The following is a 57,671-nucleotide window of genomic DNA, read 5'->3' as shown; positions in this document are numbered from 1 at the left end:
GCGCGTGGCCCGCCTTCCGGCCGAATCGCGCCGGCTCCTGCTGCTCCTCGCACTCGATGACACCGTAGATCCGGGCGTCCTCCGTGCTGTATCGGGCGACCCGAAGGCTCTTAAGGCGTGGTCAGCCGTGGAATCGGACCGTCTGGTCACCCTCGACGACACGAACCGACGTTTCGTCTTCGGGCATCCGCTGATGAGGGCAGCGGTCGTCGAGACCAGCACCTTGGCCGAGCGCTGCCAGGCCCATCGCACGCTCGCCGAGATCCGATCGGAGGCACCCGAGCGGCGGGCCTGGCACCTGGGTCGGGCGACCCTCGTTCCCGACGAGCGTGTCGCCGCCCTGCTGGAGGAAGCCGGTCATCGCGCCTCCCGGCGAGGTGATGCCACGGCAGCGGTCGCCGCCCTCAGCAGGGCCGCCGAACTGAGCCCCCGCCCCGCGGACCGCGCACGCCGACTGACCTGGGCCGCCTATGTGGGCGCCGACGCGACCGGCGAGCTGCGCGCGGCGTCGGAGCTCCTCGACCGCGCCCGGTACGCGGACCCGGCCGTCATCGGGTCGCCGCTGACCGCCGCCACGGCGGTTCTCCTCCTGCTCAACGGCGGTGACGGCGACGTCGACATGGCCCACCGCCTCCTGGTGGAGGCCATCGAGACCGGCAGCCACGGATACGACGCCGAGGACGACGCCCTCATCGAGGCACTGCGCCTCCTGCGGCTGGTGTGCTGGTCCGGCGGTCGCGACGCGCTGTGGAAACCCTTCCACGCGGCCCTCGACCGGTTGAAGCCGACTGCTCCGCCGCTGCTCCGCCAGGAGCTCGTCACCCAACCACGGGACGTCTCCTGGCAAGCGGTCCGTCGGGGACGCCGGGGCGGCGACGTACGCCGGCACATCGACGCGCTCATGCACCTTTGCCTGCAGGTTTTCCCGGCCGGCCGGTGGCAGCAGGCCGAAAGGCTGGCCGCCGAGGGCCTGCAGATCTGCGAGGAGCGCCAATACCCGTTCTTCTCCTGGTATTTCGAATACCACCAGGCCCTGCTCGCCGCTGTCCATGGGCACTTCGAAGAGAGCCGGGTTGTGGCCGACCGGATCACGCAGTGGGCCGTGCCCCGTGGGGTTCTGGCGGCGGTGGCCTGCGCCGACCATGCGCGGGTCCTCACCGAACTCGGTGCCGGCGACTACGAATGCGCGTACCGCCACGCCGTGGCCATCAGCCCCGCGGGCCGACTCGTGTCCCACGCTCCGTACGCGCAGTGGGTCTGCATGGACCTGGTGGAAGCGGCGGTGCACACCCGGCGCACCGCTGAGGCGGAGGCACACGTGCGCGCGATGCGGGCGGCTGACGTCGCGTCTCTCTCCCCAAGGCCAGCACTGCTGGTGGCGGGTTCGGCCGCGCTGGTCGCACCCGATGACGGCGCGGTCGGGCTCTTCGAGCAGGCGCTGGCCACCTCGGGAGCGCAGGAGTGGCCCTTCGACCTGGCGCGGATCCGCCTGGCCTACGGGGAGCGTCTGCGGCGCATGCGCTTCGTCACGGGGGCCCGGGTCCAACTGGAGGCGTCGGCCGAGGCGTTCGAGCAGCTGGGTGCCGGGCCGTGGGCCGACCGGGCCGCGGGCGAACTCCGCGCCACCGGCCGGTCCCGCACGGGAGCGCAGCACGGCTGCGTGACCCTCACCGCACAGGAGCAGGAGATCGCCGCACTCGCCGCTTCCGGGTTGACCAACAAGCAGATCGGCGAACGTCTCCACCTTTCGCCTCGAACCGTGGGTACGCACCTCTACCAGCTGTTCCCGAAACTCGGAATCACCTCACGCGCGGCACTCAGGGACGCGCTCGCGTCCCTTCCCGTGCGGCGAGAGCCTCGCCGAGGGTGACACGCGAGGTGATGCCGAGCTTCCGGAAGATCCGGTGCAGGTGGGCCGCCACGGTTCGATGGGAGAGGAACAGACGTTCGCCGATCTGCTTGTTGGTCAGCCCGGTCGCGGCGAGTGCGGCGATCTGGTGTTCCTGCTCCGTGAGCGGTCCGGCCCTCAGGTCCTGGTGGGCCGTCCAGGCGGCGGTACGGCCGGTGGCACGCAGCTCCTCGGCCGCCTGCGCGGCCCAGGGCGTGGCCCCGAGACGGCGGAAGGTCTTGAGGGCGGCGGTGAGGTGCGTCCGGGCGTCCGTGACGGCCCGTGCGCGACGCAGGTGCTGCCCGTAGGCCAGGCGGACCCGGGCGAGGTCGAAGGGCCAGCGCTCGGTACCGGGAACGGCGAGCGCCTCCTCGAAGGCATCGGCGGCCTGGTCCTCGGGTGCGGCGAGCGCGGCGGAACCGGCGGTGACCAGCGCCAGGCGGCCGGAGATCGCGGGCAGGCCCATCTGCCGCATCGCGGCGACATGGGAGAGGGCCTCGGCTCGGCGTCCGCTGCGCACGGCGGCTTCCACGAGGTCCATGGGAACCCACAGAGCCAGCGGGGCATGGGAGGCCAGCACGCCTGAAGGGCTGATCGCCGATGCGTCGGCGTAGGCGTCGTCGTGGTCGCCGCGTCCCAGGGCGGCCAGTGCCGTCATGTGCCGCGCGAAGTGCTCGACGGTCCGAGCGCCGCGGGGTACCGCCCACTGCGTGATCCCCTGTGCCAGTTCCCGCACCGTGGCGTCATCGCCCCGCGCCGCGGCCAGCAGGCCCTGGGCCCGGTGGAACTGCTGGGCCAGCATTTGATAGCCGTGGGCCTCGCACAGCGCCAGCCCCTCCGCGGCGAGACGGCCGCACTCGTCCCACCGACCGGTCATGAAGTCGTCCAGGCACAGCACCACCAGCGCGATGAGAGCGGAGGCGACCGCGCCGCCTTTGCGCCCGTTCTCGACGACGGGCCAGAGCGCCGCACGGCACCCCGTCGCCCGGTCCACGAAGAGTGCCGCCATCGCGACCCGTTCGATCCGGCTCGGGTCTGTCTCCCGGTGCAGGTCGTGAATGACCGCATCGAGCAGGGCGAGGGCTGCCGGGGTGGACCGTGCCGGGTCGGAGTAGACGTCGCCGAGCAGCTCCTGGAGCGGAGGCATCGGCACGGTCAGCTGCGACACGGCGGCCTGATACGAGTCCCAGAGCTCCGCTCTGCCCGCGCACAGACACACCCTGCGCAGGGTGCACAGCGCCTCGAAGAGCGCCTCGTCGTCGCCGTCGGCCCTGCCGTCGCGGGTCGTGATCGCACCGACCAGCAACCGGTGCGCGGTGTTGACATCGCCGTCGCGGTTGAGCAGCACCTGGGAGGCCGCGGCCGCCGCCCGCAGCGATCCCCGGAGTTCCGGGTCGGCACGCCGGGCCTCCACGAGCAGTTCGGCTGCGGTGCGCAGCTCTCCGGCGACGTCCGCGCCCACGAAGGCGGCTTCGGCGAGCCGTCGGCCGCGATCCGCGGGGCCGGGAGTGAGGTCGGCGGACCGTACCAACGCGTTGAAGGCGCCGACGGCATCACCGCGCCGGCGGGCCCGGTGTGCCGTGTCCTCCAGGAGAGCGGCGACCTGCTCGTCAGGATCGGGTGTGGCCTCAGCCAGGTGCCAGGCCCGGCGATCGGGATTGCCGCTCAACGCTTCGGCCAGAGCGTGGTGGGCGTCCAGGCGCTGACCGCTGGTCGAGCCCGCGACCACGGTTGCGCGGATCAGCGGATGGTGGAAGGACAGCCGCCCCAGACCATGGTGTTCGATCCGCAGCAGCTGCGCCCGTTCCGCGGGGGCGAGGACGGCCGGGACGTCCTCGCCGGGGGCGGCGGCCCGCAGGACCGACAGGTCACCGCCGCCCTCCAGCGCGGCCAGGAGCAGCAGTCGGCGGGTGGGGGCAGGCATCTCCGCGACCCGGGAGCCATACAGGTCCCGCAGCCGACGGCTGAGCGGGAGGACCTCGGACGGCAGCACCCCCGCACCGCCTCGTGAGTCGCCGAGCGCGGCCGGTAGTTCCAGCAGCGCCAGCGGATTGCCCCGCGCCTGTGCGAGGACCCGCCGCAGCTCCTGCCCGGCGAGCAGCGGGAAGCGGGAGCCGACCAGGCCGGCCGCCGTCCTGTCGTCCAGTGGAGACACGGTGAGCTCGGGAAGCCCCGCGCGTTCGAAGAAGCTCTCGAACCCCGGCCGCGAAGCGGCGAGAAGGCCCACTCGGCTCCCGGTCAGCCGCCGGGCGACGAACGCCAGCGCCGCGGCGCTGGCCCGGTCGACCCACTGCAGGTCGTCGATGACCAGCAGAACGGGACGGCTGCTCGCCGCCCGGCGGAGCAGCGCCAGTACGGCCCCGTAGAGGACCAGCCGATCCACCGGGGCACCGTCACCCGCGCCCAGCGCCACGGTCAGGGCCTCGCGGTGCGCCGGGTCGAGCCCGTCGTACTCGTGCAGCAACGGTTCGAGTACGTGATGCAGTCCGGCGAAGCTCAGATCCGCGAGGAACTCGACCCCGTCGGAGCGCAGTACCAGCGCACCGGCCGCCGTGGCCGCCGTTGCCGCGGTGTCCAGAAGCACGGACTTGCCGACACCTGGCTCCCCGGACAGCACGAGCACTCCACCGTGGCCGAGCACCTGGTCGACGTACGACCGGAGCAGCTCCAACTCCCGCTCGCGTCCTACCAGTTCCTCGGTCGTGCGGCGCGGCGCCGACCCATGACCGGCCACAGTGGCCCCCTTCGAGAACTGACGTGGCGGACTCGCGTCCCCTGGCCGTGGTTCAGTCGGCGGAAGGCCGCGGGGCGCGCAGATGGGCCCGCTTCGCCAGCTCCTCCTCCTCGACCAGCGTGAGCATCGGCTGGCCGGGCGCGCACAGCATGAACACGACGTACTTGGCCGGCGCGTCCGACGAGGCATTGCCGTTCTGGTAGTGGATCACGTCACCGCCCGGCTCCCAGAACGTCTCACCGGCCTTGATCACATGCTCCGGCTCGCCCTCCAGCTCCCACCGCACCGCGCCCTCGGTGACGTAGCCGAAGCACGGACCCGAGTGCCGGTGCGGAGGGGTCCCGGGGTGCCCGGGCGGCCACTCGACGAAGACGGTCATCCCCGAAGCACCCTCGGGAATGAAGGGCGGCTTGATGTCCGCCAGCATCTTGGGCCCGGTCCCGTCCTGGCTCCCGTGTGCGTCGGCCGCGCTCATTGATTCGTTGTCCAACACCGTGTCATACCTCCGGTCGATCCGATGTGGTTCCACTAGAAGACAGCGCAGGGCGCGGATCTGTGACACAGCGAGCGACAACGACCGGACACAGTCGAATGACTCATGCAACTCGCCACCGGATTGCGGAAGCTGAGCCAGTGGTCGCGAGCCACGCTCCTCACACGGAGTCACAACGTTAGGAACCACACCATGTCTCACGGTCCCTTCAGGTTGCAGCGGTTCGACGGCGTGGGCGGTGCCGCATGAACGAGCGGAACAGCGGTCTGACCATCGGTGTCGATCTCGGCGGCACGAAGATCGCCGCCGGGACGGTCGACCCCGGCGGAGAGGTGGTCTCCCGAGTGCGCGTCCCCACCCCGCACGACCCGGACCGGATCGCCGGGGCGATCGCCGAGGCGGTCCATCGGCTCCGCAAGGGCCGGGACGACGTCCGAGCGGTCGGCGTCGGAGCCGCCGGATATGTGGACGCGGACCGCTCGACGGTGCGCTTCGCGCCCAACCTGGGCTGGCACGACAAGGAGATCCGGGACATCGTCCAGGAGGCCACCGGGCTTCCGACCGTCGTCGAGAACGACGCGAACGCCGCCGCATGGGGCGAGTTCATCCACGGGGCCGGTGCCGGACACGACGACATGCTGATGGTCATGGCGGGCACCGGACTGGGCGGTGGCATCATCAGCAGAGGACGGCTCTTCCGCGGCCGCTTCGGCATGGCGGGCGAGATTGGCCACTACCGGGCGGTTCCCGACGGACTCCGCTGCCCCTGCGGCCAGTACGGCTGCATGGAGCAGTACGCCAGCGGAGCGGCCCACACCCGCCGGGCCCGCGAGATGGCGGCCGCCGATCCGGCACGGGCCGCGGCGGTGCTCGCACTGGGCGACGGCACCCCCGACGGCCTTCACGGGCACCATGTGACCAAGGCCGCCCTCGCCGGCGACCCCTTCTCCCTCGAGGTGTTCGCGCAGTCGGGCCGGTGGCTGGGCCAGGCCCTCGCCGACCTCGCCTCCATCCTCGACCCGTCCGTCCTCGTCATCGGCGGTGGCCTCGGCGACACCGGCGAGCTGATCAGGCGTCCGGCCGAGATCTCCTACCGCCGGGCCCTCGGCGGTGGCGAGCACCGTGTCTACGCCGAGGTCCGCACCGCCACCGCGGGATCGGACGCCGGCCTCATCGGCGCGGCGAACCTCGCCCGCCTGCACGAACTGCTCTCAGCCCCGGTGGCCGGCGTCTGAGCGGCGGCACGCCCGCCGCCCCTGCCTGGTCGTCAGCGCAGTCGTCCATCCGATCCGCGCCCTCTACGACCGGTACGCCCGCCCGGTCGACAGCCCCTGCCTGCGCAGGTGCGTACCTGATCTCGTGAAGGAGTCCTTGTCCATGACCGCGAACGCCTCTTCCGCGGGGCGGGCCCACTCAAGGGCCGTGCTCCGCCCGACCAATCTCCGGCGCGTCACCCACATCTCGGCGGCCGCGTCGATCGGCGGCTTCCTGTTCGGCTACGACAGTGCCGTCATCAACGGCGCCGTCACCGGGATCCAGCACCGATTCGACGTCACCTCCAGCGAGACGGGCACCATCGTCGCCTCCGCGCTGCTCGGCTCCGCCTTCGGAGCGGCCGTCGCCGGACGTCTCGCCGACCGCATCGGCCGCCGGCGCGTGATGCACCTCGCCGCGGTTCTCTTCGCTATCAGCGCGCTCGGCTCGTCGATGCCCTTCTCCGTCTGGGACCTCGGCGCCTGGCGCGTCGTCGGCGGTATGGCGATCGGCCTCGCCTCGCTGATCGGGCCCACTTACATCGCCGAGGTCGCGCCGCCCGAGCACCGAGGCCGGCTGGCCTCGTTCCAGCAGGCGGCCATCGTACTCGGCATCACCGCTTCCCAGCTCGTCAACTGGGGCATCGCCCAGGGCGCCGACGGCAGGAGCGAGAACCCGTTGGGCACTCTGCACGCCTGGCAGTGGATGCTCATGGCCGCCGTCGTACCGGCGCTCGCCTACCTGTTGCTCACCCTGCGCATCCCGGAGTCGCCGCACTTCCTCCTCGCGAGGGGCCGCGAGGTCCAGGCCCTCGCCGTGCTGCGCGATCTGCAGGGCACGCACACGGGCTCGGAGGAGCGGATCGCCGAGATCCAGCGTGCTCTCAAGACCGATCACAAGCCGCGGGTGCGCGATCTGCTCGACGGCCGCTTCGGGCTGCTGCCGATCGTGTGGGTCGGCATCGGGCTGGCCGTGTTCCAGCAGCTTGTCGGCATCAACGTCATCTTCTACTACTCGTCGCTCCTGTGGCAGTCGGTGGGAATCGACCAGGCCAACTCCCTTCTGATCAGCCTCTCCACGTCGATCGTCAACATCGTCGGCACCGTCGTGGCGATGCTCCTGATCGACCGGGTCGGCCGGAAACCGCTCGCGCTGACCGGTTCGGCCGGCATGGCCGTGTCCCTGGCCTTCGCGTCCTGGGCGTTCTCGTACAAGACAGGCAGCGGCGGCAGTCTGTCCATCCCGGACGCTCAGGGGGCCGTGGCCCTGATCGCCGCCCACGCCTTCGTGTTCTTCTTCGCGGTTTCCTGGGGTGTGGTGCTCTGGGTGATGGTCGGCGAGATGTTCCCGCTGAGGATCCGTGCCGCCGCGATGTCGGTGGCGACCGCCGCGAACTGGATCGCCAACTGGGCCGTCACCGAGAGCTTCCCCCGCATGTCGGACTGGAACCTGTCGTCCACGTACGCGATCTATGCGGGCTTCGCCGTGCTCTCGTTCGTCTTTGTCGCCGTCCGGGTGCGCGAGACCAACGGCAGGAAGCTGGAGGAGATGGGATGACAGCGCCACGTGCCGCGGCCTGCCGAGGTGCCGACGTCGAGACCTTCTTCCCCGCTCCGGGCGACGTGGCGGCCGTCCGACGGGCGCTCATGATCTGCGATCGGTGCCCGGTGCGGATCCCGTGTCGCCGGTACGCGCTCGACCACCGGGAGCGCTACGGGATCTGGGGCGGCCTGACCGAGGAGACCCGCGAGACGCTCCTCCGCATCGGGCCGCCGCGGGCGGTGCTCCCTCTGCCGGAGGAACGGATCTCGACGACTCCGTACAGACGGGACTTGAGTCGTTCTACCGATGGTGTGATCGCGCCCAGGGTGTAATGGGCCGCGGATAGGATGCCGTGCGAAGTGACTCCCCGCACGGAGGAAGCCGCACATGCCCAGCCCAGCAGCAGCACGCGCGCGATGATCGGCCGGGACGAGGAGCTGCGGATCCTGCGCGGGCGGCTGGCGGACGCGGCGGCTGGACGCGGCGGTGCGCTGTTGATCCACGGCACAGCGGGCGTCGGCAAGTCGGCTCTGCTGCGCGCTGTCGGTGCCGAGGGCACAGAGGGCGGTTTCAACGTGCTGAGCGCGGCCGGTGTGGAGACCGAGCTGTGGCTGCCGTTCGCCGCTCTGCAACTGCTGCTTCAACCGGCCGCCGACGGCATCGGCACGCTGCCGTTGCCGCATCGCACCGCGCTCGTCGACGCTTTCAGCGCCACCCAGACCGAGCCCCACATCTTCCGGGTCGCGCTCGCCGTGCTCGAACTGCTCGCCGACGAGGCCGACCGACAACCGCTCCTGCTGCTCGTCGACGACCTGCAGTGGGTCGATTCGCCGAGCCGGGACGTCCTCAGATTCGTCGCCCGGCGCACCCGCGATCTTCCCGTACTGATCGTGGCGGCGTCCCGGGTTCACTCGCCCGACGCCTACGCACCGAGCGCGCAGCCGGACCTCCATCTGCAACCGCTCGGCCGGTCCGCCGCCGCCGAACTGCTGGACGCGGGCGCACCGGAGCTGTCGGCGCCGCTACGGGCCCTCGTCCTGGAGCGCGCCGCGGGCAACCCGCTGGCCCTGGTCGAATTGCCCAAGACGGTGCAGGACATCGCACCACCACTGGACGATCTGCCGCTGACCCAGCGGCTGGAGGACGCGTTCGCCGCGCGTACGGACTCGGCGAGCCGGGAGTGCCGAACGCTCCTGCTGGCCCTGGCCGCCGAGTCCACCGCACCACTGAACCGGCTGCTGGAGGTGTCGAGCCGTCTGACCGGCACGACGGTGTCCGTGGACGCGGCGCAGGAGGCGATCGACGCCGGCCTGGTCGGTCTGGTCGGCCGCAGCCTCGAGTTCCGGCATCCGCTGATGCGCTCGGCGATCTACACCCGCGCCACGGTCGCCGACCGGCTGGCCACCCACCGCGCCATCGCCGCCGCCATGGCCGACACCCCCGAGCGCCGGCTCCTCCACCTGGCCGCCGCGACGCTCGGCCCGGACGAGGAACTCGCCGCCCGGCTGGAACGTTTCGCCGACATGGCGCTGGCCCGGGGCAAGGTGGCCGCGGCTGTGCCGGCTCTGCGTCAGGCGGCCGAGCTCGTTCAGGACCCGCGCCACAGGACCGAAATCCTGGTCCGGGCAGCCGAGTCGGCCAGCGAGATCAACGACCGGGTCCACACCCAGCTGTTGCTGGACCGGGCCGACATGAGCGAACTCGGCCCGCTGGAGCGGGCCCGCCTCATGGTCGTGTCCGACAAGGCGGCGTTCGAACCCGACGAGCCGCAGCGCCGGATCGAGGACATGGTGACCACGGCGGCCGGCGCGTTCGACGCGGGCGGCGTGCAGGTCGCCGAGAACCTGCTGTGGCGGGCAGCCGCCCGGTGCTTCTTCCAGGACGGCGGCGCACGGGTGCGCAGCCTGGCCGCGGCCGAGCTGGAACGATGGAACCCCGATCCGGACGCTCCCGTCGTCCTGACGGTACGGGCGTACACCGAACCGTTCCGGTACGGCGCCGAGGTGATCGCACGGCTCGGCAGCCTCCGGCCGGACCGCCTGGACGGCCGGACCATGCACTTCCTCGGCAGCGGCGCGATGGTGCTGGGCGACGCCACCCTCGCCGCCCGGTACCTGTCACTCGCGGCCACGGCGTGGCGGTCGCAGGGCCGGCTCGGGCTGCTCGCCCGGTCCCTTGCGGGCAGCTGGCCGCGGGTGTACCTCGGTCAGCTCGACCGGGCCCGCGAGGAGTCCGGCGAGGGACTTGCCCTGGCTGAGGAGACCGGGGAGTGGATCGTCTGGCTGGGGGTGAAGGCGACGGGGAGCCTGGTCGCGGCGCTGCGCGGGGAGACCGAGACCGCGGCGCGCATGCTCGGCGAGCTGCGCGCCCACCGGCTCTTCCCCGGCATGCCGTTCGCCGCCGTCATGGCGCAGCAGGTCGAGGGCCTGCTCGCGCTCTTCGACGGTCGCACGGCCGAGGCGTACGACGCACTCGCGCGCGCGTTCGATCCCGCGGACCCGCACTACCACTCCGTCAGCCGCTGGCTGCTCGCACCGGACCTGGCGGATGCCGCGGTGGCCGCGGGCACCGTGCAGCAGGCCCGGGAACTACTGGAGGGACTCCCCGAGTTGGCCGCCCGGCTGCCCTCGGAAATGATGGTCGTGGCCCACGTCTACACCGAGGCGGTGCTGGCGCCGGACGACACGGCGGAGGAGCACTACACCGCGGCACTGGCCGCGTTGCCCGCCGGCTGGGCCCTGGCGCGGGCCCGGCTGCACCTGCACCACGGCCGCCGGCTGCGTCGGCAACGGCAGTACGTCGACGCCCGGAATCCGCTGCGCAGCGCCCGCGACGAGTTCGACCGGCTCGGCGCGCGGCCGTGGGCCGAGATGGCCCGCGAACAGCTGCGCGCCGCCGGCGAGTCGAGTGGTCGGCGGCATGCGAACACCAGCGACCGACTGTCGGCTCAGGAAATGCAGATCGCGGTGCTCGCGTCGCAGGGGCTGAGCAACCGGGAGATCGGCCAGCGCCTGTTCATCTCGCACCGCACCGTCGGAGCCCACCTGTACCGCATCTATCCCCGCCTCGGCATCACCAGCCGGGGCAGGCTTGCTGCCGCGCTCGCCGCACTCCAGGACGGACACCCGGCGAGCGGCTCGTCAGACGCCGACGCCGGCTGACACACCTGCTCGACTCTTGGCTGTCCGGGCGGCCGGGGCGAGTGGCCTGACCAGCACCGTCACAAAGGCGGGCGAGCCCGCTCAGCCGTTCTCCGGGCCCGAGGGCGAGCTGATTCGTCACGGTCGATCACGGGCGCGGTGATCAGCGGACGGATTACCATACTCAGCGAAGATTCCTGACAAGGGAGCTGCCATGGCGAGGCGCGGTTCACGGGCCGGGCTTCTCGGCAGGGAAAGTGAATGCAAGGCTCTCGACGATCTCGTGGCAGGTGCCAGAGCCGGGCGCAGCGGTGTCCTGGTCCTGCGTGGTGAGCCCGGGATCGGCAAGACCGAGCTGCTGAGACACCTCCTCGCCCGCGCCACCGGATGCCGCATCATCAGAGCGGCCGGCGTCCAGTCCGAGATGGAACTCTCCTACGCCGGCCTGCACCAGCTCTGCGCTCCTCTGCTCACCGGGCTCGACCTGCTGCCCGAGCCTCAGCGTGATGCGCTCGGCACTGCCTTCGGTCTGGTCGCCGGCTCCGCGCCCGACCGTTTCCTCGTGGGTCTGGCCACGCTGAGTCTCATCGCGGACGCCGGAGGTGACCAGCCTCTGGTCTGCATCGTCGACGACGCGCAGTGGCTGGACAAGGCGTCCGCGCTGACCTTGGAGTTCGTGGCCCGCCGACTGCTCGCAGAATCGGTTGTGCTCGTCTTCGCCGTCCGCGAACCGAGTGCCGACCATACGCTCGGCAGCCTTCCCGAGTTGTCCATCACGGGACTGACCGAGCGTGACTCCCGGACACTGCTCGACTCGGTCGTCACCGGTCCGCTCGACGAACGGGTACGCGACCGCATCGTCGCCGAGTCACGCGGCAACCCGCTGGCACTGCTCGAACTGCCGCGCGGGTTGACCGCGGCGGAGATGGCCGGAGGATTCGAGCCGCCGGACGTATGGCCGTTGTCGAGCCAGATCGAACAGAGATTCCTCCTCCGTGTCCAGGCGCTTCCTACCGAAACCCGACGCCTGCTGATCATCGCCGCTGCCGAACCGCTGGGCGACGTGACACTGCTGAGGCGCGCGGCCGGGCGCCTCGGGATCGACGCCGACACGGCCGCGTCGCGCGAAGGCGCAGAGGACTTGATCACACTGGACACCCGGGTACGGTTCCGGCACCCGCTGGTCCGCTCGGCGGCCTATAGAGCGGCGGACCCGAGCGAACGCCGTGAGGTGCACAAGGCGCTGGCCGACGCCACCGATGCCCGGCTCGACCCCGACCGCCGAGCCTGGCACCTCGCCGATGCCGCCGTGGGTCCCGACGAGACGGTGGCCGCCGAACTGGAGCGCTCTGCGGGCCGAGCCCAGGCACGCGGCGGCGTCGCCGCGGCCGCCGCGTTCCTCCAGCGGGCGACCGCGCTGACAGAGGATCCCGTGCGACGGGCGCAGCGCGCGGTGGATGCCGCGCAGGCGAAACTCCACGCGGGAGCTTTCGAGTCGGCGGCCACCCTCCTTGCCACCGCTGAGGCCGGCCCCTTGGATGAACTGGGCAGAGCGAGGATCGATGTGCTGCACGCCGGGATGGCGTTCGCAGAGAACCGCGGCGGTGAGGCTCCGCAGCTGCTGCTCGCCGCCGCTCGCCGCTTCGGCCGGCTCGATGTCGCGCTCGCTCGTGAGATTCACCTGGACGCCATCGCGGCGGCGATATTCGCCGGCCGCCTGGCACCCGGCCCGGGACTGAGAGAGGTGGGCGAGGCTGCCCGTGAGGCACCGCCGGCACGGCAGCCACAGCTGTCCGACACAGTGCTGGATGCCCTCGCCGTGCGACTCACCGACGGCTACGCGGCCGCTGCGCCGATGATGGAGCGGGCGCTCGAAGCGCTCTGCGACGAGCGGCTCCCCGTATCGGAACAGCTGCGCCGACTCTGGCTGGCGTCGGTCATCGCCTCCGATCTGTGGGACGACGAGCACTGGCACTCGGCCGCGACACGGCATGTGACGATCACCCGCGAGGCCGGAGCGCTCAGCGTCCTTCCCGACGCTCTTGACTCCCGGGTGTTCGTCCACCTCATCGCGGGGGAGCTGACGGCGGCCGAGTCGCTGATCGAGGAGACGGCAGCGGTGTGCGCGGCCATCGGAAACACCAACCCGGGACGCGTCGGCCCCCTGGGCCTGGCTGTCTGGCGCGGTCGCGAGGGCGAGGCCCGAACGTTGATCGACGCGAACCTGGGCGAGGCGGTGCCGCGCGGTCAGGGAGCCACCGTCACCGTCACACGCTGGTACGAGGCGGTGCTCTGCAACGGGCTCGGCCAGTACGCGCTGGCACTGAAAGCGGCACGGGAGGCGGCCGTGGAGCCGCGGGAGTTCTCGTCCCCGCGGTGGGCCCTGGTCGAGCTGATCGAGGCCGCCGTACGGAACGGCTCACCCGAGCCGGCCGCCGACGCGCTGGAGCAGCTCTCGGAGGCGACGCGCGCCAGCGGCACCGACTGGGCGCTGGGCGTGGAAGCGCGCTCGCGGGCGCTGCTCAGCGAGGGCGCCTCCGCCGAGCGGCTCTACCGCGAGGCAATCGAACGGCTCCAACGGACCCGTGTCCGCATGGATCTCGCCCGTGCGTATCTGGTGTACGGGGAGTGGTTGCGCCGCGAGAACCGCCGCGATGACGCCCGTGCCCAACTGGACGTCGCACACGAGATGTTCAGCAGGTTCGGGGCGGAGGCGTTCGCCGGACGTGCCCGAGGAGAATTGCAGGCCACGGGCGCCAAGGTCCGCAGCCACGCGGTCGCGACGCCCAAGGCTCTCACCTCACAGGAGGCGCAGATCGCCCGCCTTGCCGGGAAAGGGCTCACGAACCCCGAAATCGGCGCCCAGTTGTTCATCAGCCGGCACACGGTCGAGTGGCACCTCCGCAAGGTGTTCTCGAAGCTCAGCATCTCCTCTCGCCGGGAGATTGCTGCCATCCAGTTCGAAGACGAGGCGACATCGGCCTGATCCGCGACCGGAGTGACCCACCCTGGTCCGGCCTCCGAGCCTGGTGAAAGCCACGAGCCCGAACCGGGCTCTACTGACCAGTTCTGTCACAGAAGCTTCGGTTGCCTGGTCATTCCTCCAAACGGTTGTGTGAGCCGCGGCATGTGTGACAGCCGCCGTTCGCGCGTTCCGTGCGGACGTATGGGTGGAGGCAAGAATGTTCGAGCACCGGACAGAGGCTGAGATGAGGCTGTACTCCGAGAAGGCGGCCAGGGAACTCGCCCTGAAGAGGCGGCAGAAGGAGAGTGACGTCAAGGACGACTCCGCCGACAAGACAGGTGCGGTGAACGACGGCATCACCGAGAACGACGACGTCGTAGATACGCCGTCTTGAGCCGGCGAGGCGCCCGACATCACGGACCCGGGGTGAGCAGAGTGACCTCCGATGCGGGCAGTGTGGGCGGTTGTGGCCCCTTACCTGAAGTTGAGCCCAGTGTGGCCGAGGGCATGGCAGGGCATGGCAGAGCAGTCGTGCGCGGTCATTTCGACCGGCGCGATGTGCACGGCAGTTTCGCGACCACTGGGTAAGGCTGTGCAACTCGTCCAGGGCCCCCGGCAACCCGCGCCGGATCCGCTCCACGAACAGGGGAAAGACTCTGGGCATGGCTCCATTGCCGCGCAGCGACCGGAAAGCTCTCAATCTCGGCCAAAAGTCCCAGAGAAATCCCAGAGGCGCCGCCACACCCCTTCCGTCCCCGAATTCGTGCAGGTCAAATGGGGTTTGGCGGCACCGATCCGGAGAGCTTTCAGATGTCCCGGAAGATCTCGATCTGCGCCCCGATCGAGTTCAGCCGCTCGGCCAGGTCCTCGTAGCCCCGGTTGATGACGTACACGTTGCGCAGGACGGACGTGCCGTCGGCGGCCATCATCGCGAGGAGGACCACGACGGCCGGGCGCAGCGCGGGCGGGCACATCATCTCGGCGGCCCGCCAGCGGGTCGGGCCCTCCACCAGCACCCGGTGCGGGTCGAGGAGTTGGAGGCGGCCGCCGAGGCGGTTGAGGTCGGTGAGGTAGATCGCGCGGTTGTCGTAGACCCAGTCGTGGATGAGTGTCTTGCCCTGTGCGACCGCCGCGATGGCGGCGAAGAACGGGACGTTGTCGATGTTCAGGCCCGGGAAGGGCATGGGGTGGATCTTGTCGATCGGCGCCTCGAGTTTGGAGGGCCGCACGGTGAGGTCCACAAGGCGGGTACGGCCGTTGTCGGCGGGGTACTCCGGCGTGCGGTCGTGGTCGAGGCCCATCTCCTCCAGCACCGCGAGCTCGATCTCCAGGAACTCGACCGGCACCCGGCGCACGGTCAGCTCGGACTCGGTGAGGACGGCCGCGGCCAGCAGGCTCATCGCCTCGACCGGGTCCTCGGAGGGGGAGTAGTCGACGTCGGTGTGGATGTCCGGCACGCCGTGCACGGTGAGCGTGGTGGTGCCGATGCCCTCGACCTTGACGCCCAGCGCCTCCAGGAAGAAGCACAGGTCCTGGACCATGTAGTTGGAGGACGCGTTGCGGATGAGGGTGACGCCGTCGTGCCGCGCGGCGGCCAGCAGCGCGTTCTCGGTGACGGTGTCCCCGCGCTCGGTCAGCACGATCGGCCGGTCCGGCCGCACGGAACGGTCCACCTGGGCGTGGTACTGACCCTCGGTGGCGGCGATGTCGAGACCGAAGCGCCGCAGCGCGATCATGTGCGGTTCGATGGTGCGCGTACCGAGGTCGCAGCCGCCGGCGTAGGGCAGCTTGAAGTGGTCCATGCGGTGCAGCAGCGGCCCGAAGAACATGATGATGGACCGCGTGCGGACGGCCGCGTCGGCGTCGATCGCCGCCATGTCCAGCTCGGCCGGCGGCACGATCTCCAGGTCGACCCCGTCGTTGATCCAACGGCTGCGCACACCGATCGAGTTGAGCACCTCGAGGAGCCGGTACACCTCCTCGATCCGCGCCACCCGGCGCAGCACCGTGCGCCCCTTGTTCAGCAGAGAGGCGCACAGCAGGGCCACGCAGGCGTTCTTGCTCGTCTTGACGTCGATGGCCCCCGAGAGCCGACGGCCGCCGACCACCCGCAGATGCATCGGTCCGGCATAGCCCAGCGAGACGATTTCGCTCTCCAGAGCTTCACCGATTCGGGCGATCATCTCAAGGCTGATGTTCTGGTTGCCGCGCTCGATGCGGTTGACGGCGCTCTGACTGGTGCCGAGTGCCTCCGCGAGCTGGGCCTGTGTCCAGCCTCGGTGTTGCCGGGCGTCACGGATGAGCTTGCCGATGCGTACGAGGTAGTCGTCTGCCATGGGGTTGAGGCTATCTCAGATATGAGATGGGGCATCTCGAGGCAGGCGTTCGGGTGATGCCCCGTCAGTGTCGCTTGGCGGTGTGGGTCTTCCGCCACCCGAAAGGTCCGGGCAAATCCATCGATGTCGTACTACGTCCGGTGCTGCTGTGGGTGTGCCTCGGGCCGTTCCTGCCGCCGGTGGTGATCGACCAGGAGCGCCGGTTGATGTTCAGGCGCACGCCGGGCAGGATCCGGAAACTCTTTCGGAACGTGAGGGGCATCGTGCCTCCTTCCGAGGGGCTGTCTCCCGTCCGGTTACCCCGAGTTGCCGCACTGATGACCGGACCGCCGGCCCGCCTTTGGAAGCGGTCAGGATTCGAGAAGCGCCGACCCGCGGCCGCCGCATAGCGTGGGACCGAGCAGGGCCGCCCGAGAGGTTGGAGAGACGATGAGCCACGCCGCCGACAGCCATGACCTGATCCGCGTGCACGGCGCGCGTGAGAACAACCTCAAGGACGTCAGCATCGAGATCCCGAAGCGCCGGCTGACGGTGTTCACCGGTGTCTCGGGCTCGGGCAAGAGCTCGCTCGTCTTCGACACCATCGCCGCCGAGTCGCAGCGGCTCATCAACGAGACGTACAGCGCCTTCGTGCAGGGCTTCATGCCGACCCTCGCCCGGCCCGAGGTGGACGTTCTCGACGGCCTGACCACGGCGATCATCGTCGACCAGCAGCGGCTGGGCGCCGATCCCCGCTCCACCGTCGGTACCGCCACCGACGCCAACGCGATGCTGCGGATCCTGTTCAGCCGGCTCGGCACCCCGCACATCGGCCCGCCGAGCGCGTACGCCTTCAACGTTCCCTCGGTCCGGGCGACCGGCGCGATCACGGTCCAGAAGGGCGCCCAGCGGGCGGTGAAGGCCACCTTCGAGCGGACCGGCGGCATGTGCCCGCGCTGCGAGGGGCGCGGCAACGTCACCGACCTCGACCTCGCCCAGCTCTACGACGACTCCCTGTCGCTCAACGAGGGCGCGATCACCGTCCCCGGCTACAAGGGCGGCGGCTGGAACTCCCGCCTCTACATCGAGTCCGGCTTCTTCGACCCGGACAAGCCGGTCAGCAAGTACACCAAGCGCGAACTGCACGACTTCCTGCACCGCGAGCCCACCCGTATGAAGATCGCGGGCATCAACATGACGTACGAGGGCCTGATCCCGCGCATCCAGAAGTCGATGCTCTCCAAGGACAAGGAGGCGATGCAGCCGCACATCCGGGAGTTCGTGGAGCGGGCCGTCACCTTCACCACCTGCCCCGAGTGCGACGGCACCCGGCTCGCCGAGGGCGCCCGCGCCTCGAAGATCAAGGGGATCAGCATCGCCGACGCCTGCGCGATGCAGATCACGGACCTCGCGGAGTGGGTGCGCGGCCTCGACGAGCCCTCGGTCGCCCCGCTGCTGACCGCGCTGCAGCAGTCCCTCGACTCCTTCGCCGAGATCGGCCTCGGCTACCTCGCCCTGGACCGCCCGTCGGGCACGCTGTCCGGCGGTGAGGCGCAGCGCGTCAAGATGATCCGCCACCTCGGCTCCTCGCTCACCGACGTCACGTACGTCTTCGACGAGCCGACCACCGGCCTGCACCCGCACGACATCCAGCGCATGAACGAACTGCTGCTGCGTCTGCGGGACAAGGGCAACACGGTGCTCGTCGTGGAGCACAAGCCGCAGACCATCGCCATCGCCGACCACGTCGTCGACCTCGGCCCCGGCGCCGGCACGGCGGGCGGCACCGTCTGCTTCGAGGGCACGGTGGAGGGGCTGCGCTCCGGCGACACCGTGACCGGCCGCCATCTCGCCGACCGGGCGGTCCTCAAGGAGACGGTGCGCAAGCCCACCGGGCAGTTGGAGATCCGCGGCGCGAACGCCCACAACCTGCAGAACGTCGACGTCGACATCCCGCTCGGCGTGCTCTGCGTGGTCACCGGCGTCGCGGGCTCCGGCAAGAGCTCCCTGGTCCACGGCTCGGTCCCGCCCGGCGCGGACGTCGTGTCGGTGGACCAGAGCGGCATCAAGGGCTCGAGGCGCAGCAACCCGGCCACGTACACCGGCCTGCTCGACCCGATCCGCAAGGCGTTCGCCACGGCCAACGGGGTGAAGCCGGCCCTGTTCAGCGCCAACTCCGAGGGCGCGTGCCCGACCTGCAACGGTGCCGGCGTCGTCTACACCGACCTGGCGATGATGGCGGGCGTGGCCACGACCTGCGAGGACTGCGAGGGCAAGCGGTACCAGGCAGCGGTCCTCGAGTACCGCCTCGGCGGCCGGGACATCAGCGAGGTGCTCGCGATGCCGGTGACTCAGGCGCAGGAGTTCTTCGGGAGCGGCGAGGCGGCGACCCCGGCCGCGCACCGCGTCCTCACCCGGCTCTCCGACGTGGGCCTCGGCTACCTCACCCTCGGCCAGCCGCTCACCACCCTCTCCGGCGGCGAGCGCCAGCGCCTGAAGCTGGCCACGCACATGGCGGAGAAGGGCGGGATCTACGTCCTCGACGAGCCGACCGCCGGGCTCCACCTCGCCGACGTCGAGCAACTCCTCGGCCTCCTCGACCGCCTCGTCGACTCCGGCAAGTCCGTCATCGTCGTCGAGCACCACCTGGCCGTCATGACCCACGCCGACTGGATCATCGACCTCGGCCCCGGCGCGGGCCACGACGGCGGCCGCATCGTCTTCGAGGGCACCCCGGCCGACCTGGTGGCGACCCGCCCCACCCTCACGGGCGAGCACCTCGCCCGGTACGTGACCGGCGAGCGGCATGCACGCGGGTAAGTACGCCCGGGTCGAGCGGGAGCGGCGCTTCCTCCTGGAGGCACCTCCCGCTCCCTCCTCGGTCACCGTCACCCGCGTGATCACCGACCGCTACCTGCCGGGAACCCGCCTGCGGCTACGGCACTCCGAGCGCCGGGACGGCGGGGCAGCGGAGCTCAAGCTCACGCAGAAGATCCCCGCCGGCCGCCCCGGCGCCGTACAGGGGCTCATCACCACCACGTATCTGTCGCGTGCCGAGTACGACCTGCTCGCCTCGCTGCCGGCCGCGGTGCTGACCAAGACCCGCCTGAGCGTGCCCCCGTTGGGCGTCGACGTGTTCGACGGCCCCCTGACGGGACTGGTCCTGGCGGAGGCCGAGTTCGCCGACGACGAGGAGGCCCTGGCCTTCGAGCCGCCGGCGGAGTGCGCGGCGGAGGTCACCGACGACATCCGGTTCACCGGCGGCAGCCTCGCCACGGCCTCCCGGGAGGCACTCGCCGGATGGCTGGCCGAGTACGGGATCCGGCTCGGGTGACGTGGCGTGCCGTGACGCTGCCGACACCAGGTCGGGCATGACCATCCAGCGCCCATGTACTAGAGTTATCTCGACATCGAGATATCTGCCGAGAAGCACCGCAGCCGCCACCCGGTAAGGCTTACCTAACTTAGCCTTACCTTAGCGGATCGGCCAAGGCGTCGTGGCGGCAGGATTGCGGTGAGGTACGCGCACATCAATGAAGGAGACTGTCGTGTCGGCGAACAGCTTCGACGCCCGCAGCACGCTGCAGGTGGGCGACGAGTCGTACGAGATCTTCCGGCTGGACAAGGTGGAGGGCTCGGCTCGCCTGCCCTACAGCCTCAAGGTCCTGCTGGAGAACCTGCTCCGCACCGAGGACGGCGCGAACATCACCGCCGACCACATCCGTGCCCTCGGCGGCTGGGACTCCCAGGCCCAGCCCTCCCAGGAGATCCAGTTCACGCCCGCCCGTGTGATCATGCAGGACTTCACCGGCGTGCCCTGTGTCGTCGACCTCGCCACCATGCGTGAGGCCGTCAAGGAGCTCGGCGGCGACCCGGCGAAGATCAACCCGCTGGCCCCGGCCGAGCTGGTCATCGACCACTCCGTCATCGCCGACAAGTTCGGCACCAACGACGCCTTCCAGCAGAACGTCGAGCTGGAGTACGGCCGCAACAAGGAGCGCTACCAGTTCCTGCGCTGGGGCCAGACCGCCTTCGACGAGTTCAAGGTCGTCCCGCCCGGCACCGGCATCGTCCACCAGGTGAACATCGAGCACCTGGCCCGCACGGTCATGGTCCGGGGTGGCCAGGCCTACCCCGACACCCTCGTCGGCACCGACTCGCACACCACCATGGTCAACGGCCTCGGCGTGCTCGGCTGGGGCGTCGGCGGCATCGAGGCCGAGGCCGCGATGCTCGGCCAGCCGGTCTCCATGCTGATCCCGCGCGTCGTCGGCTTCAGGCTCACCGGCGAGCTGCAGCCCGGCACCACCGCCACCGACCTCGTGCTCACCATCACCGAGATGCTGCGCAAGCACGGCGTCGTCGGCAAGTTCGTCGAGTTCTACGGCGAGGGCGTGGCCGCCACCTCCCTCGCCAACCGCGCCACCATCGGCAACATGTCGCCGGAGTTCGGCTCCACCGCCGCGATCTTCCCGATCGACGACGAGACCCTGAACTACCTGCGCCTGACCGGCCGCAGCGACCAGCAGGTCGCGCTCGTCGAGGCGTACGCCAAGGAGCAGGGCCTCTGGCTGGACCCGAAGGCCGAGCCCGACTTCTCCGAGAAGCTGGAGCTGGACCTCTCCACGGTCGTCCCCTCCATCGCCGGCCCGAAGCGCCCGCAGGACCGCATCGTCCTCGCGAACGCCGCCGAACAGTTCAAGACGGACGTACGCAACTACGTCGACGTCGTCGACGAGGCGGGCCAGGAGTCCTTCCCGGCCTCCGACGCCCCGGCCGTCGCCCCGAACGGCGCCCCGTCCAACCCGGTCACCGTGACCGCCCCCGACGGCTCGACGTACGAGATCGACCACGGCGCGGTGACGGTCGCGGCCATCACCTCCTGCACCAACACCTCCAACCCCTACGTCATGGTCGCCGCCGCGCTCGTCGCGAAGAAGGCCGTGGAGAAGGGCCTGACCCGCAAGCCGTGGGTCAAGACCACCCTCGCCCCGGGCTCCAAGGTCGTCACCGACTACTTCGACAAGGCCGGTCTGACGCCGTACCTCGACAAGGTCGGCTTCAACCTCGTCGGTTACGGCTGCACCACCTGCATCGGCAACTCCGGCCCGCTGCCGGAGGAGGTCTCCAAGGCCGTCAACGACCACGACCTCGCGGTCACCTCGGTCCTCTCCGGCAACCGCAACTTCGAGGGCCGGATCAACCCCGACGTCAAGATGAACTACCTGGCCTCCCCGCCGCTGGTCGTCGCGTACGCCATCGCGGGCTCCATGAAGGTGGACATCACCCGGGACGCCCTGGGCACCGACCAGGACGGCAACCCGGTCTTCCTGAAGGACATCTGGCCCTCCGAGGCCGAGGTCAACGACGTCGTGGCCAACGCCATCGGCGAGGACATGTTCAACAAGTCCTACCAGGACGTCTTCGCGGGCGACGCCCAGTGGCAGGCGCTGCCCATCCCGACCGGCAACACCTTCGAGTGGGACCCGGAGTCGACCTACGTCCGCAAGCCCCCGTACTTCGAGGGCATGCAGCACGAGCCGGCCCCGGTCACCGACATCTCCGGCGCCCGCGTGCTGGCCAAGCTGGGCGACTCGGTGACGACGGACCACATCTCGCCCGCCGGTGCCATCAAGGCCGACACCCCGGCCGGCAAGTACCTCACGGAGCACGGCGTCGAGCGCCGCGACTTCAACAGCTACGGCTCCCGCCGCGGCAACCACGAGGTCATGATCCGCGGCACGTTCGCCAACATCCGCCTGCGCAACCAGATCGCGCCGGGGACGGAAGGCGGCTACACCCGCGACTTCACCCAGGACGGCGGCCCGGTGTCGTTCATCTACGACGCCTCCCGCAACTACATCGAGCAGGGCATCCCGCTGGTCGTCCTCGCGGGCAAGGAGTACGGCTCCGGTTCGTCCCGCGACTGGGCCGCCAAGGGCACCGCGCTGCTCGGCGTCAAGGCCGTCATCGCCGAGTCCTACGAGCGCATCCACCGCTCCAACCTCATCGGCATGGGCGTGCTGCCGCTGCAGTTCCCGGAGGGCGCCTCGGCGGCCTCCCTCGGCCTGACCGGCGAGGAGATCTTCTCCTTCACCGGCGTCGAGGAGCTCAACAACGGCACCACCCCCCGCACGGTCAAGGTGACCACCGACACGGGCGTCGAGTTCGACGCGGTCGTCCGCATCGACACCCCCGGTGAGGCCGACTACTACCGCAACGGCGGCATCATGCAGTACGTGCTGCGCTCGCTGATCCGCAAGTAGTCCGCGCCGCACGGCAGTCGAGGTCCGTGAGGGCCGCATCCCCGTATGTCGGGGGTGCGGCCCTTCCGCCGTTGGCGCCCGATGTCATCACCCACCCTCAGGCCGGCCACAGGGGCCTGACAGCAGACCGGGACAGGATCGAGACATGTCAGGCACCCTGGGGACCCGCACCGGCCACGTCCGCACGCCCGTCGTCGGCGACGAACCCGCCCCGGCGGGGGACGGGAGATGAGCCGCCGCCCGCGCGCCCGCTCCCTGCGCGCCCGTCTGCTCCTGTTCCTCACGGCCGCCCTCGTCGTCGTGTGCTCCGTGATGGCCCTCACCACGGTCCTCGTCCAACGCCACTACCTGATGGGCGGTCTGGACGACCGTGTGGACAACGCGGTGCGGCGCGGCCTGGACGGTGCCCGGTCACACCCGGACGACCCGGCCGACCTCTCGTTCCTCAACGCGAGCGGACACCCCGACGGGATGCTCGCCGCCCGCCTGGACGCGGACGGGACCGTCGCCTCGGCGGCGATCGTCACCCCGGGCGCCCCGCCCCGGAACCTGACCGCCCACCAGCGCACCGCCCTGCGGGGCATCACGCCCGACGGCAGCGAACACACCCGCGCGCTCCCCGGCCTCGGCCCGTACCGGATCGCCGCCCTGCGCAGCGACGGCGTCGCCGTTCTGACCGGGCTGCCGATGGCCGACGTGCAGCACACCATCGGCGCGCTGCTGGCAGCCGAGTTCGCCGTGGCCGCGCTCGGCCTGACCGTCGCGGTCGTCGTCTGCGCCGTCGTCGTACGAGCACAACTGCGCCCCCTTCGCCGGGTCGCCGCCACCGCCGCCGAACTGTCCCGCAGCCGGCTGGACAACGGCCAGGCCGCCACCGGCCTCCTCCGCGTCCCCGCCCGGGACACCGACCCCGGCACCGAGGCCGGTCAGGTCGGTTCCGCGCTCAACCGGATGATCGACCACGTGGAGTCCGCCCTCGCCGAGCGGTAGCGTGGCGAGGACCGCATGCGGCGCTTCCTGGCCGACGCCAGCCACGAACTACGCACCCCGCTGGCCTCCATCGCCGGCTACGCCGAACTGATGAACCGCGGCACGGACCGTGTCGAACCGGTGCTGGCCTGGCGCCGCGTGTCGGCGGAGTCGGCACGGATGACGGGGCTGGTGGAGGACCTGCTGCTGCTCGCCAGCCTCGACGAGGGCCGGCCCCTGGAGTCGGGCGAGGTCGACCTCGCGGCGGTGGTCGCCGAGGCGCTGTGGGACGCGCGGGCCGCGGGCGACGGCCACCACTGGGGGCTCGCGCTGCGCCTGGACGACGCCCCCGCCCTGGTCGTCGGCGACGAGACGCGCCTGCGCCAGGCGGTCGGCGCCCTGCTGGTCAACGCCGGTACGCACACGCCCGCCGGCACGACGGTGGTGGCGGAGGTGGAGGCGACGGGGGAGCACTGTCTGATCCGCGTGCGCGACGACGGGCCGGGGATCCCGCCCGCACTCCTGCCCCGGGTCTTCGAACGCTTCACCCGCGCCGACACCTCCCGCGCCCGTACGCCGGGCACGGCGGGCGGATCGGGCCTCGGCCTCGCCGTCGCGGCGGCGATCGTCGAAGCCCACGGAGGCCGTATCGACGTGGACAGCGGACCGGGACACACCGAGTTCACCATCACCCTCCCGGCACCCGCCCCCAGGCCCGCCCGACACCCGACGGCTTGCGCGGAGTGCCGCTAGTGCCGCGGCAGGCAACGTTTGCCCGGTAAGGGGCGAACGCTGCCTGCCGCGGCGCTAGCTCGCGGCCGACAGCTTCTCGAAGAAGAACTCGTGCTTGAGGAAGGACACGTCGTACTCGCCACCCGGGTAGGGCGGGATGAGCTGCGCCGCCTGGAACAGCCGCCAGCCGTCCAGCAGGGCGGCCAGGCCCGTCTCGTACGGCGGCTCGTCGCTCTCCCCGGTCGTCGGCCGCGTGCGGCCCGTACCGTCGTAGACCGACCAGCCGACGACGGGCGAGTCCAGCGCCGACGTGGCCAGGTAAAGGACCAGGACCTGCTGCCGGAGTTCGGGTGCCGTGGTCATGCCGGAACCTCCCGAGGGGCGTCCGCCTGCGGGCGGTTGGAGACCCGGGTCACCCAGTGGTCCAGGTCGAAGGAGTCGTCACCGGTCAGCGCCCGCCACAGCAGGATCCGGTTGTAGCGCTCGAGCCGGCCCGTCGCCGTCTCGTACCACGGGAACACCGTGTCCAGTTCCTCCCGCACCCGCGGATCCGCCAGGTCCGAGGTGTCCCACAGCCGCCGCTGCCGGACCACCGGATTGAACCGGATCTTGAACATGTAGCGGGGCGTGTCACTGTCGTTGCGCCGTCCGCCGTGCCAGAGCCCGTGGTGCAAAAACACCACGGTCCCGGCCGGACACGTGAGCCGGACCTGCCCGCGCAGGTTCTGGTAGCGGCCGGTGTCGCTCTCGTTGGTCCGCCGCAGATGACTGCCCGGCACGCTCAGCGTGCCGCCCATCTCCAGCGTCACCTCCTGCGGGTAGTACATGAGCTGCACGTCGAAGGCGTCCGGCCGCACGTCGATGATCGCGTCCCCGTGCAGCGGCTGCGCCTCACCCCCACGCGGCTCCCTGATGTGCACGAAGTGGTGGTCGACCGCCGGCTCCGGCCCGACGAGGCTGTGCAGCGCCCCCGCCACCTCGGGAAGCTCCACCAGCCGCCGGGCGAAGGAACCCTCGGGGTACGCCGTCGACACCGGCGTGCCGTACGGCACCGGCGCCACGCCCGCGCCCAGCACCTCGAGCGCCTCGGCGTTCATCTCCGCCGGGACCACCGCGTCCATGCGCAGCGAACCGTGCGCCACGAAACGGGCCATGTCCACCGAACTCAGCAAGTGTTCTGTGACTTTCATGCCCAGCACGCTAGGCAGCCGGGGCCCTCCGGGGCGTTGGCCCCGTTCACCACTACTGGTAATTTCTCACCATGGAGTCGGCCGTCGCCCATCTCGACGCCCCGCCGGTGCTCGCCAGCGTCGGCGTCGGTGTGCACGGCCCCGCCGGGCACACCGACGTCTTCCGCCTCCCCGACCTGTGGCAACTCCACCTCTACCGCTACGAGGCCGACCTCACGGTCGACGGCACCCCGCACCCCGTCCGGCCCGGCCGGGTGAGCCTCGTACCGCCCGGCGCCACGACCCGGTACCGCTACCGCGGCCGTTCCGAGCACCTCTACGCCCACCTCCGCCTGCCGGCCACCGGCACGCCCCGCACCATCCCCGTCATGCAGGACGCCGGGACCCAGCTGCCCGCCCTGACCGCGCAGCTCCAGCAGGCACTCGCCGCCTGGCCCAGTACGCCGGTTCGCGCCACCGCCGAGGTCTGGGCCGCCCTCTGGCGCGTGGCCCACCTGACCGCTCCCGGCCCGCACACCGACGGCACCGGCCCGCATCCCGCCGTCACCACCGCCATCGCCCACATCGAGGCCCACCTCGCCGATCCCCTCACCGTCCCCGCCGTCGCCCGCGTCGCCGGTGTCTCGCACAACCACCTCACCCGGCTCTTCCGCACCGCCACCGGCGAGACCGTCGTCGCCTACATCCGCGCCCGCCGCATGGCCCGCGCTCAGCACCTCCTGCGCGCCACGACCCTCTCCATCCCGGCCGTCGCGGCCTCCGTCGGCATCCCGGACCTCCAGGCCTTCAACAAGACCTGCCGCCGCGAACTCGGCGCCTCACCCCGCACCCTGCGCGCGTCGCCGGTTTACAGTCGCCCCCAATCGCGCTAACTTCCGCAGCACGCGGGGTGGGAGCGCTCCCAGTAGGCGGCGGACCGGAACCCGCCGTCCCGGGACGCACCCACCCCGCTCTAGTGCCGCGACAGGCAACGTTTGCCCCGTCGCGACGCCCGGCACGCCCTCTCGCCGCACCGGCCGAAACCCCAAGTACGTCCAGTACGAGGGCTTTCGTCCGGCACGCCGAGAGGACGCCCCGGACGCCGCTCCTTACCGGGCAAACGTTGCCTGCCGCGGCACTAGGTCGGTTGAGGCGGGACCGGCAACACCTCGCGCATCCAGTCCAGTTGGCGTCGCACATGCACCGCGTCGCCGCCCTCGTGGCCGTTGTGGGGATAGGCGAGGATCTCCCGGCGGGGGTCGGCGCCGCTGAGTTCGGCGTACCGGTTGAAGGCGGCGTACGCCCCGCTCGGCGGGCACACCGTGTCGCGCAGGCCCACCCCGAAGTGGGCCGGGGCATGGGCGCGGCGCGCGAAGGAGACGCCCTCCAGGTGGGCGAGCGTGCGGTACGCGGCCGCCGCGGCGCCCCGGTGGACGGCGAGGTAGGCCGTGATCTCGCCGTACGGGCTCGCGTCCGTGAGGTCCAGGGCCCGTCGGATGCCGCACAGGAAAGGGGCGGTGACCAGGACCGCGGCCAGATCCGGCACCAGCCCGGCGACGGCCAGGGCGAGTCCGCCGCCCTGGCTGTTCCCCACCGCCGCGACCCGGGCCCCGTCCACGCCGGGCAGCGCCCGCACCGTCGTCACCGCGCGCACCGCGTCCGTGATCAGGCGGCGGTGGTGGTGGTCGTACGGCGACAGCAGGCCCCGTGCCGCCGCGCCGGGGCCGCCCGGCGCCGTCCCGGCCTGCGGATCGGGCGTGTCGCCGCCGCAGCCGTACAGGTCGCCCTGGCCGCGGTTGTCCATCAGGAGATGCGCGTACCCCGCGTTCACCCAGGTCAGCCGCTCGTGCGGGAGCCCGCGACCCCGGCCGTACCCGGCGTACTCGACCACCGCGGGGAGCGGTTTTGGGGCCCCGGCGGGCCGGCTGAACCAGGCGCGCACCGGATCCCCGGCGAAGCCCCGGAAGGTCACGTCCCAGGTCTCGGTCAGCCGCAGACCGCTGTCGACCGGCCGCACGGACACCAACGGGTCGTGCTGCGCCGCCTCCTTGAGCGTCTCGCGCCAGAACGCGTCGAAGTCGGCGGGCTCTTCGAGCTCGGGGCGGTAGCGCTCCAGTTCGGTCGGCGGCAGGTCGAACGCGGGCACGACGGCACCTCGCAGGAGTCGGTCCGGTCAGGGAAACTTGCGGGAGCGTGCTGGGTGAACTCCCGTGTCCTTACCCGTCCTTCAGAGGTTCCAACACGCCCCGTGCTCCTCGGTTCTCTCCTGCGTTACCCATTGACAGCGCTTTCTGGGTGCCCTTAGGTTGCCGCGAAGTTACCGGTAAGAGCTCGAAAGTTTCGGCACTTCTCCGCCCCACGGGAGGACCGAGCATGAGCACCACCACCACGTCGGCCTCTCCGCCCGGCACCCAGGAACCACCACCGAGGCCCGTTCCCCGCCCCGCCCGGCGCGGCGGTCTGCGGCGCGCACTGCGCCGGGACTGGCAGTTGTACTCGCTCGCCGTCCTGCCGTTGCTGTTCTTCCTGGTCTTCCGCTATCTGCCGATGATCGGCAACATCATCGCCTTCCGGCGGTTCGAGCCGGGCGGCTCGATCTTCGGCGAACAGTGGGTGGGGCTGCGCTACGTACGCATGTTCCTCACCGACCCGACCTTCTGGCAGGTCTTCCGCAACACCCTGTGGATGGGCGGGCTGACCCTCGTCTTCTGCTTCCCGATCCCGGTCGTGCTCGCGCTGCTGCTCAACGAGGTGCGCCGGCGTTCGCTGAAGCGGTTCGTGCAGTCGGTGTCGTACCTGCCGCACTTCCTGTCGATCGTGATCGTCGCCGGCATCACCCTGCAGATGCTCGCCACCGACGGCCCCGTCAACCACGTCCTCGGCCGGCTCGGCCACGACCCGATCCGCTTCATCCAGGAACCCGGCTGGTTCCGCACCGTCTACGTCGGCTCGGAGGTCTGGCAGACCGCGGGCTGGGGCACGATCCTCTACCTCGCCGCCCTGACCACCATCGACGAGGACCTCTACGAGGCCGCGCGCATCGACGGGGCGAACCGCTGGCGGCAGATCTGGCACGTCACCCTGCCCGGCATCCGCCCCACCATGATCACGCTGCTGATCCTCAACATCGGCACGTTCATGGCGGTCGGCTTCGAGAAGATCCTGCTGCTCTACAACCCCCTGACGTACCCGACCGCCGACGTGATCTCGACGTACGTGTACCGGATGGGCGTGGAGTCCAACAGCTTCAGTTACGCCGCCGCCATCGGCCTGTTCGAGGCGGTCATCGGGCTGGTGCTGATCACGACCGCCAACCAGCTCTCCCGCCGCACGGTCGGGACGAGCCTGTGGTGAGACCGAGCCGCTCCTACCGCGTCTTCCAGGGCGTCAACGGCGTCGTCCTGACCCTCGTGGTGATCGTGACCCTGTACCCCTTCGTCAACATCGTCGCCCGCTCCTTCAGCGGGCAGCGGCAGATCCGGGCCGGGGAAGTGACCCTGTGGCCCAAGGGGTTCAACCTCACGACGTACGACATCGTCTTCCACGACACGGTGTTCTGGCGCTCCTACGGGAACACCGTGTACTACACGGTCGTCTCGACCGCCGTGGCCATGGTCCTGACGACCTGTTACGCCTACGTCCTGTCGAAGAAGCACCTCAGGGGGCGCGGCCTCCTCGTCGGGATCGCCGTGTTCACCATGTTCTTCACCGGCGGCCTGATCCCCAACTACGTGCTGGTCAGCAGCCTCGGCCTGAAGAACACGGTGTGGGCGCTGGCGCTCCCGAACGCGATCAGTGTCTTCAACCTGCTGGTGATGAAGGCCTTCTTCGAGAGCCTGCCCGGCGAGCTGGAGGAGGCCGCCCAGATCGATGGCCTGAGCACGTACGGCATCCTGCTCAGGATCGTGCTGCCGCTGTCGAAGGCGGTCGTCGCGACCATGGTGCTGTTCTACTCGGTGTCCTTCTGGAACTCCTGGTTCGGGGCCTTCCTCTACATGGACCGGTCCGAGCTGATGCCGGTCACCGTCTATCTGCGCAACCTCATCGCGGGAGCCACCGGCGGCACCAACGCGGGCGCCGCGACGGCCGACCTCACCCAGGTCGGGGCGAACATCCAGGCCGTCACGATCGTGCTCACCTCGCTGCCGATCCTCTGCGTGTACCCGTTCGTCCAGCGCTACTTCGTCTCGGGCGTGACGCTCGGCGCCGTCAAGGGCTGACACCACGTCAACTCGCTTGCGGAACAAAGGAGTCTCCGTGAAGAACGAAGGACAGCTGTCGCGGCGTCAGATCCTCGCCGCCGCCGGTTTCGTCGGCCTCGCCACCCTCACCGGCTGCGGGAGCGGGTCGGACGGCGGCGACTCCAAGGACCTGTCGAAGAAGCAGAACGGCGCGATGAAGGAGTACCGCGTCGGCCAGCAGTTCAAGGCGAGCAGGCCGTTGTCCTTCTCGATGCTGCACAACGACAACCCGGGCTACCCGTACAAGGCGAGCTGGCTGTTCTGGAAGGAGGTCACCCGGCGCACCGGCGTCACGCTCAAGCCCGTCGACGTCCCCCTCGCCGACTACGAGAAGAAGCGCAGCGTCCTCATCGGCTCGGGTGACGCGCCCTTCCTCGTCCCGAAGACGTACCACCCCTCCGAGGTCGCCTTCGTGTCCTCCGGCGCCGTCCTCCCGGTCAGCGACCACGTCCACCTGATGCCCAACTTCCAGGCCAAGGTGCGGGCGTGGAAGCTCGAGCCGGAACTCGACTCCATCCGCCAGTCCGACGGAAAGTACTACCTCCTGCCCGGCCTGCACGAGAAGCCCAGGTCCGGTTACTCGCTCGCCTTCCGTACCGATGTCCTGTCCAAGCTGGGCCTGAGCCTGCCGACCACCTGGGACGAGGTCCACGACGTCTTCAGGGCGATCAAGCAGCGGTATCCCGACCGCTACCCGCTCTCCGACCGATGGAGCACCAACACCCCGTTCGCGGTGGGTGCGTTGCAGGGCTATCTCGGTCAGGCGTACGGCGTGCGGGCCGGCTGGTCCTACGACAACATCAGCTTCGACTCGACGGGGAGGAAGTTCGTCTTCACCGGCGCGACGGACGCCTACCGACAGGTGATCGAGTACCTGAGAACCCTCGTCGCCGAGAAGCTGATGGATCCGGAGAGCTTCACCCAGACCGACGACCAGGCCATCCAGAAGCTGCTCGGCGAGAAGTCCTTCGCGATCAGCGCCAACCCGCAGGAACTGGTGCAGACGTACCGCTACAACCTGACCAAGCAGGTCAAGGGCGCCACCATCGAGATGATCCCGGTGCCGATCGGCCCGGCCGGTCCCGTCGTGCTCGGCGGCATCCGGCTGGAGAACGGGATCATGGTCTCCAAGAAGGCCCTCGCGAGCGACGACTTCGTCGCCATGATGCAGTTCGTCGACTGGCTCTGGTACTCCGACGAGGGCCAGCGCTTCTCCAAGTGGGGCGTGGAGGGCGTCACGTACACCTACTCCGGCGGCCGGTACCGGCTGAGGGACGGCATCAGCCTCATGGGCTCCGACCCGAGCGCCCGCAAGGACCTGCAGAAGGACTACGGCTTCTTCAACGGCGTCTTCACCTACGGCGGCAGTTGGGCCCTGGTCTCCTCCTCCTTCAGCCCGGACGAGAAGAAGTTCCAGGACGCCATGTCCCAGCGCAGGCAGTTGCCCATCGACCCGCCCCACCCGCTCCAGTCCGCCGAGCAGGAGCAGGCCTCGCTCTGGAGCACCCCGCTGCAGGACCACGTCACCCAGAACACCCTGCAGTTCATCCTCGGCAAGCGCCCGATGTCCGAATGGGGCTCCTACGTCGGCGAGTTGAAGGCGAAGAACATGCAGCAGCTCGTCGACCTGCACAACAAGGCGTACGAACGGTACCGGAAGGAGAACGGGTGACCCCCGAGGAACCGGCCGCCGCCTTCCCGGACGCCTGGCGCCAGGGCGCTCGCCCCTCCTTCGGTGACGGTCCGCTCTCCCGCGCCGCCGCCCTGCTGCACACCCTCCTCACCGTCGAGACCCTGCTGCTCGCCGCGGCCTCACCGGGCCTGGTCGCCCTGTTCCTCCTCGGCCCCGACCCCTCCAACCTCCCCCTGGCCGCGGTGTGCCTGCTTCCGCTCGGACCGGCCCTCTCCGCCGCCCTGTACGCCCTGCGCCACCGTGACCGCGAGCTCACCGACCTGCATCCGGCCCGCACCTACGTCCGCGGCTGGCGCCTGAACGCCCTCCCGGCGCTGAAACTCTGGGGGCCGCTGCTCGCCTGGCTCACCGTCATCGCGTTCACGCTCACCCACTTCGCGGCGACCGGCCTGCCCGGCTGGTGGGCGGTCCTGCTGGCCGGCATCGGCGCCGGCTCCCTCCTCTGGGGCGCCCACGCTCTCGTGCTGACCTCCCTGTTCACCTTCCGCACCCGTGACACGGCCCGCCTCGCCGCGTACTTCCTGTTCCGGCACGCACGGGCCACCCTCGCCGCGGCCTCGCTGCTCGTGCTGACGGCCGGCCTGACCGCCCTGCTGACCGAGGCCCTGCCCGCCCTGCTGGCCGCCCCGCTCCTGCTCTCCCTGCTGTACGGCAGCCGTCCGGTGATCGCCGAGACCCAGGAGGACTTCACCGTATGACAGGCAGGATCCGGTACGGCGGCGACTACAACCCCGAGCAGTGGCCCGAGGAGGTCTGGGACGAGGACCACCGCCTGTTCACGAAGGCCGGCATCGACAGCCTCACCGTCGGCGTCTTCTCCTGGTCCCTCACCCAACCCGCCGAGGACACCTACGACTTCGCCGTACTGGACCGCGTCCTCGACCGTGCCGCCGCGGAGAACAGAGAGGTCTGCCTGGCCACCGGCACAGCGGCCCTCCCGCCCTGGCTCGCCAGGAAGTACCCCGAGGTGGGCCGCACCGACTTCGAGGGCCGTCGTCACCGCTACGGCCAACGGCACAACTTCTGCCCCAGTTCACCCGCCTACCGTCGCCTCGCCACCGCACTGGCCGACCGCCTTGCCGAACGGTACGCCGGACACCCGGCGTTGGTCGCCTGGCACATCAACAACGAGTACGGCGGCGCCTGTTACTGCGAGCTGTGCGCCGAGGCCTTCCGCGACTGGCTGCGCGGAAAGTACGGCACCCTCGACGCCCTCAACGACGCATGGTGCACCACCTTCTGGTCCCACCGCTACACCGACTGGGACCAGATCGAACCCCCGAACGCCCTCACCGAGCACTGGCGCGGCCCCGACCACACCGCGTTCCAGGGCACCACCCTCGACTACTTCCGCTTCACCACCGACGCCCTGCTCGGCTGCTTCCTCGCCGAGAAGGAGGCGATCCGGCGGCACGACACGGAGACGCCCGTGACCACCAACTTCATGGGCATTTTCCGCCCTCTCGACTACCACCGCTGGGCGCCCCACCTCGACTTCGCCTCCTGGGACAGCTACCCGCCCCTCGACGCCCCGCCGACCTGGTCGGCCCTCGCCCACGACCTGATGAGGGGGCTGAAGGACGGCGCCCCTTTCTGGCTGATGGAACAGACCCCGTCGACGACGGCCTGCCGTGACGTGAACCCCCTGCGCCGACCGGGGGAGTTGCGCCTGGCCACCTTCCAGGCCGTCGCCCACGGCGCCGACGCCGCCCTGTACTTCCAGCTGCGCGCCTCGCGGGGCGCCTGCGAGAAGTACCACGGAGCGGTCATCGGGCACGCCGGCCGGGACGACACCCGGGTGTTCCATGAAGTCGCGGACCTCGGAAGCGATCTGGAACTGCTGGGCGACGCGACGCTCGGCGCCCGCACCCCCGCCCGCGTCGCCCTGCTCTTCGACTGGGACAGCTGGTGGGCCCTGGAGATCTCCGACGGCCCCTCCCGGCTGGTCAGGTACCAGGAGGTCGTGCACGCCTACTACCGGGCCGCCCGCGAGTCCGGTGCCGATGTCGACGTCGTCCCGCAGACGGCCGACCTCACCCAGTACGACGTGGTCCTTGCCCCCGTCCTGCACCTGGTCAAGGGCGACCTCGCCGAGCGCCTCGAAGCGGTCGCGACCCGGGGCGGCAGCGTCCTGACGACGTTCCTCTCCGGCCGCGTCGACGAGCACGACCGGGCCTTCCTCACCGACGTTCCCGGCCCGCTGGCCGCCCTCATGGGCATCCGCGTCGACGAATGGGACGCCCGCCCGCCGGAGTTCGTCCAGCCCGTCCCGGAACTGGCCGCCGAGGCCCGATTCGTCTTCGAGCTCGTGCTGCCCCGCGACGCCGAGCCGGTCGCCACGTACGGCGCGGACTTCTACGCCGGCACTCCCGCCGTCACCCGGCACCCCTTCGGCGCGGGCGACGGCTGGTACGTCGCCACCGCCCTCGACCAGCCCGGCGTCGACCGGGTGATGCGCCGGATCCTGGCCCGCCACGACCTGATCGGCCCGTACGCGGGCCATGAGGGCCTGGAGACCGCGAACCGGGTCGCCCCCGACAAAACCCGGCTCCTCTTCCTCCTCAACCACACCGCGGAACCAGTCCGGTTGACGGCCCACGCGACCGCGACCGACCTGCTCACCGGCAAAGAGGTGCAGAGTGGCGACCCGATCGCCCTCGACCCGCGCGGTGTCGCCGTGCTGCGCCTTCAGTAATCCGTGCTCGCCTCAGTGGATCGTCCGCCCCCGCTCGTCCGGCACCCCGGACTTGCGGAAGAAGTAGCTGTTGATCTGGTCGCGCCACTCGCGGGCACTGCCTAGCTGCTCCTCGTAGCGCTCCGCGACGCGAGCGTGGCGCGCCGGCGCGACGAGGCCGGCGAGCGAGTCCCACACCTCGCGGGCCGTCTCCACTTCCTCGACGCCCTCGAAGTGGGTGTCGTAGATGTGCTGGATCACGGTGCTGCCGCTCTTGAGGACATGCCCGTACGGCACGTGGTGGAAGAACAGCAGGAGTTCGTCCGGGCAGGTCTCGGGCGACTCGTACACCTCGTCCCACGGCTTGGTGTACTGCCCGGTGTACCCGGTGCCGGTCGCGCGGCTGCGGTCCACGCCGATCCCGTCGCGGTCGGCGAAGTGGTAGGTGCCCCAGGGGCTGTACTCGTAGCCGTCCACGCTGGGCCCGTAGTGGTGTCCGGGCTGCACCATGAAGCCCACCCCGAGCGGGGCCGTGTACTTCTCGTACGTCCGCCACGAGCCGGCGAGCACGCGGCGCAGACCGCCGGCCAGCCGCCGCGGGGCGTCCGGGAAGCTGAGCCCGATCCACTCGTCGAGGACGGCACCGGGATCGGCGTCCGGCCGCCAGGCCAGCCGCCCGAAGGTGTACAGGTTGGCCTGGGCGAGAGGGTGCCCGGTCCAGAACGGGTCGTCACCGACGTTGGACACGGCCACGAGCTCCTCGAACGGCAGCCCGTCCTCGGCACCGAACCGGAGCACCTCGCTCCACATCGGGCCGAGCCAGCACACGTGCTGTTGCTGGCCGGTGTACTCCTGCGTGGCCTGCAGTTCCACCGCGACAGGGGTATGTGACATAGCACTGACCAGCGGCGACACCGGCTCCCGCACCTGGAAGTCCATCGGCCCGTGCTTCACCTGCAGCACGGCGTTCGGTGCGAACGCCCCGTCCAACGGCACGAAATGGTCGTACGCGGCCCGTGCCCGGTCCGTCGTGCGGTCCCGCCAGTCCTGGCGGTGGTCGTAGACGAAGGCCCGCCAGTGCACCGTCCCGCCGTGCGGCTGAAGAGCCGCGGCCAGCATGTTCGCGCCGTCCGCGTGACTGCGGCCGTACGCGAACGGCCCCGGCTGCCCCTCAGAGTCGGCCTTCACGACGTAGCCGCCGAAGTCGGGGATCGCCTCGTACACCCGCGCCGTCGCCCCGGCCCACCACCGCCGCACCCCCTCGTCGAGGGGATCGGCCGTCTCCAGGCCGCCGAGCACCATCGGTGCCGCGAACGTGACCGAGAGGTGGGTGCGGATGCCGTACGGCCTCAACGCCCCGGCGAGGTCCGTGACTTCGCCGATCCGGTCGGTCAGCAGCCGCGCCTCGGTCGCGTGCACGTTGACGTTGTTCACGGCCACGGCGTTGATCCCGCAGGCCGCCAGCAGTCTGCCGTACGCCCGCACGCGCTCCAGGTCCCCGCGGGCCCGCCCGTCCGCCCAGAACAGCGAGCCTCCGGCATACCCGCGCTCCACCTGGCCCATCACCGGGTGCACGGCCACGTTGTCCCAGTGGTCCAGCATCCGCACCGCCACCGCGGGCCGGTGCGTCTCCGGGTGCCGCTCACCCCGGAACGCCGCCTCACCGAGCCGTACGACGTGGAAGAAGCCGTACAGCAGCCCGCGGCCGCCGGACGCCGTGACCGTCGTACGACCGTCACGGTGTCCGAGCGTGAACGCCTCGCTCCCGTCCTCGCCCGTCGACTCCAGTACGACATCCGGGTCGTCGGACACGAGAGACCCGCCGAACCGGGCGCAGGCCTGCGCCGCTTCCGCGTGCACCGTCTCCACCAGCGGGCCCGATCCGCGGATCAGGACCCGCCGGCCGCCGACCGCCCGGAACGCCTCCTCAGGCAGCCAGGCCGGGTCGACGCCCTCGGACAGGACGGGCACGGGAAGCGGCATCGAACCCCCAACTCGGCTGCTCAGGCGAGCAGTTCGACCTCGGACAGGGTCGCCTGGCCGTCGAGGACCAGACGGTACTTCCCGTACGTACCCGGGGACCTCACGCTGAACGCCCGGGTCTGCCGGTCCCAGGTGAAGGACTCGCCGGACCGCTTGTCGAGCGTCTTCCACGTGGTGCCGTCGTCGGAGCCCTGGAGCGTCCAGCCCGTCGGTGCCTTCGTGTGGTCGGCGGACGAGGTGAGCGTGTACTGCACGCCCTTGACCGGCCCGGACACCGGCAGATCCACGGACGTCACGGTCTCGTCCGTCGCCGAGGTGTTGTCGAACAGCGGCCCGCCACCCTTCAGCACGTCCGTGCGGGGCGTCGCCGCCTTGTCGCCCTGGGTGATGGACACGGGACCGGCGTTCTTGCCCGAGCCCCATGCCGAGGGCTTCGCGCCCATGTCGAACTCGAGGACCCCGCCCTGCGACAGCAACGAGTGGGGGAGCGAAGTCGAGTTCCACGCACGCCCGTTGAACCGCACGCCCTGGACGTAGATGTTCTGCCGGCTGTTCCTCGGCGCCTTGACCACCAGGTCGTGGCCGTTCTCCAGGTGCACCGTCGCCTTTGTGAACAGCGGGGAGCCGATGGTGTACTCGCCGCTGCCCATGACCAGCGGATAGAAACCGAGCGCCGAGAAGAGGTACCAGCCTGACTGCTCTCCGTTGTCCTCGTCACCGTGGTAGCCCTGGCCGATCTCGCTGCCGACGTACAGCCGGGAGAGGATCTCGCGGACCTTCTCCTGCGTCTTCCACGGCTGACCGGCCGCGTCGTACAGGTACGGGATGTGGTGGGCGGGCTGGTTGGACTGCCCGAGCATGCCCATCCGGGTGTCCCGGGCCTCGGTCATCTCGTGGATGACACCGCCGTACGAGCCGGAGAACTTCGGGTCCGCCGTCTCCGGTGTGGCGAAGAACTGGTCCAGCTTCTTCGCCAGCCCCTCCCGTCCGCCGTACAGGTTCGCCAGGCCCCGGGTGTCCTGCGGGACCGTGAAGGCGTAGCCCCAGCCGTTGCTCTCGGTGTAGTCGTATCCCCACACGCGCGGGTCGTACGTCGAGGCGTCCAGCCGCCAGTTGCCCCGGTCGTCGCGGCCCTGGAAGAAGTCGACCTGCTTGTCGTAGAGGTTGACGTAGTCCCGGGCGCGGTTGAGGAAGTACTCGGACTCCTCCTTGTACCGCCTGTCACCGGTCTTCCTGTAGAGCGCCCGGCCCATCTGCGCGATGCCGTAGTCGTTGTTGTAGCCGTCCATCGCCCAGGAGAAGCCCTCTCCCGTGGAGGTGGTGGTGTAGCCGAGGAAGGGTGAGGTGGTCATGCCCTTGCGACCCACGCCCGACATCGGCGGCACGACCGTCGCGTTCTTCACGGCAGCGTCGTACGCCGCCTTCGCGTCGAACTTCACGCCCTTGACGTAGGCGTCCGCGAAGGCCACGTCCGAGGAGGTGCCGGTCATCAGGTCCGCGTAACCGGGGGAGGACCAGCGCGCGGTCCAGCCGCCGTCCTTGTACTGCTGCACGAACCCGTCGACCATCTCACCCGCCTGACGTGGTGTCAGCAGTGAGTACGCCGGCCAGGTGGTCCGGTAGGTGTCCCAGAAGCCGTTGTTCACGTACACCTTGCCGTCGACGATCTTCGACCCGGTGTGGGTCGGGGTGTCCGCTCCGGGCATCGGCGAGAACGGAGAGGCGTACTGGTACGTCGAACCCACCTTCTCGAAACCGGAGTTGGGATACAGGTAGAGCCGGTACATGCTGGAGTACAGCGTGGTCAGCTGGTCGCTCGTCGCGCCCTCGACCTCGACCTTGCCGAGCAGCCTGTCCCAGGCCCGCCGGGCGTGGTCCTTCACCGTGTCGAAGGAGGTGCCGTCCGGGAGCTCCTGACGGAGGTTGTCCTTGGCCTGGTCGACGCTGATCAGCGAGGTGGCCAGCCGCAGGGTCACGGTGTGGTCCGCGCCCGCGTCGAAGCGCAGGTAGCCCTTGACGCCGCTGGTGGAGCCGTCTGTCACGGGCTTGTCGAAGACGCCGTAGACGAACAGCCGGGTGGCGCCCGTCGACAGCCCGGACTTGACGTCCGAGTAGCCGGTGACGGTCCCGTTCTGCTTGTCGAGGGTGAGCCCGGCCTGCTCGGTGACGTTGTCGAAGAGCACGCTCGCGTCGTTGCCGGGGTAGGTGAAGCGCAGGGCCGCCGCGTGGTCGGTGGGGGCCATCTCGGCCTTCAGACCGTTCTCGAAGCGCACCCCGTAGTAGTACGGGCGCGCGGTCTCGTTCTCGTGGCGGAACGGCAGTTGACGTGCCTCGCGGCCGGTGTCCGGGGTGCCGGACGCCGTCGAGGGCATCACCTGGAAGGTCTGCCGGTCGCCCATCCACGGGCTCGGCTCGTGGCTCGCGCTGAACGCCTGGATCGTCGGCAGGTTGTCGTCGTTGTTGGCCCGCGCGTAGTCGTACAGCCAGCTCAGCGAGGACGCGTTGGTCACCGGGGTCCAGAAGTTGAAGCCGTGCGGCAGCGCGGTCGCGGGGAAGGTGTTGCCGCGCGAGAAGCCGCCGCTGGAGTTGGTGCCCCGGGTGGTGAGCACGTAGTCCGACAGATGCGCCTTCGGCCTCTCCTGCGCCACCGGTTTGATCGCCACGTCGTCCAGCCAGCCGCGGAACTTCGCCGGGCCCTTGGGGGAGTCGTACCCGATCAGGATCCGGTCGACGGTCCTGCCGGCCGCGACCGACCCGATCCGCGAGACGACGTTGTTCCACTGGTTGACGTACAGCACCTTCGAGGCGCCCTGCCCCGCCGGGCTGAGCGGGAAGCCGTGCTGGTCGGTGGCGCCCAGGCCGCTGAGGTAGGTGCCGTCGGTGAAGGCCAGGTCGACCGCGACGTTCGTCGCGTCGTAGTCGCGGTCGCCGTCGGCCATCTGCGGATACAGGCGATACGACAGCTGGGTGTCCCGGCCGACGCGGACGTTCACGTCGAAGACCTTGTTGTACGAGTACGCGTGCCCGGCGGCGGTGTGCCGTCCGGCGTAACGCAGGGCACGCTTTCCGGTGAACCCGGCGCCCGCCTTCGCGGTCGGCGATCCGGAGGGGCCGCGGTCGACCAGCGACAGCATGTCCTCGGGGACCGAGCCGCCGCTCGCGCCCGTGGAGAACTGCACGTCGGCCAGTTGCAGGAGGTCGGCGCCGTTGTTCTTGGTGATCTCGAGCCGGAAGTGCTGGTACGTGGCCGGCGCGGCGAGGTCGTACCGCTTCGTCTGGAACCGCTCGGAGAAGGACTGGCCGGTCTGGCTGTCGACGGTCTTCCAGTCGTTGCCGTCCGTCGAGCCCTTCAGGGTCCAGTCCTGGGGGTCGCGCCCCGCCTCGTCGTTGGCGGAGGTCAGGGCGTAGGTGGTGATGGCGTACGGCTTGTCGAGGTCGAACTCGACCCAGCCGGTGGGCGCGAAGGTCAGCCACTTGGTGCCGGACTCGCCGTCGACGAGGTTCTCCTTCACCTCGCCGCCGGCCGTGTTCTCCGCGCTGGCCCGGACGTCGGTGACATGGTCGTCCACGTTGCCGGGGATGCCGCTGCTGTAGCCGCCGTCGACGCCGGAGGCCCGCTTGCTCCCGTCCGGCGCCGTGTCCACCGTGTTCAGCCACGTCGGTGCCGGGTCACCCGCCTCGAACGAGGACGAGAACTCCTTGTCGGCCTTGTGCGGCTTGGCCGCAGCGGCCGGCAGGGCGATCGCCGCCCCCTGCGATCCCACGGCCATGACAAAGGCGGCCGTAAGGACGACCGCCGTACCCCATCTGTGCCGAGCTCTGCGCCGCATACGCCAGCACCCTCCCTGCGCCCAAACTGGACAACGTTGTCAACTCCGATGCGCAGAGACCAGTAGTGGGTCAAGTGACCAGTGCTGTCAAGGGTGTTGAGTGTGGCATTCGAGGTCTATGTCGCGGATTTTTCCGGCAAGTGGCACACAGAGCTCTCATATTTCCGCGAGGTCTCAACTCGGAAAAGACCAAGGACCCACCCTGCATTCGATCTTGCTCCGTTGGCGGGAAGTGGACTATACCTGTCGGCGAATCACACGATCCGCACATCCTGCACGACCCTGCTTGACCTGACCGCGGTGCCCGGGAGGATCCGGTTCACCGCCTGAGTCCTGGAGAAGGCGAGGACTTGAGCATGAGCACGGGATCCACTTCCGCCGAGAACGGCAGCGCGGGTGTCGGCCGCCGCGATCTGATCAAACGATCGGCCGCGCTCGGTTTGATCTCCGTTCCCACGATGAGCTTTCTGGCGGCTTGTGCCAGCGGAGGCGGGGGCGGCGACTCCAGCGGCAATGACCAGGGCACGACCTCCAAGTCGAACCCCTTCGGTGCGAAGAAGGGCACCAAACTCGACGTCGTCATCTTCAAGGGCGGATACGGCGACGACTACGCCAAGGCGTGGGAGGCGAACTACCAGCAGAAGCTCGGTATCACCTCCACCCATACCGGCACGCAGGAGATCACCGGAAAACTGCAGCCCCGCTTCAACGCGGGCAACCCGCCGGACATCGTCGACGACTCCGGCGCCCAGCAGATCAAGGTCGACGTGCTCTACAAGAACGGCCAGTTGCTGGACCTCGCCCCGGTCCTGGACGCGCCGTCGGTCGACGACCCGAGCAAGAAGGTCCGGGACATGCTGATCCCCGGCACCCTCGACCCGGGCATCCAGGAGGGCAAGGTCGTCGCCCTCAACTACATCTACACGGTGTGGGGCCTGTGGTACTCCGGGAAGCTCTTCAAGGAGAAGGGCTGGGAGGCGCCCAAGACCTGGGACGACTTCATCAAGGTCTGCCAGGATGCCAAGAAGGCCGGCATCGGCGGTCTCGCCCACCAGGGCAAGTACCCGTACTACATCAATGTCGCCATCATGGACATGATCGCCAAGAAGGGCGGCATCGACGCCGTAAAGGCGATCGACAACCTCGACCCGAAGGCGTTCGTCGGCTCCCCCGCGGCACAGGCGGGCATCGAGGCGATCTACGAGGTCGTGGAGAAGGGCCTGTTGATGCCCGGCACCAACGGCCTGACCCACACCGAGTCGCAGACCCGCTGGAACCAGTACAAGGCCGCCTTCATCACCTGTGGTTCCTGGCTGGAGAACGAGCAGCTCAAGCAGACGCCGTCGGACTTCGACATGAAGTTCCTGCCGATGCCGCTGCTGCCCGACAGCAAGATGCCCTTCGAGGCCATCCGGGCCGGCTCCGGCGAGCCCTTCATCATCCCCGCGAAGGCCAAGAACCTGCCCGGGGCCAAGGAGTTCATGCGGCACATGCTCTCCAAGGAATGGTCGACGCTCTTCGCCAAGCAGGCCAACTCGCTCACCATCCTCAAGGACGGGGTCGACGCCAGCGTCACGCTGCGCCCAGGCACGCAGTCCACGGTCGAGGCGTCGAAGGCGGCCGGCTCCAACACCTTCCGCTACCTGTACCCCGACTGGTACAGCGAGATGGACACGGCGATCCAGAACGCGTCCAATGAGCTCATGGCCAAGCGCATCCAGCCCAATGAATGGCTGAAGCGGTGCCAGGCGGCCGTCGACAAGCAGGCAAAGGACCCGGCATCCAAGAAGAACCGGCACGCGTAGTGCACGGGGGCGTCGTGGGGACCGCGAGCCGGCGTGGCGCGCGGTTCCCCGCGCCCTTTTCGGGGTGCTGCACAGACCGGAATATCAGGGGCAGGTATGCGTAAAGGGCAGTACCGGTTCGTCGCGGGGTTCTTGTTCGCTCCCGTCTTGCTCTACGTGGTCTTCGTGATCTGGCCTTACGTCCAGACGTTCGGGTATTCACTCACCGACTGGAAGGGGCAGTCGCAGACCTTCAACTTCGTCGGGCTCGCCAACTACCGTGCGTTGTTCCAGGACGACGTCTTCCTGCAGGCCATCTGGCACAACATCGAGTTCCTGGTCTTCATCCCGGTGATCACGATCCTGCTCGCGCTGTTCTTCGCCTTCATGCTGAACGCGGGTGGGCGCAGCAAGGCCGGCGGGGTGCAGGGGGTCGCCGGATCGAAGTTCTACAAAATCGTCTACTTCTTCCCGCAGGTGCTGTCGCTGGCGATTCTCGCCGTGCTTTTCAACGCGGTGTACCGCAGTGACGGCGGCGGCCTCCTCAACGGTGTCCTGATCAAGATCCACCTGGTGGACCCGAACAATCCCGTCGAATGGCTCAATGATCCGAACATGGTCCTGTGGGCGCTCATGGTCGCCGTGGTCTGGCAGGGCGTCGGCTTCTACCTGGTGCTGTTCTCGGCGGCCATGCAGTCCATCCCCAAGGACATCTACGAGGCGGCGCTCATCGACGGCGCCAACCGCAACCAGTCGTTCTTCCGCATCACGCTGCCGCTGCTGTGGGACACCGTGCAGACGGCGTGGGTCTACCTCGGCATCATCGCGATGGACATGTTCGTGCTGGTCTCCTCGATGACCCAGAACATGGGGGCCTACGGCGGCGGACCCGACCACCACAGCGACGTCATGGCGACCGTGATGATGCGCAACTTCCTGTACTTCGGCAAGAGCGGCTACGCCTGCGCCATGGGTGTCGTCATGCTGTTGCTCACCCTGATCCTTTCCGTGTTCACGCTGCGCGTCACCCGCCGCGAGCGCATCGAGTTCTGAGCGGGAGACATGACGATGAGCGCCCCCATCAAGGAGACCCCCGCCGCGCCCGCCGAGCGGCCCGTCGCGCGGACCCCCGCCCGCCCCGGTGACGAGCGCCGCGAGGGCGTCGTCCTGAACGTCTTCTCGCACGGCTTCCTCGCCCTGTGGGCCCTGCTGATCGTGCTGCCACTGCTGTGGCTGGTGATCAGCTCCTTCAAGACCGACGCCCAGATCGGCGGCTCGGCCTTCGGCTGGCCGCACGGCTGGTCCTTCGACGTCTTCCGCCGCGCCTGGAACAAGGGCATCGGCGACTACTTCCTGAACACCGTGATCGTCATGGTGTTCTCGGTGCCGCTGACCATGCTGCTGGGTTCCATGGCGGCGTACGTGCTGGCCCGGTACCAGTTCTGGGGCAACCGGCTGCTGTACTACTTCTTTGTCGCCGGTGCCATGTTCCCGGTGTTCCTCGCCCTCGTCCCGCTGTTCTTCATGGTCAAGCGGCTGGACATGCTGAACACCTACCAGGGACTGATCCTGGTCTACATCGCCTACTCGATGCCGTTCACCGTGTTCTTCATGCACGCCTTCTTCCGGACCCTGCCGACGGCGGTGTTCGAGGCGGCGATCCTGGACGGCGCCTCGCACACCCGGACCTTCTTCCAGGTCATGCTGCCGATGGCGAAGCCGGGTCTGATCAGCGTCGGCATCTTCAACACCCTCGGCCAGTGGAACCAGTTCATCCTGCCGACGGTGCTGATGCAGCCGCAGAGCGGCGGCGACCCCGAGCGGTACGTCCTCACCCAGGGCCTCATCCAGCTGCAACAGCAGCAGGGCTACGCCTCCGACCTGCCCGTTCTCTTCGCGGGCGTGACCATCGCCATGATTCCCATGCTGGTGGTGTACCTGTCCTTCCAGCGTCAGGTGCAGGCGGGACTGACCTCGGCGACCCTCAAGTAGCCGGAGCGGCGGTCCGTCCGCAGCGCCCCCGAGCGCGCCGCCCCCACCCCCGGGACCGGCGCGCTCATCTGTGCGCGCATCCCGCCCGATCCGGTTCAACCTCTTGACGGGAGGCAACCCGAACGGCTCAGCTTAGAGTTCACTAGTTGGACATAGACGGGGCCTCATCGAAGCGGTCCCGCGCGCAGGAGGTCGTCGTGGAGACTCCGGGGTCGCAGTCGTCACTGCACCGAGCCAACCTGGAACGGGTCGTACGGGCCGTCCGGCTGGCCGGGTCCCTCACGCAGGCGGAGATCGCGAGGACCACGGGTCTGTCCGCCGCGACGGTCTCCAACATCGTCCGCGAGCTCAAGGACGGCGGAACCGTCGAGGTCACGCCCACCTCGGCCGGCGGCCGCAGGGCCCGCAGCGTTTCGCTGAGCGGTGACGCCGGCATCGTCATAGGGGTGGACTTCGGGCACACGCACCTGCGCGTCGCGATCGGCAACCTCGCCCACCAGGTGCTCGCCGAGGAGTCCGAGCCGCTGGACGTGGACGCGTCCTCCACGCAGGGCTTCGACCGGGCGGAGGAGCTGGTCAATCGCCTGATCAGCGCAACGGGCGTGAACCGCGCCAAGCTCGCCGGGGTGGGTGTGGGCGTGCCCGGTCCGATCGACGTGGAGTCCGGGACGCTCGGCTCCACCGCCATCCTGCCGGGCTGGACCGGCACCAGGCCCGCCGAGGAGCTGCGGGGGCGGCTCGGCGTGCCGGTGCACGTGGACAACGACGCCAACCTCGGCGCCCTCGGTGAGCTGGTGTGGGGCAGCGGCAGGGGGGTTCGTGATCTTGCTTACATCAAGGTCGCCAGCGGTGTCGGCGCCGGTCTGGTGATCAACGGGAAGATCTACCGCGGCCCGGGTGGTACAGCGGGAGAAATCGGTCATATTACTCTTGATGAGTCCGGCCCCGTCTGCCGCTGTGGAAACCGCGGCTGCCTGGAGACCTTCGCGGCCGCGCGCTACGTGCTTCCGCTCCTCCAGTCCAGCCACGGCACCGACCTGACGATGGAAGGCGTCGTGCGGCTGGCCAGGGACGGAGACCCGGGCTGCCGTCGGGTGATCGCCGACGTCGGCCGACACATCGGCTCTGGAGTCGCCAATCTCTGCAATCTGCTGAACCCGAGCCGGGTGGTCCTCGGCGGCGATCTCGCCGAGGCCGGTGAGCTGGTGCTCGGGCCGATCAGGGAGTCCGTCGGCCGCTACGCCATCCCCAGCGCGGCGCGTCAACTGTCCGTTCTCCCGGGGGCACTTGGGGGCCGTGCGGAGGTGCTCGGAGCACTCGCCCTCGCGCTCAGCGAGATGGGTGATTCGACCCTTTTGGACGGCACGCTCGCATCCGCGACCCCCGCCTTCACTTAGAGAACGGATGGCACCGTTGCCATCTCGTTAAGGATTTACTTCTTGACGTCGCACGTGTGGCCGAGTTGACTTCCAGCCACCTCGGCCGCAACGTCGCGGCCTCGTCAGGGAGGTTTCTCAAGTGAACACGCTCATGCGTCGTGCAGCCGTGACCGTCGTCGTCTCGGCGCTCGCCGTCTCGGCCGCCGCCTGTGGCAAGGCCGGCGGCGACAAGAACAAGGGCACCAGCTCCAGCTCCAGCTCCGGCACCAGCGCCGGCGGCTCGATCGGTCTGCTCCTGCCCGACAGCGTCACCACTCGGTACGAGAAGTTCGACAAGCCGTACTTCGAGGCCAAGGTCAAGGAGCTGTGCTCCTCCTGCACCGTCTCCTACGCCAACGCCAACGCCGACCCGGGCAAGCAGGCCCAGCAGGTGAGCAGCATGGTCACCAAGGGCGTCAAGGTCATCGTGATCTCCGCCCAGGACTCCGCGGCCATCAAGTCCTCCATCCAGGCCGCGGTCGCCAAGGGCGTCAAGGTCGTCGCGTACGACCGTCTGGCCCAGGGCCCGGTCTCCGCGTACGTCTCCTTCGACAACGTCAAGGTCGGCCAGCTCCAGGGCCAGTCGCTGCTCGACGCGCTGGGCTCCAAGGCCACCCCCCAGGCGAAGGTCGTCATGATCAACGGCGACTCCGCCGACCCGAACGCCGCGCAGTTCAAGCAGGGCGCCCACTCGGCCCTCGACGGCAAGGTGAACATCGCCTACGAGCAGTCCGGCCTGTGGAAGGACACCGTCGCCGCGCAGAAGATGTCGGCGGCCATCACCCAGCTCGGCGCCAAGAACATCGCGGGCGTCTACTCGGCCAACGACGGTATGGCCGGCGGCATCGCCACCGTCCTCAAGGGCGCCGGCATCAGCGGCATCCCGCTGACGGGTCAGGACGCCGAGCTCGCCGCCATCCAGCGGATCATCTCCGGCACCCAGTCGGCCACCATCTACAAGCCCTACAAGGGCGAGGCCGACAACGCCGCCGAACTCGCGGTCAACCTGCTCCAGGGCAAGGACATCAAGTCCCTCGCCGACACCTCGGTGACCAGCGCCTCCGGCGACAAGGTGCAGGCCAAGCTGCTCACCCCGCTGTCGGTGACCGTGAAGAACATCAAGGACACGGTCGTCAAGGACGGTCTCTACACGATCTCCGACATCTGCACGCCGACGTACGCCGCCGCGTGCAAGAAGGCCGGCCTGCAGTAGCACCCCGAGCCTAGGGGCGCCTCCCTCGCGGACGCGCCCCGACGGCGGGCCCAGAGCCTGTCCGGCGCTCGCCGCGCCTACCAACCCCGCTGCGCGGCGGGCGCCGGACGGAAGCACGGCGCACGCGGCCATTGCCAAGAGGCACCGCCGCGGGCAGTTTCGACTTATACATCAGTGCTCACAGCACATCCCTCCGCGCCCTACCCCAAGCGCGGTATCCCCGCCGGTCAGGCGGCGAAGGAGATGGTTCACGTGTCCGCTACGCCTGTGTTGGCGTTGCGCGGAGTCTCCAAGCGATTCGGTGCGGTGCAGGCACTCACCGACGTCGATCTGGAGGTCCACGCCGGAGAAGTGGTCGCCCTGGTCGGCGACAACGGCGCCGGAAAGTCCACGCTGGTCAAGACGATCGCCGGCGTCCACCCCATCGATGAGGGCGTCATCGAGTGGGACGGCAAGCCGGTCAGCATCACCAGGCCGCACGACGCCCAGGGACTCGGCGTCGCGACGGTCTACCAGGACCTCGCCCTCTGCGACAACCTCGACGTGGTCGGCAACCTCTACCTCGGACGCGAGCTGCTGCACCGCGGCGTCATCGACGAGGTCACGATGGAGAAGAAGGCGCGCGAGCTGCTGAGCACGCTCTCCATCCGCATCCCGAGCGTGCGCATCCCGATCGCCAGCCTCTCCGGCGGTCAGCGTCAGGTCGTCGCCATCGCGCGCGCCCTGATCGGCGACCCCAAGGTCGTCATCCTCGACGAGCCGACCGCGGCCCTCGGCGTCGAGCAGACCGCGCAGGTCCTCGACCTCGTCGAGCGGCTGCGCGAGCAGAACCTCGCCGTCATCCTCATCAGCCACAACATGGCCGACGTGAAGGCGGTCGCCGACACCGTCGCCGTGCTGCGGCTGGGCAAGAACAACGGTTCCTTCTCGGTGAAGAACACGAGTCAGGAAGAGATCATCTCCGCGATCACGGGTGCCACGGACAACGCCGTGACCCGTCGTGCGGGGCGTCGCAGCACGGAGGCGGCACAGTGAGCGACACATCCAAGGTTTCCAAGGCGGCCGCCGAGACCAAGCCCGCCGCCGGGCCCGCCGACGACCCCACGGCCGCGTCGATCGCCACGGTCGACCCCCGTCTGCTGGTCCGCGAAGAGGGCTTCAAGGGCTACTGGACCGAGTTCACGCGCAAGGTCAAGGGCGGTGAGCTGGGCTCGCTGCCGGTGGTCATCGGCCTGATCGTCATCTGGACCATCTTCCAGACGCAGAACAGCCGCTTCCTCAGCGCCGACAACCTCTCGAACATCAGCTATTACCTGTCGGCCACCGGCATGCTCGCCATCGGCCTGGTGTTCGTGCTGCTGCTCGGCGAGATCGACCTGTCGGTCGGTTCGGTCAGCGGTCTGGGCTCCACCCTGTTCGCCGTGTTCGTGGTGGAACACGGGATGAACCCGTGGCTGGCGCTGGTGCTGGCGGTCCTCACCGGCATCGGCATCGGCGCGCTGCACGGCTGGTTCTTCGCGAAGATCGGCGTACCGGCCTTCGTGGTCACCCTGGCCGGCTTCCTCGGCTGGAACGGTCTGATGCTGTGGCTGCTGGGCTCCAGCGGCACCATCAACATCCCCTCCGACTCCGGTCCGGTCCACCTGCTCGGCCAGAGCTCCTTCTTCATGAACCAGGCCGTCGTCGGCGCCTACCTGCTGGCCGGCCTCGGTGTGGTGCTGACCCTCGTCGGCAACTTCAGCGAGCAGCGCCGCCGCAAGGCCGCGGGCGTGCCGTTCCGTCCGACCTTCGAGATCCTGGTGCGCGTCGGCGCGCTGGCCATCGCGTCCTTCGTCGCCGCTGCCGTGCTGAACAACTCGGCCGGTGTCTCCAACGCGCTGGTGATCTTCCTGGCCGCACTGGTGATCGTGGACTTCGTGCTGCGCCGTACGACGTACGGCCGCAAGGTGTTCGCGGTCGGCGGCGGCATCGAGGCGGCCCGGCGTGCCGGTATCAACGTGCCGGTGATCCGGATCACCGTGTTCGCCATCTCCGGCGGGTTCGCCGCGATCGGCGGTATGTTCTTCGCCGGCCAGACCGCGAGCGCGACGCTGAGCGCCGGTGGCGGCAACACCCTGATGCTCGCCATCGCCGCGGCGGTCATCGGCGGTACCTCGCTGTTCGGCGGCCGGGGTTCGGTCTGGTCCGCCCTGCTGGGCATGCTGGTCATCCAGTCGATCCAGACCGGCCTTGACCTGCTCAACATGAACACGTCCATCCAGTACATGATCACCGGCGCGGTCCTGCTGGGTGCCGTGGTCATCGACTCGGTCTCCCGCAGGAGCCAGAAGGCGGCCGGCCGCGCGTAACCCCGCGAGCCGCACCGCGCGAACACGACTGTGCCCGGCACCACGAGGTGCCGGGCACAGCCGTGTCGTAGGGCCGCCCGATCCTGGGTACAGCCGAACGCGTGACCTACGACGCACCGCCCCTGCGCCGTCCGCACAGGCGGAACATTAGACTCGACGAGCCCGGCAACAGCTCTACTGCAAGGAGGCACGGGTGCCGCTGCTGACCCGCATCAGGGGACCGCGCGATCTGGACCGGCTCAGCCTGGAGCAGCTGGACCGGCTGGCAGAGGAGATCCGGACCTTCCTCGTCGACGCCGTCTCCAAGACCGGCGGCCACCTCGGCCCCAACCTCGGTGTGGTGGAGCTGACCATCGCCCTGCACCGCGTGTTCGACTCACCCCGGGACAAGGTCCTGTGGGACACCGGCCACCAGTCCTACGTGCACAAGCTGCTCACCGGCCGCCAGGACTTCTCCCGGCTGAAGATGAAGGGCGGCCTGTCCGGCTACCCCTCGCAGGCCGAGTCCGAGCACGACGTCATCGAGAACAGCCACGCCTCCACGGTCCTCGGCTGGGCCGACGGGCTCGCCAAGGCCAACCAGATCCTGGAGCGCGAGGACCACGTCGTCGCCGTCATCGGTGATGGCGCGCTGACCGGCGGCATGGCCTGGGAGGCCCTCAACAACATCGCCGCCGCCAAGGACCGCCCCCTGGTCATCGTCGTCAACGACAACGAGCGGTCGTACGCGCCGACCATCGGCGGCCTCGCGAACCACCTCGCGACCCTGCGGACCACGGACGGCTACGAGCGCTTCCTGGCCCGCGGCAAGGACCTCCTGGAGCGCACCCCGGTCGTCGGCAAGCCCCTCTACGAGACCCTGCACGGCGCCAAGAAGGGCCTCAAGGACTTCATCGCCCCCCAGGGCATGTTCGAGGACCTCGGCCTGAAGTACGTCGGCCCGATCGACGGCCACGACATCGAGGCGCTGGAGTCCGCGCTGGCCCGAGCCAAGCGCTTCGGCGGCCCGGTGATCGTGCACTGCCTCACCGAGAAGGGCCGCGGCTACCAGCCCGCCCTCCAGGACGAGGCCGACCGCTTCCACGGCATCGGCCCCATCCACCCCGACACCGGCCTGCCGATCAAGGCCTCCGGCGCCGACTGGACCTCCGTCTTCGGCGACGAGATGGTCGAGCTCGGCAAGGAACGGAAGGACATCGTCGCCATCACGGCCGCGATGCTCCAGCCGGTCGGCCTGAAGAAGTTCGCCGACGCCTTCCCGGACCGGATCTACGACGTCGGCATCGCCGAGCAGCACGGCGCCGTCTCCGCCGCCGGCCTCGCGCACGGCGGACTGCACCCCGTCTTCGCCGTGTACGCCACCTTCCTCAACCGCGCCTTCGACCAGGTCCTCATGGACGTGGCCCTGCACAGGTGCGGGGTGACCTTCGTCCTGGACCGGGCCGGCGTCACCGGCACCGACGGCGCCTCCCACAACGGCATGTGGGACATGTCGATCCTCCAGGTCGTCCCGGGCCTCAGGCTCGCCGCACCGCGCGACGCCGACCAGGTCCGCGCCCAGCTCCGCGAGGCCGTCCAGGTCAAGGACGCGCCGACCGTGGTGCGCTTCTCCAAGGGCGCCGTCGGCCCCGCCGTACCGGCCGTGGGCCGGGTGGGCGGCATGGACGTCCTGCGCGAGCCGGGGACGGACACGCCGGACGTGCTGCTGGTCTCCGTGGGCGCGCTCGCCCCGATGTGCCTGGAGATCGCCGAGCTGCTGCGCAAGCAGGGCATCTCCACCACCGTCGTCGACCCGCGCTGGGTCAAACCGGTCGACGAGGCCATGGCCCCGCTCGCCGAGCGGCACCGCGTGGTCGTCACCGTCGAGGACAACTCCCGCGTCGGCGGAGTCGGTTCGGCGATCGCGCAGGCCCTCAGGGACGCGGGTGTCGACGTACCGCTGCGCGACTTCGGCATCCCGCCGCGCTTCCTGGACCACGCCTCCCGCGCCGAGGTGATGGCGGAGATCGGCCTCACCGCCCCCGACATCGCCCGCCAGGTCACCGGGCTCGTGTCCAGGCTGGACGGCCGGTACGACCGTGCGGCGGCCGAGGTGGAAGCCGCACGGGACTGACGCGACCTCTGCGCCCATGGGCCGCTTCCGCCACCGCCAGGGGTGGTGAAAGCGGCCCCTTCGCGTGAATCCGCTCGCGCCGGGGCATACGCACTACGCCCCCTCTCGATCATGTCGGGGACGACACAGCGTGGGAGGTACGCCCGTGAGCAGCACCCTCTTCAGGACGAAGAACATCGAGCAGTCCATCCAGGACACCGAGGAGCCCGAACACGCGCTCCGGAAATCCCTGTCCGCGCTGGATCTCACGGTCTTCGGCGTCGGCGTCATCATCGGCACCGGCATCTTCGTCCTCACCGGCACGGCCGCCAAGAACACCGCCGGCCCCGCCGTTTCCCTGTCCTTCGTCGTCGCCGGCGTGGTCTGCGCGCTCGCCGCGCTGTGCTACGCCGAGTTCGCCTCCACGGTCCCGGTCGCGGGCTCCGCGTACACCTTCTCCTACGCCTCGCTGGGGGAGTTCCCGGCCTGGATCATCGGCTGGGACCTGGTGCTGGAGCTGGCGCTGGGCACGGCGGTGGTGGCCGTCGGCTGGTCCGGCTACATCCACTCGCTGCTGGACAACGCCGGCTGGCACCTGCCCGCCTCGCTCAGCGGCCGGGACGGCGCCCACGGCTTCGGGTTCGACATCCTCGCCGCCGCGCTCGTGCTGCTGCTCACCGCCATCCTCGTCATCGGCATGAAGCTCTCCGCGCGGGTCACCTCGGTCGTCGTCGCCATCAAGGTGGCCGTCGTCCTCGTCGTCATCATCGCCGGCGCGTTCTTCATCAAGAGCGGCAACTACGACCCGTTCATCCCCAAGGCGCAGCCGGTGCCGGCGGGCGGTGACCTCAAGGCGCCGCTGATCCAGCTGATGTTCGGCTGGGCGCCGTCCGACTTCGGCGTGATGGGCATCTTCACCGCCGCCTCCGTGGTCTTCTTCGCCTTCATCGGCTTCGACGTCGTCGCCACCGCCGCCGAGGAGACGCGCTTCCCGCAGCGGGACGTGCCGCGCGGCATCATCGGCTCCCTGGTCATCTGCACCGCGCTCTACGTCGCCGTGTCGATCGTGGTGACCGGCATGCAGAAGTACACCAAGCTGTCCGTCGACGCGCCGCTGGCCGACGCGTTCAAGGCGACCGGGCACCCCTGGTTCGCGGGCCTGATCAGCTTCGGCGCGGCGGTCGGCCTGACCACCGTCTGCATGATCCTCCTGCTGGGCCAGTCCCGCGTCTTCTTCGCGATGAGCCGCGACGGGCTGCTGCCCCGCTTCTTCTCCCACACCCACCCGCGCTTCCGTACCCCGTACCGCCCGACCATCCTGCTCGGCGTGGTCATCGCGATCGTCGCGGGCTTCACCAGCCTCAGCGCGCTGGCCGAACTGGTGAACATCGGCACGCTCTTCGCCTTCATCGTCGTGGCGATCAGCGTCATCATCCTGCGCCGCACCCGCCCCGACCTGGAGCGCTCCTTCCGCACCCCGTGGGTCCCCTACGTGCCGGTCCTCTCGGTGCTCGCGTCGCTGTGGCTGATGCTCAACCTGCCCGCGGAGACCTGGCTCCGCTTCGCCATCTGGATGGTCGTCGGCTTCGTCGTCTACTTCTTCTACGGCCGCAGCCACAGCCGCCTGGCGCGGCGAGAAGGGCAGCCGGCGACGAAGCGACGGAGCTAGGCGGGCCTGACCGTACGCGGGCCCGCCACCTCGGCTCCCAGTTCCACCACCCGGCGCCGCAGCTCCCGGTCCGCGGTCACCACCAGGACCGGGCGCTCGCCGGCGTCCGCCACCAGCCGGACCATGTGGTCGTCCCCGCTGCCCGGCGCCGACTCGACCCGTACGCCGGGCACCGGATCAACGCCCCGGGCCGCGCCCTCGACCACCAGCACGATCTCCACGGGCCCGGGGTGCCCCGGCACCCCGTCCGCAGCGAGCCGGTCCCGGAGGCGTTCCGCGGCCCCCCGCCGGTCCCGCCACCAGCCGTCGGGCACCGACCCGACGACGTTCGCGCCGTCGACGACCACGAGCAGCGGATCGCTCTCACTCATGGGCCAAGGCTCGCACAGCCGCCGCCCTCAGTCCGCCCGCTCCTCCTCGAAGCTCGCGTAGTACGCGGCCGCCATGTCCTCGTCGCCGTGGCCCTGGGCCGCCGCCCGCTCCATGCGCTCGGCGCTGGCCGCCGCGACGTCGAGGCGTACGCCGTTGCGCTCGCCGGCCGCGACGATGAGACGGGCGTCCTTGGCGGCCGTGGTCACCGCGAACTGGGCGGGGGACAGCCGTCCCTCCAGGACCATCCCGGCCTTCGCCTTCAGATAGCCCATGTCCAGCGGGCCGCCCGCGATGAGGTCGAAGAAGTTCGCCGGGTCAACGTCCAGCGCCTTCGACAGGGCCAGCACCTCGCCGGTCGCCGTGGTGGCCGCGAGGACCCAGCTGTTGGCGACGAGCTTGAGCCGCGAGGCGCTGCCCGCCCCGCCGTCCTCGCCGGTCCACAGCGTACGGGCGCCCACCGCGTCGAACACCGGCTCCACCACCGCCCGGCCCTCGACGGGCCCGGCGGCCAGGACGGTCAGCTGCCCGGCCTCCGCGGGCTGGCGCGTGCCGAGCACCGGGGCGTCGTAGAAGACGAGGCCGTGCTCGGCGGCGAAGGCGGCCAGGTCGGCGATCGCGTCGATGCCGGCGGTGGTCGACTGCACCCAGGCGGCACCGGAACGCAGTCCGGGCGCCGCCTCGCGCATGACGTCCAGGGTGGCGGGACCGTCGTAGAGCATGGTCAGGACGACGTCGGCGCCCCGTACCGCCTCGGCGGGCGTGTCGGTGATGTGCGCGCCGTCCGCGGCCAGCGGTTCCGCCTTGGCGCGGGTGCGGTTCCAGGCGCGGACGGTGTGTCCGGCGCGGGCGAGGTTGCGGGCCATGGCGGCGCCCATGATGCCCGTACCGAGGACGCTCACGGTGAGCTTGTCGGTCATGAGGTCGGCTTCCTTCTCACTTCTCGTGCGGGTGTCCCTGTCGTGTTCGGGACCAGCCTGCCCGTTCAGTACCCCCTCGTGCGTGTCGGGCACGCTTCCCGGGCGGAGCCCGGCCGCGCGGCTCCCGAGCCGCCGCTTAGAGTGAACTGGTGAACGGCGACTGGCTCCTGCGCGGCCGTGACGGCCGGCTCAGTGTCTACCTCCCGACGGACGACGCGGTGCTGTGCCGGGCGGAACGCGTTCCCGGCGGCTCCTGGACCGACCCGCACCGGGTCGGCGGCGAGCAGAAGCTGCACCCGTCCCTCGCGGTCGGTCACGGCGCCAACGCCTACGCCCATCTGGTCTCCTGGCGGCCCACCACCGCCGGCGAGGCGGGTCTCGTGCACTCCACCCACTTCCGCCCCCGGCTCGCGGCCCTGGACTGGGCGTCGATCGGGCACCCCGACAAGAGGGGCCCGCTCACCGGCCCGCCCGCCGTCACGGTCGACGCCGAGGGGCGCGCCCATGTCTTCGTCCGCAACCAGGCGGGCGGGGTGAGCATGATCGCGCAGAAGGAGAAGGGCGGCTGGGAGCCGTGGGCGGACCTCAAGGGAGCGGACGTCCAAGGCGAATTGGCGGCGGTGACGGGGGAGTCGGGTCGCGTGGAGCTGTACGCGGCCGTTCCCGGCGGCATCCTGCACTGGCGTCAGGAGGAGAGCGGCGGCCGGCCCGCGCTGGAGGAGGCGATGGAGGCACCGGTCCGCCCGGACACGCTGCGGGCCCTCGCCACGTCCCCCGACAGCACGACCCTCTTCTACACCGACGACTCCGGCGACCTGTGCGCCTGGCGTCCCGGTGCCAAGCCCGTCACCCTGCTGCCCACCGCGGGACCCGGCCCGGTCTCGGCCGTCCGCTGCGAACTCGACGGTTACGACTGCACCTTGCTCGCCCAGCGCTCGGCGAGCGGCCGCGTCGCCTTCGCCGCGTACCCCACCGAGCAGGAGTCGGCGGGCGCCTGGTGGGCGGAGTCGGGCCCGGCACTGCCGGCGGACGCCACGGTGTCACTCGCGGTGGACGAGAACGACCGGGTGGTCGCGGCGACGCTGTCCCCGTCGACGGGCGGGCTCCTGCTCACCCGCCGCAAGGACGAACCGGGCCTGGCGCTGGAGGCCTGGCGGGAGATCTGACACCGCGCCACGAGGACGCCCGCCACCTGACCCATCTGCCCCGGCGTGAGCGACTGTGGCGCCGTCGGTCCGTCTCCGGCGACCGTCCCGCACGGGCCCCGCGACGGGCCGCCTCTCAGGAGGTGGAGGCTCCCGTCCTCGTCGACCCCCCGGTTGCCGGTGACTTCCTGGCCGACTCCGGGATCGTCCGATCCTCGCGCAGCGCCTGCCACAGCCGGCCGGCCTCGGGCTGGGCGGCGACCACGCGGTTGGGGTCCTGGGTGTCGTACCGCACCGGCAGCATGATCGTATCCATCGTGGAGGGGTTGATGCCGTTCATGCTGCGGCCGAACTCGGCGAGCCTGGTGAGGGACGCGAGGCCCGAGTCGGTGGTCAGGGACCGGGTGAGCTTGTCGGCGATCTTGAAGGCCTTGGCCGGACTGCCGAGGAGGTCCTGCTTCTTGATCTCGCTCAGCAGGTCGATCAGGAACTGCTGCTGCAGACCGATGCGGCCCAGGTCGCTGCCGTCGCCGACGCCGTGCCGGGTGCGGACGAACTGGAGCGCCTGGGTGCCGTCGAGCCTGTGGGTGCCCTTGGTGATGTTCAGACCGCTGTTGTGGTCGTGGATGTCCCGGCCGACGGTGACGGTCACCCCGCCGATCGCGTCGACGAGGCCCTTGAAGCCGGCGAAGTCGATCTCGACGAAGTGGTCCATGCGCACGCCCGACATCTGCTCCACGGTCTTGACCACGCATGCGGGGCCGGCCAGGGAGTAGACCGAGTTGAACATCACGCGCTTCGCCGACGGCAGCGCCGAGCCGTCCTTCGCCGTGCACTCGGGGCGCGTCACCAGCGTGTCGCGCGGAATGCTCACCGCGACGGCCTGGCGGCGGCCCTCGGGTATGTGGATCACCAGCGCTGTGTCGGAGCGGGCTCCGGCCGCCGTGTCCCCGCTCAGCTTCCCGTTGGCGCCTGCCCGCGAGTCGGAGCCGAGGACCAGCACGTTCTGACCCGAGGTGGGCAGTTTCTCGGGCCGGTTGTCGCCGATCGCCTTGTCCAGGTCGACGCCCTTGATGTTGCCGTTCAGATCGCTGTACAGCCAGTAACCGACCCCGCCCGCGGCCAGCACGAGCAGGACGAGGGACAGGGCGATCCAGCGCCAGACCCGACGGCGCCGCCTGGGCGCGTCGGCCCGGCGGCCCGACGGCGCGCGCCGTCCCTCCCCGGAGTCGGTCTGCGTCGGGGCGTGCGTCATGTGCGGCGGTCCTCTCTCTCCTCGACCAGGTGGCTCGGGGCGCGAGTGGGGGGAGAGACCGGGCCCGTCTGCGGTGGCGGACAGACGTCCACCAGTCATCAGACATACAGAGTGACCGAAGGGTTGTACGAAATGACAGAGGGCCTCCGCCCGCAGGCGGAGGCCCTCTGCACGCGCCCTCAGGTGCTACACCGGAACGCTCGCCACGCCCGGAGCCAGGAACTTCCTGCCGTTCACGCGCTCCGAGACACCCTCGCGGTCCAGGTACGGCGTGATGCCGCCCAGGTGGAAGGGCCAGCCGGCGCCCGTGATCAGGCACAGGTCGATGTCCTGCGCCTCGGCGACGACGCCCTCGTCGAGCATGAGCCCGATCTCCTGGGCGACGGCGTCCAGGACGCGCTCGCGGACCTGTTCCTCCGAGAGCACGACATCGCCCTGCTTCAGCAGTGCGGCGACCTCGGGGTCGAGCTCCGGCTTCCCGCTGTCGTACACGTAGAAGCCGCGCTTGCCCGCCTTGACGACGGCGGCGAGGTTGGGGGAGACCGTGAAGCGGTCCGGGAAGGCCCGGTTGAGGGTCTCCGAGACGTGCAGGCCGATCGCGGGGCCGACCAGCTCCAGGAGGACGAGAGGAGACATCGGCAGGCCCAGCGGCTCGACCGCCTTCTCGGCGACCTCGACCGGGGTGCCCTCGTCGATGACGTTCTGGATCTCGCCCATGAAGCGGGTGAGGATGCGGTTGACGACGAACGCCGGGGCGTCCTTCACCAGGACCGCCGTCTTCTTCAGCTTCTTGGCGACGGCGAACGCGGTCGCGAGGGAGGCGTCGTCCGTCTGCTCGCCGCGCACGATCTCCAGCAGCGGGAGGACCGCGACCGGGTTGAAGAAGTGGAAGCCGACGACCCGCTCGGGGTTCCTCAGCTTCGACGCCATCTCCGTGACGGAGAGGGAGGAGGTGTTGGTGGCGAGGATCGCGTGCGCCGGGGCGACCGCCTCGACCTCCGCGAACACCTGCTGCTTGACGCCGATCTCCTCGAAGACCGCCTCGATGACGAAGTCGGCGTCGGAGAAGCCCTCCGCCTTGTCCAGCACGCCGGTGACCAGGGCCTTCAGGCGGTTCGCCTTGTCCTGGTTGATACGGCCCTTGCCGAGCAGCTTGTCGATCTCGGCGTGGACGTAGCCCACACCCTTGTCGACGCGCTCCTGGTCGATGTCGGTCAGCACGACCGGCACCTCCAGGCGGCGCAGGAAGAGCAGCGCGAGCTGGGAGGCCATCAGACCGGCGCCGACGACGCCGACCTTGGTGACCGGACGCGCCAGGTTCTTGTCGGGCGCGCCCGCCGGACGCTTGCCGCGCTTCTGCACCAGGTTGAACGCGTAGATGCCGGCGCGCAGTTCACCACCCATGATCAGGTCGGCGAGGGCCTTGTCCTCGGCGTCGTACCCCTGCTGCAGGTCGCCGTTCTTGGCGGCGGCGATGATGTCGAGGGCGCGGTAGGCGGCCGGGGCGGCGCCGTGCACCTTGGAGTCCGCGATGAAGCGGCCCTTGGCGACCGCCTGGTCCCAGGCCTCACCGCGGTC

The 57,671-nt window shown here is 70.0% G+C and carries 39 protein-coding genes and 1 pseudogene (2 of these 40 running past the window's edge); 27 read left to right on the top strand and 13 right to left on the bottom strand.

What is annotated here, in order from left to right:
* A protein-coding gene (locus ACIRVK_RS05880) for an ATP-binding protein (RefSeq protein WP_404244160.1) crosses the window boundary here: on the top strand, positions 1 to 1,870 show its 3' portion. 824 nt of this gene lie to the left of the window's left edge; 1,870 of the gene's 2,694 nt are visible here — the last part of the coding sequence; its start codon lies beyond the left edge, outside the window; the stop codon is at positions 1,868 to 1,870.
* On the opposite strand, the gene ACIRVK_RS05875 is transcribed toward ACIRVK_RS05880, so the two are convergent.
* Together ACIRVK_RS05875 and ACIRVK_RS05870 are read right to left on the bottom strand one after the other, a co-directional pair.
* Entirely contained in the window at positions 1,818 to 4,622 is a 2,805-nt protein-coding gene (locus tag ACIRVK_RS05875; RefSeq protein WP_404244159.1) for an ATP-binding protein, read from the bottom strand. The genes ACIRVK_RS05880 and ACIRVK_RS05875 overlap by 53 nt on opposite strands.
* 52 nt (positions 4,623 to 4,674) lie before the next feature.
* The gene (locus ACIRVK_RS05870; protein ID WP_404244158.1) at positions 4,675 to 5,097 is read right to left on the bottom strand and encodes a cupin domain-containing protein; all 423 of its coding nucleotides are present in this window, start codon (positions 5,095 to 5,097) and stop codon (positions 4,675 to 4,677) included.
* Positions 5,098 to 5,360: 263 nt separating this feature from the next.
* Here ACIRVK_RS05870 and ACIRVK_RS05865 point away from each other — a divergent pair, with 263 nt between their 5' ends.
* The 6 genes from ACIRVK_RS05865 to ACIRVK_RS05840 all read left to right on the top strand — a co-directional run bounded on the left by ACIRVK_RS05865 (position 5,361) and on the right by ACIRVK_RS05840 (position 14,410).
* Positions 5,361 to 6,350, top strand: coding sequence for an ROK family glucokinase (locus ACIRVK_RS05865; RefSeq protein ID WP_404244157.1), 990 nt, complete (start codon positions 5,361 to 5,363; stop codon positions 6,348 to 6,350).
* Positions 6,351 to 6,492: 142 nt separating this feature from the next.
* Complete coding sequence (locus ACIRVK_RS05860) at positions 6,493 to 7,926, top strand: sugar porter family MFS transporter (RefSeq protein ID WP_404244156.1); 1,434 nt, start codon at positions 6,493 to 6,495, stop codon at positions 7,924 to 7,926.
* Positions 7,923 to 8,243, top strand: coding sequence for a WhiB family transcriptional regulator (locus ACIRVK_RS05855; RefSeq protein ID WP_404244155.1), 321 nt, complete (start codon positions 7,923 to 7,925; stop codon positions 8,241 to 8,243). The genes ACIRVK_RS05860 and ACIRVK_RS05855 overlap by 4 nt, the downstream gene beginning before the upstream one ends.
* Positions 8,244 to 8,270: 27 nt before the next feature.
* The gene (locus ACIRVK_RS05850; protein ID WP_404244154.1) at positions 8,271 to 11,072 is read left to right on the top strand and encodes an ATP-binding protein; all 2,802 of its coding nucleotides are present in this window, start codon (positions 8,271 to 8,273) and stop codon (positions 11,070 to 11,072) included.
* Positions 11,073 to 11,265: 193 nt separating this feature from the next.
* Positions 11,266 to 14,037 carry an AAA family ATPase gene (locus ACIRVK_RS05845; RefSeq protein ID WP_404244153.1) on the top strand — a complete coding sequence of 924 codons (2,772 nt, stop codon included), beginning with the start codon at positions 11,266 to 11,268 and terminating at the stop codon, positions 14,035 to 14,037.
* 196 nt (positions 14,038 to 14,233) lie between these two features.
* A complete protein-coding gene (locus ACIRVK_RS05840; protein WP_404244152.1) occupies positions 14,234 to 14,410 on the top strand; it encodes a hypothetical protein in 177 nt (58 codons plus the stop codon).
* 412 nt (positions 14,411 to 14,822) lie between these two features.
* Here ACIRVK_RS05840 and ACIRVK_RS05835 read toward each other — a convergent pair whose 3' ends face one another.
* Both ACIRVK_RS05835 and ACIRVK_RS05830 read right to left on the bottom strand, forming a co-directional pair.
* Positions 14,823 to 16,352 carry a helix-turn-helix domain-containing protein gene (locus ACIRVK_RS05835; RefSeq protein WP_404244151.1) on the bottom strand — a complete coding sequence of 510 codons (1,530 nt, stop codon included), beginning with the start codon at positions 16,350 to 16,352 and terminating at the stop codon, positions 14,823 to 14,825.
* A 64-nt stretch (positions 16,353 to 16,416) separates the two neighbouring features.
* A complete protein-coding gene (locus tag ACIRVK_RS05830) occupies positions 16,417 to 16,614 on the bottom strand; it encodes a DUF4236 domain-containing protein (protein ID WP_404244150.1) in 198 nt (65 codons plus the stop codon).
* Positions 16,615 to 16,781: 167 nt separating this feature from the next.
* On the opposite strand from ACIRVK_RS05830, the gene ACIRVK_RS05825 reads away from it, so the two are divergent.
* The 4 genes and pseudogenes from ACIRVK_RS05825 to ACIRVK_RS05810 all read left to right on the top strand — a co-directional run bounded on the left by ACIRVK_RS05825 (position 16,782) and on the right by ACIRVK_RS05810 (position 24,319).
* Entirely contained in the window at positions 16,782 to 19,151 is a 2,370-nt protein-coding gene (locus ACIRVK_RS05825; protein WP_404244149.1) for an ATP-binding cassette domain-containing protein, read from the top strand.
* The gene (locus ACIRVK_RS05820; protein WP_404244148.1) at positions 19,138 to 19,665 is read left to right on the top strand and encodes a hypothetical protein; all 528 of its coding nucleotides are present in this window, start codon (positions 19,138 to 19,140) and stop codon (positions 19,663 to 19,665) included. Before ACIRVK_RS05825 ends, ACIRVK_RS05820 begins: the two co-directional genes overlap by 14 nt.
* A 214-nt stretch (positions 19,666 to 19,879) precedes the next feature.
* The gene (gene acnA / locus ACIRVK_RS05815) at positions 19,880 to 22,597 is read left to right on the top strand and encodes an aconitate hydratase AcnA (RefSeq protein ID WP_404244147.1); all 2,718 of its coding nucleotides are present in this window, start codon (positions 19,880 to 19,882) and stop codon (positions 22,595 to 22,597) included.
* Between the two features lie 228 nt (positions 22,598 to 22,825).
* A pseudogene (locus ACIRVK_RS05810) lies at positions 22,826 to 24,319 on the top strand (sensor histidine kinase).
* A 54-nt stretch (positions 24,320 to 24,373) separates the two neighbouring features.
* Here ACIRVK_RS05810 and ACIRVK_RS05805 read toward each other — a convergent pair.
* Together ACIRVK_RS05805 and ACIRVK_RS05800 are read right to left on the bottom strand one after the other, a co-directional pair.
* The gene (locus tag ACIRVK_RS05805; RefSeq protein ID WP_404244146.1) at positions 24,374 to 24,661 is read right to left on the bottom strand and encodes a hypothetical protein; all 288 of its coding nucleotides are present in this window, start codon (positions 24,659 to 24,661) and stop codon (positions 24,374 to 24,376) included.
* Positions 24,658 to 25,488, bottom strand: coding sequence for a phytanoyl-CoA dioxygenase family protein (locus ACIRVK_RS05800; protein ID WP_404244145.1), 831 nt, complete (start codon positions 25,486 to 25,488; stop codon positions 24,658 to 24,660). The genes ACIRVK_RS05805 and ACIRVK_RS05800 overlap by 4 nt, the downstream gene beginning before the upstream one ends.
* A 71-nt stretch (positions 25,489 to 25,559) precedes the next feature.
* On the opposite strand from ACIRVK_RS05800, the gene ACIRVK_RS05795 reads away from it, so the two are divergent.
* Positions 25,560 to 26,360, top strand: coding sequence for a helix-turn-helix domain-containing protein (locus tag ACIRVK_RS05795; RefSeq protein WP_404244144.1), 801 nt, complete (start codon positions 25,560 to 25,562; stop codon positions 26,358 to 26,360).
* A gap of 245 nt (positions 26,361 to 26,605) precedes the next feature.
* Here ACIRVK_RS05795 and ACIRVK_RS05790 read toward each other — a convergent pair whose 3' ends face one another.
* Positions 26,606 to 27,613, bottom strand: coding sequence for an acetylxylan esterase (locus tag ACIRVK_RS05790; protein ID WP_404244143.1), 1,008 nt, complete (start codon positions 27,611 to 27,613; stop codon positions 26,606 to 26,608).
* Positions 27,614 to 27,840: 227 nt separating this feature from the next.
* On the opposite strand from ACIRVK_RS05790, the gene ACIRVK_RS05785 reads away from it, so the two are divergent.
* From ACIRVK_RS05785 to ACIRVK_RS05765, 5 genes are read left to right on the top strand one after another with little or no spacing between them, the layout of a single operon-like run.
* A complete protein-coding gene (locus tag ACIRVK_RS05785; RefSeq protein ID WP_404244142.1) occupies positions 27,841 to 28,821 on the top strand; it encodes an ABC transporter permease in 981 nt (326 codons plus the stop codon).
* The gene (locus ACIRVK_RS05780) at positions 28,815 to 29,687 is read left to right on the top strand and encodes a carbohydrate ABC transporter permease (protein ID WP_404244141.1); all 873 of its coding nucleotides are present in this window, start codon (positions 28,815 to 28,817) and stop codon (positions 29,685 to 29,687) included. The genes ACIRVK_RS05785 and ACIRVK_RS05780 overlap by 7 nt, the downstream gene beginning before the upstream one ends.
* Positions 29,688 to 29,724: 37 nt before the next feature.
* The gene (locus ACIRVK_RS05775; RefSeq protein ID WP_404244140.1) at positions 29,725 to 31,380 is read left to right on the top strand and encodes an extracellular solute-binding protein; all 1,656 of its coding nucleotides are present in this window, start codon (positions 29,725 to 29,727) and stop codon (positions 31,378 to 31,380) included.
* Positions 31,377 to 32,099 carry a hypothetical protein gene (locus ACIRVK_RS05770; RefSeq protein ID WP_404244139.1) on the top strand — a complete coding sequence of 241 codons (723 nt, stop codon included), beginning with the start codon at positions 31,377 to 31,379 and terminating at the stop codon, positions 32,097 to 32,099. Before ACIRVK_RS05775 ends, ACIRVK_RS05770 begins: the two co-directional genes overlap by 4 nt.
* Positions 32,096 to 34,096: a beta-galactosidase gene (locus ACIRVK_RS05765; protein WP_404244138.1), complete on the top strand. Its 2,001-nt coding sequence runs from the start codon at positions 32,096 to 32,098 to the stop codon at positions 34,094 to 34,096. Before ACIRVK_RS05770 ends, ACIRVK_RS05765 begins: the two co-directional genes overlap by 4 nt.
* A 12-nt stretch (positions 34,097 to 34,108) precedes the next feature.
* Here the strand turns inward: ACIRVK_RS05765 and ACIRVK_RS05760 are convergent, their stop codons facing one another.
* Positions 34,109 to 36,058 (bottom strand): alpha-glucuronidase, encoded by a 1,950-nt coding sequence (locus tag ACIRVK_RS05760; protein WP_404244137.1) that lies wholly within the window; start codon positions 36,056 to 36,058, stop codon positions 34,109 to 34,111.
* 20 nt (positions 36,059 to 36,078) lie between these two features.
* Positions 36,079 to 39,888 carry a GH92 family glycosyl hydrolase gene (locus ACIRVK_RS05755; protein WP_404244136.1) on the bottom strand — a complete coding sequence of 1,270 codons (3,810 nt, stop codon included), beginning with the start codon at positions 39,886 to 39,888 and terminating at the stop codon, positions 36,079 to 36,081.
* A gap of 356 nt (positions 39,889 to 40,244) precedes the next feature.
* On the opposite strand from ACIRVK_RS05755, the gene ngcE reads away from it, so the two are divergent.
* The 9 genes from ngcE (at position 40,245) to ACIRVK_RS05710 (ending at position 52,404) form a co-directional block, all read left to right on the top strand.
* Positions 40,245 to 41,693, top strand: coding sequence for an N-acetylglucosamine/diacetylchitobiose ABC transporter substrate-binding protein (gene ngcE, locus ACIRVK_RS05750; protein ID WP_404244135.1), 1,449 nt, complete (start codon positions 40,245 to 40,247; stop codon positions 41,691 to 41,693).
* Between the two features lie 96 nt (positions 41,694 to 41,789).
* A complete protein-coding gene (locus ACIRVK_RS05745; protein WP_404244134.1) occupies positions 41,790 to 42,725 on the top strand; it encodes a carbohydrate ABC transporter permease in 936 nt (311 codons plus the stop codon).
* A gap of 15 nt (positions 42,726 to 42,740) precedes the next feature.
* Positions 42,741 to 43,664, top strand: a complete 924-nt coding sequence (locus tag ACIRVK_RS05740) for a carbohydrate ABC transporter permease (protein ID WP_404244133.1) — start codon at positions 42,741 to 42,743, stop codon at positions 43,662 to 43,664.
* A 197-nt stretch (positions 43,665 to 43,861) separates the two neighbouring features.
* Positions 43,862 to 45,061, top strand: a complete 1,200-nt coding sequence (locus ACIRVK_RS05735; protein ID WP_404244132.1) for an ROK family protein — start codon at positions 43,862 to 43,864, stop codon at positions 45,059 to 45,061.
* A 133-nt stretch (positions 45,062 to 45,194) separates the two neighbouring features.
* Positions 45,195 to 46,295 (top strand): sugar ABC transporter substrate-binding protein, encoded by a 1,101-nt coding sequence (locus ACIRVK_RS05730; protein WP_404244131.1) that lies wholly within the window; start codon positions 45,195 to 45,197, stop codon positions 46,293 to 46,295.
* Between the two features lie 243 nt (positions 46,296 to 46,538).
* Entirely contained in the window at positions 46,539 to 47,330 is a 792-nt protein-coding gene (locus ACIRVK_RS05725; RefSeq protein WP_404244130.1) for an ATP-binding cassette domain-containing protein, read from the top strand.
* On the top strand, positions 47,327 to 48,643 hold the full coding sequence (locus ACIRVK_RS05720; RefSeq protein ID WP_404244129.1) for a sugar ABC transporter permease: 1,317 nt from the start codon (positions 47,327 to 47,329) through the stop codon (positions 48,641 to 48,643). The genes ACIRVK_RS05725 and ACIRVK_RS05720 overlap by 4 nt, the downstream gene beginning before the upstream one ends.
* 193 nt (positions 48,644 to 48,836) lie before the next feature.
* Positions 48,837 to 50,756 (top strand): 1-deoxy-D-xylulose-5-phosphate synthase, encoded by a 1,920-nt coding sequence (gene dxs, locus ACIRVK_RS05715; RefSeq protein ID WP_404244128.1) that lies wholly within the window; start codon positions 48,837 to 48,839, stop codon positions 50,754 to 50,756.
* A 145-nt stretch (positions 50,757 to 50,901) separates the two neighbouring features.
* On the top strand, positions 50,902 to 52,404 hold the full coding sequence (locus ACIRVK_RS05710; protein WP_404244127.1) for an amino acid permease: 1,503 nt from the start codon (positions 50,902 to 50,904) through the stop codon (positions 52,402 to 52,404).
* On the opposite strand, the gene ACIRVK_RS05705 is transcribed toward ACIRVK_RS05710, so the two are convergent.
* Both ACIRVK_RS05705 and ACIRVK_RS05700 read right to left on the bottom strand, forming a co-directional pair.
* Positions 52,401 to 52,775: an NTP pyrophosphohydrolase gene (locus ACIRVK_RS05705; protein ID WP_404244126.1), complete on the bottom strand. Its 375-nt coding sequence runs from the start codon at positions 52,773 to 52,775 to the stop codon at positions 52,401 to 52,403. The two genes, ACIRVK_RS05710 and ACIRVK_RS05705, sit on opposite strands and share 4 nt — an antisense overlap.
* 27 nt (positions 52,776 to 52,802) lie before the next feature.
* Positions 52,803 to 53,693 (bottom strand): NAD(P)-dependent oxidoreductase, encoded by an 891-nt coding sequence (locus ACIRVK_RS05700; RefSeq protein WP_404244125.1) that lies wholly within the window; start codon positions 53,691 to 53,693, stop codon positions 52,803 to 52,805.
* 149 nt (positions 53,694 to 53,842) lie between these two features.
* Here ACIRVK_RS05700 and ACIRVK_RS05695 point away from each other — a divergent pair, with 149 nt between their 5' ends.
* Positions 53,843 to 54,859 carry a hypothetical protein gene (locus ACIRVK_RS05695; RefSeq protein ID WP_404244124.1) on the top strand — a complete coding sequence of 339 codons (1,017 nt, stop codon included), beginning with the start codon at positions 53,843 to 53,845 and terminating at the stop codon, positions 54,857 to 54,859.
* 115 nt (positions 54,860 to 54,974) lie between these two features.
* Here the strand turns inward: ACIRVK_RS05695 and ACIRVK_RS05690 are convergent, their stop codons facing one another.
* Together ACIRVK_RS05690 and ACIRVK_RS05685 are read right to left on the bottom strand one after the other, a co-directional pair.
* The gene (locus ACIRVK_RS05690) at positions 54,975 to 56,093 is read right to left on the bottom strand and encodes an LCP family protein (RefSeq protein ID WP_404244123.1); all 1,119 of its coding nucleotides are present in this window, start codon (positions 56,091 to 56,093) and stop codon (positions 54,975 to 54,977) included.
* A gap of 186 nt (positions 56,094 to 56,279) precedes the next feature.
* Positions 56,280 to 57,671: the 3' portion of a 3-hydroxyacyl-CoA dehydrogenase NAD-binding domain-containing protein gene (locus tag ACIRVK_RS05685; RefSeq protein WP_404244122.1), read on the bottom strand. The gene runs 738 nt beyond the window's last position; 1,392 of the gene's 2,130 nt are visible here — the last part of the coding sequence; the start codon falls outside the window, past its right edge — the gene reads right to left on this strand; the stop codon is at positions 56,280 to 56,282.

It is taken from the genome of Streptomyces sp. NPDC101152 (assembly GCF_044768275.1).
In the GTDB taxonomy this organism is placed as follows: Bacteria; Actinomycetota; Actinomycetes; order Streptomycetales; family Streptomycetaceae; genus Streptomyces.
The sequence above is the reverse complement of the archived record's forward strand: the minus strand, read 5'-3'. Positions and strand labels throughout refer to the sequence as shown.

Coding starts and splice junctions, on each gene's coding strand:
- ACIRVK_RS05840 (WP_404244152.1), top strand. CDS start 14,234: ATGTTCGAGCACCGGACAGAGGCTGAGATGAGGCTGTACTCCGAGAAG.
- ACIRVK_RS05740 (WP_404244133.1), top strand. CDS start 42,741: ATGAGCGCCCCCATCAAGGAGACCCCCGCCGCGCCCGCCGAGCGGCCC.
- ACIRVK_RS05795 (WP_404244144.1), top strand. CDS start 25,560: ATGGAGTCGGCCGTCGCCCATCTCGACGCCCCGCCGGTGCTCGCCAGC.
- ACIRVK_RS05860 (WP_404244156.1), top strand. CDS start 6,493: ATGACCGCGAACGCCTCTTCCGCGGGGCGGGCCCACTCAAGGGCCGTG.
- ngcE (WP_404244135.1), top strand. CDS start 40,245: ATGAGCACGGGATCCACTTCCGCCGAGAACGGCAGCGCGGGTGTCGGC.
- ACIRVK_RS05870 (WP_404244158.1), bottom strand. CDS start 5,097: ATGAGCGCGGCCGACGCACACGGGAGCCAGGACGGGACCGGGCCCAAG.
- ACIRVK_RS05730 (WP_404244131.1), top strand. CDS start 45,195: ATGCGTCGTGCAGCCGTGACCGTCGTCGTCTCGGCGCTCGCCGTCTCG.
- ACIRVK_RS05845 (WP_404244153.1), top strand. CDS start 11,266: ATGGCGAGGCGCGGTTCACGGGCCGGGCTTCTCGGCAGGGAAAGTGAA.
- ACIRVK_RS05755 (WP_404244136.1), bottom strand. CDS start 39,888: ATGCGGCGCAGAGCTCGGCACAGATGGGGTACGGCGGTCGTCCTTACG.
- ACIRVK_RS05725 (WP_404244130.1), top strand. CDS start 46,539: ATGGTTCACGTGTCCGCTACGCCTGTGTTGGCGTTGCGCGGAGTCTCC.
- ACIRVK_RS05700 (WP_404244125.1), bottom strand. CDS start 53,693: ATGACCGACAAGCTCACCGTGAGCGTCCTCGGTACGGGCATCATGGGC.
- ACIRVK_RS05690 (WP_404244123.1), bottom strand. CDS start 56,093: ATGACGCACGCCCCGACGCAGACCGACTCCGGGGAGGGACGGCGCGCG.
- ACIRVK_RS05855 (WP_404244155.1), top strand. CDS start 7,923: ATGACAGCGCCACGTGCCGCGGCCTGCCGAGGTGCCGACGTCGAGACC.
- ACIRVK_RS05785 (WP_404244142.1), top strand. CDS start 27,841: ATGAGCACCACCACCACGTCGGCCTCTCCGCCCGGCACCCAGGAACCA.
- ACIRVK_RS05825 (WP_404244149.1), top strand. CDS start 16,782: ATGAGCCACGCCGCCGACAGCCATGACCTGATCCGCGTGCACGGCGCG.
- ACIRVK_RS05865 (WP_404244157.1), top strand. CDS start 5,361: ATGAACGAGCGGAACAGCGGTCTGACCATCGGTGTCGATCTCGGCGGC.
- ACIRVK_RS05820 (WP_404244148.1), top strand. CDS start 19,138: ATGCACGCGGGTAAGTACGCCCGGGTCGAGCGGGAGCGGCGCTTCCTC.
- ACIRVK_RS05745 (WP_404244134.1), top strand. CDS start 41,790: ATGCGTAAAGGGCAGTACCGGTTCGTCGCGGGGTTCTTGTTCGCTCCC.
- ACIRVK_RS05705 (WP_404244126.1), bottom strand. CDS start 52,775: ATGAGTGAGAGCGATCCGCTGCTCGTGGTCGTCGACGGCGCGAACGTC.
- ACIRVK_RS05830 (WP_404244150.1), bottom strand. CDS start 16,614: ATGCCCCTCACGTTCCGAAAGAGTTTCCGGATCCTGCCCGGCGTGCGC.
- ACIRVK_RS05805 (WP_404244146.1), bottom strand. CDS start 24,661: ATGACCACGGCACCCGAACTCCGGCAGCAGGTCCTGGTCCTTTACCTG.
- ACIRVK_RS05835 (WP_404244151.1), bottom strand. CDS start 16,352: ATGGCAGACGACTACCTCGTACGCATCGGCAAGCTCATCCGTGACGCC.
- ACIRVK_RS05765 (WP_404244138.1), top strand. CDS start 32,096: ATGACAGGCAGGATCCGGTACGGCGGCGACTACAACCCCGAGCAGTGG.
- ACIRVK_RS05760 (WP_404244137.1), bottom strand. CDS start 36,058: ATGCCGCTTCCCGTGCCCGTCCTGTCCGAGGGCGTCGACCCGGCCTGG.
- ACIRVK_RS05800 (WP_404244145.1), bottom strand. CDS start 25,488: ATGAAAGTCACAGAACACTTGCTGAGTTCGGTGGACATGGCCCGTTTC.